50 protein-coding genes and 1 riboswitch (1 of these 51 only partly in view) are annotated in these 53,258 nt (G+C 70.7%); of the genes, 21 read left to right on the forward strand and 29 right to left on the reverse strand.

Annotation, left to right across the window (positions count from 1 at the left end):
• The 3 genes from ACIBP6_RS33865 to ACIBP6_RS33875 form a co-directional block, all read right to left on the reverse strand.
• Nucleotides 1-1,130: the beginning of a S8 family serine peptidase gene (locus ACIBP6_RS33865; protein ID WP_397057891.1), read on the reverse strand. Its footprint begins 2,488 nt before the window's first position; only the first 1,130 of its 3,618 coding nucleotides appear in the window; it begins with the start codon at nucleotides 1,128-1,130; its stop codon lies beyond the left edge, outside the window.
• 119 nt (nucleotides 1,131-1,249) lie between these two features.
• The gene (locus tag ACIBP6_RS33870) at nucleotides 1,250-2,059 is read right to left on the reverse strand and encodes a macro domain-containing protein (protein ID WP_397057892.1); all 810 of its coding nucleotides are present in this window, start codon (nucleotides 2,057-2,059) and stop codon (nucleotides 1,250-1,252) included.
• Between the two features lie 88 nt (nucleotides 2,060-2,147).
• Nucleotides 2,148-2,618: a hypothetical protein gene (locus ACIBP6_RS33875; protein ID WP_397057893.1), complete on the reverse strand. Its 471-nt coding sequence runs from the start codon at nucleotides 2,616-2,618 to the stop codon at nucleotides 2,148-2,150.
• A 108-nt stretch (nucleotides 2,619-2,726) separates the two neighbouring features.
• Here ACIBP6_RS33875 and ACIBP6_RS33880 point away from each other — a divergent pair, with 108 nt between their 5' ends.
• Nucleotides 2,727-3,422 (forward strand): methyltransferase, encoded by a 696-nt coding sequence (locus ACIBP6_RS33880; protein WP_397057894.1) that lies wholly within the window; start codon nucleotides 2,727-2,729, stop codon nucleotides 3,420-3,422.
• Between the two features lie 37 nt (nucleotides 3,423-3,459).
• Here the strand turns inward: ACIBP6_RS33880 and lpdA are convergent, their stop codons facing one another.
• Both lpdA and ACIBP6_RS33890 read right to left on the reverse strand, forming a co-directional pair.
• Nucleotides 3,460-4,839 (reverse strand): dihydrolipoyl dehydrogenase, encoded by a 1,380-nt coding sequence (gene lpdA / locus ACIBP6_RS33885; RefSeq protein WP_397057895.1) that lies wholly within the window; start codon nucleotides 4,837-4,839, stop codon nucleotides 3,460-3,462.
• Between the two features lie 38 nt (nucleotides 4,840-4,877).
• Nucleotides 4,878-5,252, reverse strand: coding sequence for a tautomerase family protein (locus ACIBP6_RS33890; protein ID WP_397057896.1), 375 nt, complete (start codon nucleotides 5,250-5,252; stop codon nucleotides 4,878-4,880).
• A 19-nt stretch (nucleotides 5,253-5,271) separates the two neighbouring features.
• On the opposite strand from ACIBP6_RS33890, the gene ACIBP6_RS33895 reads away from it, so the two are divergent.
• The 3 genes from ACIBP6_RS33895 to ACIBP6_RS33905 are packed head-to-tail and all read left to right on the forward strand — an operon-like array spanning nucleotide 5,272 to nucleotide 7,545.
• Nucleotides 5,272-5,922 (forward strand): response regulator, encoded by a 651-nt coding sequence (locus tag ACIBP6_RS33895; protein WP_397057897.1) that lies wholly within the window; start codon nucleotides 5,272-5,274, stop codon nucleotides 5,920-5,922.
• A 6-nt stretch (nucleotides 5,923-5,928) separates the two neighbouring features.
• Nucleotides 5,929-6,981 carry a quinone-dependent dihydroorotate dehydrogenase gene (locus tag ACIBP6_RS33900; protein ID WP_397057898.1) on the forward strand — a complete coding sequence of 351 codons (1,053 nt, stop codon included), beginning with the start codon at nucleotides 5,929-5,931 and terminating at the stop codon, nucleotides 6,979-6,981.
• A gap of 9 nt (nucleotides 6,982-6,990) precedes the next feature.
• Nucleotides 6,991-7,545 (forward strand): GNAT family N-acetyltransferase, encoded by a 555-nt coding sequence (locus ACIBP6_RS33905; RefSeq protein ID WP_132608255.1) that lies wholly within the window; start codon nucleotides 6,991-6,993, stop codon nucleotides 7,543-7,545.
• A gap of 1 nt (nucleotide 7,546) precedes the next feature.
• On the opposite strand, the gene ACIBP6_RS33910 is transcribed toward ACIBP6_RS33905, so the two are convergent.
• The 4 genes from ACIBP6_RS33910 to ACIBP6_RS33925 all read right to left on the reverse strand — a co-directional run bounded on the left by ACIBP6_RS33910 (nucleotide 7,547) and on the right by ACIBP6_RS33925 (nucleotide 11,492).
• On the reverse strand, nucleotides 7,547-9,139 hold the full coding sequence (locus ACIBP6_RS33910; RefSeq protein ID WP_397057899.1) for a beta-N-acetylhexosaminidase: 1,593 nt from the start codon (nucleotides 9,137-9,139) through the stop codon (nucleotides 7,547-7,549).
• Complete coding sequence (locus ACIBP6_RS33915; RefSeq protein WP_397057900.1) at nucleotides 9,136-9,996, reverse strand: N-acetylmuramoyl-L-alanine amidase; 861 nt, start codon at nucleotides 9,994-9,996, stop codon at nucleotides 9,136-9,138. Before ACIBP6_RS33915 ends, ACIBP6_RS33910 begins: the two co-directional genes overlap by 4 nt.
• 79 nt (nucleotides 9,997-10,075) lie before the next feature.
• Nucleotides 10,076-10,324 (reverse strand): hypothetical protein, encoded by a 249-nt coding sequence (locus ACIBP6_RS33920; protein WP_132608249.1) that lies wholly within the window; start codon nucleotides 10,322-10,324, stop codon nucleotides 10,076-10,078.
• Between the two features lie 121 nt (nucleotides 10,325-10,445).
• On the reverse strand, nucleotides 10,446-11,492 hold the full coding sequence (locus tag ACIBP6_RS33925) for a LacI family DNA-binding transcriptional regulator (protein ID WP_397057901.1): 1,047 nt from the start codon (nucleotides 11,490-11,492) through the stop codon (nucleotides 10,446-10,448).
• Between the two features lie 198 nt (nucleotides 11,493-11,690).
• Here ACIBP6_RS33925 and ACIBP6_RS33930 point away from each other — a divergent pair, with 198 nt between their 5' ends.
• Complete coding sequence (locus ACIBP6_RS33930; protein WP_397057902.1) at nucleotides 11,691-12,308, forward strand: TetR/AcrR family transcriptional regulator; 618 nt, start codon at nucleotides 11,691-11,693, stop codon at nucleotides 12,306-12,308.
• 201 nt (nucleotides 12,309-12,509) lie between these two features.
• On the opposite strand, the gene bldC is transcribed toward ACIBP6_RS33930, so the two are convergent.
• Together bldC and ACIBP6_RS33940 are read right to left on the reverse strand one after the other, a co-directional pair.
• Nucleotides 12,510-12,713, reverse strand: a complete 204-nt coding sequence (bldC, locus tag ACIBP6_RS33935; RefSeq protein WP_013133571.1) for a developmental transcriptional regulator BldC — start codon at nucleotides 12,711-12,713, stop codon at nucleotides 12,510-12,512.
• 322 nt (nucleotides 12,714-13,035) lie between these two features.
• Nucleotides 13,036-13,899, reverse strand: a complete 864-nt coding sequence (locus ACIBP6_RS33940) for a hypothetical protein (RefSeq protein ID WP_397057903.1) — start codon at nucleotides 13,897-13,899, stop codon at nucleotides 13,036-13,038.
• A gap of 107 nt (nucleotides 13,900-14,006) precedes the next feature.
• Between ACIBP6_RS33940 and ACIBP6_RS33945 the strand changes: the two genes are divergently transcribed.
• Both ACIBP6_RS33945 and ACIBP6_RS33950 read left to right on the forward strand, forming a co-directional pair.
• Nucleotides 14,007-15,086 (forward strand): Glu/Leu/Phe/Val dehydrogenase, encoded by a 1,080-nt coding sequence (locus ACIBP6_RS33945; protein WP_397057904.1) that lies wholly within the window; start codon nucleotides 14,007-14,009, stop codon nucleotides 15,084-15,086.
• Between the two features lie 151 nt (nucleotides 15,087-15,237).
• Nucleotides 15,238-15,468 carry a DUF3073 domain-containing protein gene (locus ACIBP6_RS33950; protein WP_111183760.1) on the forward strand — a complete coding sequence of 77 codons (231 nt, stop codon included), beginning with the start codon at nucleotides 15,238-15,240 and terminating at the stop codon, nucleotides 15,466-15,468.
• Nucleotides 15,469-15,597: 129 nt separating this feature from the next.
• Here the strand turns inward: ACIBP6_RS33950 and purM are convergent, their stop codons facing one another.
• Genes purM through ACIBP6_RS33970 form a run of 4 tightly spaced genes read right to left on the reverse strand, consistent with a single transcriptional unit; the run spans nucleotide 15,598 to nucleotide 19,342 of the window.
• A complete protein-coding gene (gene purM / locus ACIBP6_RS33955; RefSeq protein WP_397057905.1) occupies nucleotides 15,598-16,623 on the reverse strand; it encodes a phosphoribosylformylglycinamidine cyclo-ligase in 1,026 nt (341 codons plus the stop codon).
• Entirely contained in the window at nucleotides 16,620-18,056 is a 1,437-nt protein-coding gene (purF, locus tag ACIBP6_RS33960; RefSeq protein WP_397057906.1) for an amidophosphoribosyltransferase, read from the reverse strand. Before purF ends, purM begins: the two co-directional genes overlap by 4 nt.
• A 51-nt stretch (nucleotides 18,057-18,107) precedes the next feature.
• On the reverse strand, nucleotides 18,108-18,854 hold the full coding sequence (locus ACIBP6_RS33965; RefSeq protein WP_397057907.1) for an SDR family NAD(P)-dependent oxidoreductase: 747 nt from the start codon (nucleotides 18,852-18,854) through the stop codon (nucleotides 18,108-18,110).
• 35 nt (nucleotides 18,855-18,889) lie between these two features.
• Nucleotides 18,890-19,342, reverse strand: coding sequence for a MarR family winged helix-turn-helix transcriptional regulator (locus ACIBP6_RS33970; RefSeq protein WP_397057908.1), 453 nt, complete (start codon nucleotides 19,340-19,342; stop codon nucleotides 18,890-18,892).
• Nucleotides 19,343-19,484: 142 nt separating this feature from the next.
• Here ACIBP6_RS33970 and ACIBP6_RS33975 point away from each other — a divergent pair, with 142 nt between their 5' ends.
• Nucleotides 19,485-20,813 carry a hypothetical protein gene (locus tag ACIBP6_RS33975; RefSeq protein ID WP_397057909.1) on the forward strand — a complete coding sequence of 443 codons (1,329 nt, stop codon included), beginning with the start codon at nucleotides 19,485-19,487 and terminating at the stop codon, nucleotides 20,811-20,813.
• Here the strand turns inward: ACIBP6_RS33975 and ACIBP6_RS33980 are convergent.
• Complete coding sequence (locus tag ACIBP6_RS33980) at nucleotides 20,810-21,232, reverse strand: sterol carrier family protein (protein ID WP_397057949.1); 423 nt, start codon at nucleotides 21,230-21,232, stop codon at nucleotides 20,810-20,812. The genes ACIBP6_RS33975 and ACIBP6_RS33980 overlap by 4 nt on opposite strands.
• A 130-nt stretch (nucleotides 21,233-21,362) precedes the next feature.
• On the opposite strand from ACIBP6_RS33980, the gene ACIBP6_RS33985 reads away from it, so the two are divergent.
• The 3 genes from ACIBP6_RS33985 to ACIBP6_RS33995 are packed head-to-tail and all read left to right on the forward strand — an operon-like array spanning nucleotide 21,363 to nucleotide 26,145.
• A complete protein-coding gene (locus ACIBP6_RS33985; RefSeq protein ID WP_397057910.1) occupies nucleotides 21,363-23,429 on the forward strand; it encodes a PhoX family protein in 2,067 nt (688 codons plus the stop codon).
• A 35-nt stretch (nucleotides 23,430-23,464) separates the two neighbouring features.
• Entirely contained in the window at nucleotides 23,465-25,339 is a 1,875-nt protein-coding gene (locus ACIBP6_RS33990; protein WP_397057911.1) for an ABC transporter ATP-binding protein, read from the forward strand.
• A 59-nt stretch (nucleotides 25,340-25,398) separates the two neighbouring features.
• Nucleotides 25,399-26,145: a methylenetetrahydrofolate reductase gene (locus ACIBP6_RS33995; RefSeq protein WP_397057912.1), complete on the forward strand. Its 747-nt coding sequence runs from the start codon at nucleotides 25,399-25,401 to the stop codon at nucleotides 26,143-26,145.
• Here ACIBP6_RS33995 and ACIBP6_RS34000 read toward each other — a convergent pair.
• The 3 genes from ACIBP6_RS34000 to ACIBP6_RS34010 are packed head-to-tail and all read right to left on the reverse strand — an operon-like array spanning nucleotide 26,106 to nucleotide 30,341.
• Complete coding sequence (locus ACIBP6_RS34000) at nucleotides 26,106-27,575, reverse strand: MFS transporter (protein ID WP_397057913.1); 1,470 nt, start codon at nucleotides 27,573-27,575, stop codon at nucleotides 26,106-26,108. The two genes, ACIBP6_RS33995 and ACIBP6_RS34000, sit on opposite strands and share 40 nt — an antisense overlap.
• Nucleotides 27,576-27,620: 45 nt before the next feature.
• Nucleotides 27,621-28,283, reverse strand: coding sequence for a Crp/Fnr family transcriptional regulator (locus tag ACIBP6_RS34005; protein ID WP_397057914.1), 663 nt, complete (start codon nucleotides 28,281-28,283; stop codon nucleotides 27,621-27,623).
• A gap of 33 nt (nucleotides 28,284-28,316) precedes the next feature.
• Nucleotides 28,317-30,341: an adenylate/guanylate cyclase domain-containing protein gene (locus ACIBP6_RS34010; protein WP_397057915.1), complete on the reverse strand. Its 2,025-nt coding sequence runs from the start codon at nucleotides 30,339-30,341 to the stop codon at nucleotides 28,317-28,319.
• A gap of 195 nt (nucleotides 30,342-30,536) precedes the next feature.
• On the opposite strand from ACIBP6_RS34010, the gene ACIBP6_RS34015 reads away from it, so the two are divergent.
• Entirely contained in the window at nucleotides 30,537-31,481 is a 945-nt protein-coding gene (locus ACIBP6_RS34015) for a hypothetical protein (RefSeq protein WP_397057916.1), read from the forward strand.
• Nucleotides 31,482-31,530: 49 nt separating this feature from the next.
• Here the strand turns inward: ACIBP6_RS34015 and purL are convergent, their stop codons facing one another.
• The 4 genes from purL to purS form a co-directional block, all read right to left on the reverse strand.
• A complete protein-coding gene (gene purL, locus ACIBP6_RS34020) occupies nucleotides 31,531-33,831 on the reverse strand; it encodes a phosphoribosylformylglycinamidine synthase subunit PurL (protein WP_397057917.1) in 2,301 nt (766 codons plus the stop codon).
• A complete protein-coding gene (gene purQ, locus ACIBP6_RS34025; protein WP_397057918.1) occupies nucleotides 33,828-34,511 on the reverse strand; it encodes a phosphoribosylformylglycinamidine synthase subunit PurQ in 684 nt (227 codons plus the stop codon). The genes purL and purQ overlap by 4 nt, the downstream gene beginning before the upstream one ends.
• Before the next feature lie 180 nt (nucleotides 34,512-34,691).
• Nucleotides 34,692-35,078: an ATP-binding protein gene (locus ACIBP6_RS34030; protein WP_397057950.1), complete on the reverse strand. Its 387-nt coding sequence runs from the start codon at nucleotides 35,076-35,078 to the stop codon at nucleotides 34,692-34,694.
• Nucleotides 35,079-35,299: 221 nt separating this feature from the next.
• Complete coding sequence (gene purS / locus ACIBP6_RS34035) at nucleotides 35,300-35,545, reverse strand: phosphoribosylformylglycinamidine synthase subunit PurS (protein ID WP_111182494.1); 246 nt, start codon at nucleotides 35,543-35,545, stop codon at nucleotides 35,300-35,302.
• 249 nt (nucleotides 35,546-35,794) lie between these two features.
• On the opposite strand from purS, the gene pdhA reads away from it, so the two are divergent.
• The 4 genes from pdhA (at nucleotide 35,795) to ACIBP6_RS34055 (ending at nucleotide 39,689) form a co-directional block, all read left to right on the forward strand.
• Entirely contained in the window at nucleotides 35,795-36,886 is a 1,092-nt protein-coding gene (pdhA, locus tag ACIBP6_RS34040) for a pyruvate dehydrogenase (acetyl-transferring) E1 component subunit alpha (RefSeq protein WP_397057919.1), read from the forward strand.
• Entirely contained in the window at nucleotides 36,883-37,863 is a 981-nt protein-coding gene (locus ACIBP6_RS34045) for an alpha-ketoacid dehydrogenase subunit beta (RefSeq protein WP_132608207.1), read from the forward strand. Before pdhA ends, ACIBP6_RS34045 begins: the two co-directional genes overlap by 4 nt.
• 10 nt (nucleotides 37,864-37,873) lie before the next feature.
• On the forward strand, nucleotides 37,874-39,280 hold the full coding sequence (locus ACIBP6_RS34050; protein ID WP_397057920.1) for a dihydrolipoamide acetyltransferase family protein: 1,407 nt from the start codon (nucleotides 37,874-37,876) through the stop codon (nucleotides 39,278-39,280).
• Between the two features lie 115 nt (nucleotides 39,281-39,395).
• Entirely contained in the window at nucleotides 39,396-39,689 is a 294-nt protein-coding gene (locus tag ACIBP6_RS34055) for a Dabb family protein (RefSeq protein WP_397057921.1), read from the forward strand.
• A gap of 6 nt (nucleotides 39,690-39,695) precedes the next feature.
• Here the strand turns inward: ACIBP6_RS34055 and ACIBP6_RS34060 are convergent, their stop codons facing one another.
• A complete protein-coding gene (locus tag ACIBP6_RS34060) occupies nucleotides 39,696-39,920 on the reverse strand; it encodes a DUF6458 family protein (protein ID WP_132608201.1) in 225 nt (74 codons plus the stop codon).
• Nucleotides 39,921-40,196: 276 nt separating this feature from the next.
• The gene (locus ACIBP6_RS34065; RefSeq protein ID WP_397057922.1) at nucleotides 40,197-42,002 is read right to left on the reverse strand and encodes an acyl-CoA dehydrogenase; all 1,806 of its coding nucleotides are present in this window, start codon (nucleotides 42,000-42,002) and stop codon (nucleotides 40,197-40,199) included.
• 101 nt (nucleotides 42,003-42,103) lie between these two features.
• Between ACIBP6_RS34065 and ACIBP6_RS34070 the strand changes: the two genes are divergently transcribed.
• From ACIBP6_RS34070 to ACIBP6_RS34080, 3 genes are all read left to right on the forward strand, one after another.
• The gene (locus ACIBP6_RS34070) at nucleotides 42,104-42,901 is read left to right on the forward strand and encodes a class I SAM-dependent methyltransferase (protein ID WP_397057923.1); all 798 of its coding nucleotides are present in this window, start codon (nucleotides 42,104-42,106) and stop codon (nucleotides 42,899-42,901) included.
• A gap of 16 nt (nucleotides 42,902-42,917) precedes the next feature.
• A riboswitch (guanidine-III (ykkC-III) riboswitch) is annotated at nucleotides 42,918-42,986 on the forward strand.
• A gap of 33 nt (nucleotides 42,987-43,019) precedes the next feature.
• A complete protein-coding gene (locus ACIBP6_RS34075; RefSeq protein WP_132608193.1) occupies nucleotides 43,020-43,334 on the forward strand; it encodes a DMT family transporter in 315 nt (104 codons plus the stop codon).
• 32 nt (nucleotides 43,335-43,366) lie between these two features.
• Nucleotides 43,367-43,750 carry a VOC family protein gene (locus ACIBP6_RS34080; RefSeq protein WP_397057924.1) on the forward strand — a complete coding sequence of 128 codons (384 nt, stop codon included), beginning with the start codon at nucleotides 43,367-43,369 and terminating at the stop codon, nucleotides 43,748-43,750.
• Nucleotides 43,751-43,752: 2 nt separating this feature from the next.
• Here the strand turns inward: ACIBP6_RS34080 and ACIBP6_RS34085 are convergent, their stop codons facing one another.
• Entirely contained in the window at nucleotides 43,753-44,202 is a 450-nt protein-coding gene (locus ACIBP6_RS34085) for a hypothetical protein (protein WP_397057925.1), read from the reverse strand.
• Between the two features lie 76 nt (nucleotides 44,203-44,278).
• On the opposite strand from ACIBP6_RS34085, the gene ACIBP6_RS34090 reads away from it, so the two are divergent.
• Entirely contained in the window at nucleotides 44,279-45,208 is a 930-nt protein-coding gene (locus tag ACIBP6_RS34090; protein ID WP_397057926.1) for a GNAT family N-acetyltransferase, read from the forward strand.
• On the opposite strand, the gene ACIBP6_RS34095 is transcribed toward ACIBP6_RS34090, so the two are convergent.
• Complete coding sequence (locus ACIBP6_RS34095) at nucleotides 45,203-47,209, reverse strand: molybdopterin-dependent oxidoreductase (protein ID WP_397057927.1); 2,007 nt, start codon at nucleotides 47,207-47,209, stop codon at nucleotides 45,203-45,205. The two genes, ACIBP6_RS34090 and ACIBP6_RS34095, sit on opposite strands and share 6 nt — an antisense overlap.
• A gap of 199 nt (nucleotides 47,210-47,408) precedes the next feature.
• On the opposite strand from ACIBP6_RS34095, the gene ACIBP6_RS34100 reads away from it, so the two are divergent.
• A complete protein-coding gene (locus ACIBP6_RS34100; RefSeq protein ID WP_397057928.1) occupies nucleotides 47,409-49,784 on the forward strand; it encodes a YbhN family protein in 2,376 nt (791 codons plus the stop codon).
• Between the two features lie 3 nt (nucleotides 49,785-49,787).
• Here the strand turns inward: ACIBP6_RS34100 and mgrA are convergent, their stop codons facing one another.
• Both mgrA and ACIBP6_RS34110 read right to left on the reverse strand, forming a co-directional pair.
• Complete coding sequence (mgrA, locus tag ACIBP6_RS34105) at nucleotides 49,788-50,771, reverse strand: L-glyceraldehyde 3-phosphate reductase (protein WP_397057929.1); 984 nt, start codon at nucleotides 50,769-50,771, stop codon at nucleotides 49,788-49,790.
• Complete coding sequence (locus ACIBP6_RS34110; RefSeq protein WP_397057930.1) at nucleotides 50,768-52,858, reverse strand: S9 family peptidase; 2,091 nt, start codon at nucleotides 52,856-52,858, stop codon at nucleotides 50,768-50,770. Before ACIBP6_RS34110 ends, mgrA begins: the two co-directional genes overlap by 4 nt.
• Nucleotides 52,859-53,258 lie beyond the last annotated feature (400 nt).

Below are 53,258 nucleotides of genomic sequence, written 5' to 3' on the forward strand. Positions count from 1 at the left end.
CGGCTGGAGAACGACGCCAGCGCGTCGTCGGCGTCCACCGCGCCGACGGTCAGCGCCGAGGCGGCGGCGCCCGGCGAGCCGACGGTGTACTCGCCGCCCTCGTTGCCCGCCGCGATGACGAACAGCGTGCCGGTCTGCTTCGTCAGCTCGTCCACGGCGACGCTGAGCGGGTCGGTGCCGTCGGTGGGGCTGCCGCCGAGGCTCATGTTGACCACGTCGGCGCCGCTCTTCAGCGCCGCCCACTCCATGCCCGCGAGCACCTGTGACTCCGAGCCGCTGCCACCGGCGTCGAGCACCTTGCCGATCGCCAGCTCGGCGCCGGGGGCCACGCCCTTGCGCAGGCCGTTCGAGGCCGCGCCGGTGCCCGCCACGGTGGCGGCGACGTGGGTGCCGTGGCCGTGCAGGTCCTCGGCGGACGGGTCGCCGGTGAAGTTGCGCGTCTCGGTGATCTTGCCGGCCACGTCGGGGTGGTCGGCGTCGATCCCGGTGTCCAGTACCGCGACCTTCACGCCCTTGCCGTCGTACCCGTCCTGCCAGGCCTGCGGCGCACCCACCTGCGGGACGCTGTGCTCCAGCGACACGCTCACCTTGCCGTCGAGCCACACCTTGGCCAGCCCGTCGCGCAGCCGCGGCTCGGCCGCTGCCGAGCGGGCACCGGCCTCGCCCCACAGCACGGGCAGCTCGTCCTTGTCCGCGCGCAGGGGGCGGGCGTTCACGCTGCTCAGCGTGACGGCCTTCGCGCCGCTCCGCGCGTAGGCCAGGATCAGCGGTAAGACGTCGCTGCTCGCGTCGTCGTAGCCCTGCTCGATCAGGCCGCTGACCGAGAACAACCGCTCGTCCATGAGGCCGCGGGACAGGTACGGCACCATGTCGGCGGGCGTCACGATCAGCTCGCCGTTCTCCTCCCGCGTGAGGAACCTGACGTCCTGCCGGCCCTCGCCGGGCTCCACGGTCGCCGCGCGTTTCCCGCCGGCGAACTCCTGCACGGTGACCACGTCACCGGTGATCAACGTGACGCGGTACATCGCGCCGCCGGTCGCCGGCTCGGGCGCCGCGGCGTGCGCCGGCACCGGCTGCGCCAGCATCGCCAGGCCCGCGCCCACGGCGGCGAAGCGGGTGATCCATCTCATGAACGAACCCGATCTGTAGTGCTACGTCGCTTTACTCGCTCATGAGAATGCGGCATTCTGCCTGTTCGGAGGGCGCGATCTGCCTGGCCAAACAGCGACATGTCGTCAAAATGACAGGGTCAGAGCGCGGCGAGGAAGGCCCGGATCTCCAGGAGGTCGATGCCGGCGGCGTCGGCGCGGGGCACGACGAGGGTCAGCTCACGCGCGACCGGCCGAGTCCTCTGCTGGGCCACGAACGACACCGCGACCATCTTGATCAACAGCTCGGGGTCCGCCTCGACGACGGGCACGGCCACCCGGTCCAGCGGCCCCTCCCGCGCGATCTCCGCCCACAGCCGCCCGAGGCTCAGCCACAGGTCGTCCACCGACGAGCGCGCCTCCATGTCGTTGCCCATCCTGCGGGAGACCACGCAGTGCACCTTCCGGTACGGCGAACCGATCGTGGCCACCGTGCCGAGCGAGTAGCGCTTGAGCTTGCCCACGGGCTTCGACTCGCGCGTCTCGACGCGGCGGGGCACCACCGCCGACAGGGCACGTTCCAGCTCGCCGTCCAGGCGTTCCAGGTCGCCGTCGTACAGGCGGCCGAGCAGTTTCCCCCGCACGCCGCCGAGGTCGGTGTCGAACGTGTCGGCGAACCCGACCACGAGGTCGGCGTCCTGATTCAGCGGGTCGCCCACCCGGACGGAGACCGTCGTTCCCGGCAAAGTGCGCGAGATCGGGCACCGCGGATACGCCCGCGCCAGCGCCCAGACCGCGGACACCACCACGCAGCCGGCGAGCACGACCGGACCGGCCGGCCCCGCCCCTGACGCCTGCGCGACCAGCACCACCAGCGCGAGGGCTCCGAACGCCATGAGGAAGTGCGCGGCCAGCAGCACCCGGCCGCGCGGCGTGCGGACGACCGCCCGCAGCCCCTGGACGAGACCCACCCGCCGCCCTCCCGAGGAAATGCGCCAGAGCCTGGAAGATACGTCGTTCGACGCCTTCTGGGTAGATCTCTGCCCAAGTTTCCGTCAATCAGGCCCGCGTTTTCGGCATCAGTGTGGCGAGCAGCAGAAGCAGCGCGCTCTGCGCCAGCATGCCGGGCGCGAGCGGCGGCGCCGCGCCCACGGTCTTCGTCAGCGCGTACCACCACTGGGTGAGCGGCGAGAGCGAGTCCCACGCCGGGTCCATGCCCGCGCCCACGCCGTAATTGACCGACACGTGCATGAAGACGCCGTACGCCGAGGCCAGCAGCACCATCCCGGCCAGCACGCGCACCACGGTCACCGTGCGCGCGGACACGGCGAGCAACACGAGCGCGACCACCAGGGCCGCCACGGCGACCCATGGGATGAGCTGGGTGAACGACTGCCAGTGGCGCTCGAAGGCGAGCTCCAGCCCGGCGCCGGCGATGCCGACCGCGACCAGCGCCAGCAGCCCCAGCCGGACCGCGGAGGAGGGGCCGAGCCGGCGAGCTTCAGCGGTTCGAGGGGTAGTTGAGGTCATGTGCGGCGACCACCGTCCGATGGGAAATCCTGTTGTCCTCCTCACGTTCTCGGCGGATCCTCAGAGGAGTCTCAGCGCATTCTGAAGATCTCGTGAAAAGTGGACGAAATGGCCGACGAGTACGTTCCGCGGCTCCCGCCCGAGCACGTCGAGCGGATCCGCCGCTGGCATGAGAACGCCTATCGCGCCATGCGCGAGGAGGGCGCCGGGGAGCAGAGCTTCGCCTACCTGGGCCGCACCATCGTGGTGCCGCCCGGTGTGATGCCGATCGCGCGCCTGTCCCACCTGCTCGGCGAGGCCGTGCTGGCCGAGGTGAGGGAGGGCGACCGCGTGCTCGACATGGGCACGGGCAGCGGCGTCAACGCGATCCTGGCAGCCTCGAAGGCCGCCGAGGTGCTGGCCGTCGACGTCAACCCGGCCGCCGTCGAGGCCGCCCGGCGCAACGCCGAGCGCAACGGCGTCGCCGACCGCGTGGAGGTGCGGCTCAGCGACGTCTACGAGGCCGTCGACGGCCGGTTCGACCTGATCGTCTTCGACCCGCCGTACCGCTGGTTCACGCCGCGCGACGCGTCCGAGCTGGCCAGCGCCGACCCCGGCTACCGGGCGATGACCGCGTTCTTCCGCGGCGCGCGAGCCCACCTCACCCCCGGCGGGCGGATGCTGATCGGCTTCGGCACCTCGGGAGACCTCGACCACCTGCGCGGCCTGGCCCGCGAGGAGGGCTTCGCCACCGAGGTCGTCGCCCACCGCGCCCTTGAGCGCGACGGCTGGCAGGTCGACTACTACACGTTCAGGATGACGTGATCGGTACGGCCTGGCCGTACCGATCATCGATCACGTCCTACATGTTGATCATGTGACCGGCCAGGCCGTGGACGGCCTCCTTGACCGCCTCGCCGAGCGTCGGGTGGGCGTGGACGTTGCGGGCCACTTCATGCACCGTCAGGTCCCACTGCTGGGCCAGGGTCAGCTCGGGCAGCAGCTCGGTGACCTCGGGGCCGATCAGATGGGCGCCGAGCAGCTCGCCGTGGGTGTCGTCGCTGATGATCTTGACGAAGCCGTTGCTGTCGCCGAGACCGTGCGCCTTGCCGTTGGCGGTGAACGGGAACTTCGTCACCTTCACGTCGTAACCCAGGTCGCGCGCCTGCGCCTCGGTGTAGCCGAAGCTCGCCACCTGCGGCTGGCAGTACGTCGCGCGCGGGATCATCACGTAGTCGAGCTCCATCGTCTCGGCGTTCGCGATGGTCTCGGCGGCGATGATGCCCATCGACTCGGCGGCGTGCGCCAGCATCAGCTTGGCCGTGACGTCGCCGATGGCGAAGATGCTGGGGACGTTCGTCCGGCAGCGGCCGTCGACCGCGATGGCGCCCCGGTCGGTCAGCGCCACCCCCGTCTTCTCCAGCCCGTAGCCGTCGACGCGCGGCTGGAAGCCGATGGCCTGCAGCACCTTGTCGGCCTCCAGCACCTGCGTCTGGCCGCCCTTGGTGACGGTGACCTTGACCGAGGCGCCGGTGTCCTCGATGGCGTCCACGCGGGTGGAGGTCATCACCTCGATGCCGAGCCGCTTGTAACGCTTGGCCAGCTCGGCCGACACCTCTTCGTCCTCCAGCGGCACGACCCGGTCGAGGAACTCCACGATCGTCACCTTGACGCCGTAGTTGTGCAGCACGTACGCGAACTCCACGCCGATCGCGCCGGCGCCCGCGATGATGATGCTGTCCGGCAGCTCCTCCGAGAGGATCTGCTCCTCGTACGTCACCACCCGCTCCGACAACTGCGTGCCGGGGATGAGCCTGGTGGTGGCCCCGGCGGCGATGATGCAGTGGGAGAACGTGATCGTCTCGCCGTTCACCTGGAGCGTGTTGGCGTCCAGGAACGTGCCGCGCCCGTCGTACTCCGTGATGGCGTTCTTCTTCATCAGGTAGTGAACGCCCTTGACGCGCCCGTCGGCCACCTTGCGGCTGCGCTGGAAGGCCGCCCCGTAGTCGAAGGTGACCTCGCCGCTGATGCCGAAGGTCTTGGCCTCGTGATGGAAGATGTGGGCCAGTTCGGCGTTGCGCAGCAGCGCCTTGGACGGGATGCAGCCCACGTTCAAGCAGACGCCACCCCAGTACTTCTCCTCGACGACCGCGGTGCGCAGTCCGAGCTGGGCGGCGCGGACGGCGGCCGTATACCCTCCAGGACCCGCGCCGAGTACGACGACGTCATAGTGAGTGCTCATGAGTCGGACCATACCGCCAGCCCGAACTTGACCCGTCCTCAGACCTCGACCTCGTACGACAGGCTCAGCTCATCGGCGGGGACACCGCGGATCCCCCAGTTCACCCGGGGCATCTCGACGATCGTGAGCTCCAGGTCCTCGGGGTCGTGCGGCCACCGGGCGTAGAGCTCCCGGACCAGCGTCCGCTTCGCGTAGTCGCTGCGCCCGGTGAAGCAGACCACCTCGATGATCACATAGCGTTCGCTCCGCTGCGGGCAGACGAGGTCGTCGGCCTCCAGCAGCAGGAAGCGGTGGAAACGTTTGTCCTCCGGCAGGCCCCACGCGCTCACCAGGCTCGCGTGGATCAGGTCCGACAGCTCGCGCCGCCTGCCTGCCCAGACGTCGCGACGGCCGTACACCTTCACCTGCGCCATATCGGCCACTATAGAAGGTGTGATCCGCATTCTGCTGGCCGACGACGAGACCATGATGCGGGCCGGAGTCCGGGCGATCCTGTCCTCTGACCCCGCCCTCGACGTGGTGGCCGAGGCGGGTGACGGCAAGGAGGCGGTGGACCTCGCCATCAGCCACCGTCCCGACGTCGCCCTGCTCGACATCCGCATGCCCCGGCTCGACGGGCTGGCCGCCGCGGCGGAGATCCGCAGGGCCGCGCCGGCGACGGCCGTGGTGATGCTCACCACGTTCGGCGAGGACGACTACATCGCCAAGGCGCTCGACGTGGGCGCCAGCGGTTTCCTGTTGAAGTCGGGTGACCCGCGCGAGCTCATCGCGGGCATCCACGCGGTGGCCGACGGGGCGGCGTACCTGTCGCCCAAGGTGGCGAGGAGCGTCATCAGCCGGCTCCAGGGCGGCCGGATGGCCAGGGGCGCGGTGGCCCGCGACCGCATCGAGGGGCTCACCGAGCGCGAGCGCGAGGTGCTCGCCCTGCTCGGCGCCGGTCTGTCCAACGCCGAGATCGCCCGCGAGCTGCACATCGTGGAGGGCACCGTGAAGGCGTACGTGAGCGCCATCCTCACCCGCCTCGACGTGCGCAACCGCGTCCAGGCCGCGATCATCGCCCACGAGGCCGGCTTGGTAGCCTGACGCGTGATGTATCGCCTCGTGTTCACGCAGGTCTTGCGGCGGTTCGACGCCGAGGCCGTGCACCGTCTCACCGTCAGCGGCCTCGCCCTCCTCGCGCGGCTGCCGCTGCTCAAGCGGCTGCTCCACCGTGCGCTCGCCCCGCACGACCCGGCCCTGCGCGTGACCGCGTTCGGCGTGCACTTCCCCGGGCCGCTGGGCCTGGCCGCCGGGTTCGACAAGGACGCCGCGTGCGCCGAGGGCATCGCCGCGCTCGGCTTCGGTCACGTCGAGGTCGGCACGATCACCGCCCACGGCCAGCCGGGCAACCCGCGTCCGCGCCTGTTCCGGCTGCCGCGCGAGCGGGCGCTGATCAACCGGATGGGGTTCAACAACGACGGCGCCCTCGCCGCCGCCCGCAGGCTGCGCCGGCCCAGGGGCGTCCCCGTCGTCGTCGGCGTCAACATCGGCAAGACCAAGGTGGTGCCCGAGTCGGGCGCCGTCGCCGACTACGTCACCAGCGCCAAGCGGCTCGCCCCGCTGGCCGACTACCTCGTGGTCAACGTCAGCTCGCCCAACACCCCCGGGCTGCGCGACCTGCAGGCCGTCTCGCTGCTGCGCCCGCTGCTCACCGCGGTCAAGGAGGTCGCCGACGCGACGCCCCGCCGCACCCCGCTGCTGGTCAAGATCGCCCCCGACCTGGCCGACGCCGACATCGACGCGATCGCCGACCTGGCGCTGGAGCTGGGCCTCGACGGCATCATCGCGACCAACACCACGATCCGCCACTCCGGCGAGACCGGAGGGTTGTCCGGCCGGCCGCTCAAGAAGCGCTCGCTGGAGGTCCTGCGGCGCCTGCGCGCCCGGGTCGGCGACGGCCTCACGCTGGTCTCGGCCGGCGGCGTCGAGGACGCCGACGACGTCTGGGAGCGCCTGCTCGCCGGTGCCACCCTGGTCCAGGGCTACTCCGGCTGGATCTACGGCGGCCCCCTCTGGGCCTCCCGCATCCACCGGCAGCTGTCCGTACGTGTGCGCCGACACGGCATGAAGTCCATCACCGAGGCCATCGGCCGCACCGCCTAAGGTGGCACGGTGATCCGACCAGTGACCCTTCCCGGCGGCGTCGTGCTCCGCCCGCTGAGCGAGCACGACGCCCCCGCCCTGACCGAGGCCTACATCCGCAACCGCGAACACCTGCGGCCCTGGGAGCCGCGCAGACCCGAGAGCTTCTACACGCTCACGATCCAGGCCCAGATGCTGGAGGCCATGCTCGCCAAGCAGGCCGCCGGCCAGGCGACCGCGTGGGCGCTGGCCGACGGCGACCTGATCGTGGGCCGCATGACGCTCAACGACACCGTCCGCGGCCCGTTCCTCAGCACCAACCTCGGCTACTGGATCGACGCCGGCCACACCGGCCGCGGCCTGGCCACCGCCGCGGTGCGCGAGGTGTGCCGGATGGCCGACGAGGAGCTGCGCCTGCACCGGGTCGCGGCCGGCACGCTGGTCGACAACGTCGCCTCGCAGAGCGTGCTGCGCAAGGCCGGCTTCGAGCTGTACGGCACCGCCCCGCGCTATCTGGAGATCGACGGCCGGTGGCAGGATCACCGGCTCTTCCAGCTCATCCTCAACGACCGCCCGGCCCTCTGAGTCACACGCTCGGCCGGGTCGACTCGGCGTCGTGCGTCATCTCCTCGATGCGGGCCATCCTGTCGCGCATGTCCAGCTCGCTCGGCCGGTGCGGGCGCCGCCGCTGCCACGGGCGCGGCCCCGCCGGCGGGCGGTACTCCACGCCGAGCGCGTCGAGCCGCCCGAGATGGCGGGCCAGCCGCTCGCCGAAGCCCTCCTGGGCCCGGCCCGCCCAGGCCACCTCCGCGAGCGCGCAGGCCCTCGGCCACAGCCGGTAGTCGACCGTCCGCGGGTCGGGCACCCGCTCGCTCCACAGCTGCGCCTGCGTCCCCAGCACCCGCGACCGCTCCGCATCGCTCCAGGAGGCGGGCGCCGGGTCGAACGCGGCCACGTCGTCCACCGTGGTGGTGTCGCCGATGGCCATCGGCTCCGCGGGCGAGCCCGACTCGGCGTAGTCGAAGTAGAGCGGGAACACCGGCGTCGCCACGATGTCGTGCCCGGCCGCGGCCGCCCGCCGACCGACGCCCATGCCGCGCCACGGCATGACGATCGTGTCCTCGCGCAACCCGCCGCTGACGAACGCCTCGTCCCACACCACGGCCCGCGCGCCGCGCTCGGCCAGCGCGTCGGCCAGCCGCCGCAGGAACCACGCCTGCAGGTCGTTGGCCGTCGCCAGGCCCAGCGACTCGCGGTACGCGCCGATCTCCGGCGAGGCCGCCCAGTGGTCGAGCACCACCTCGTCGCCGCCGATGTGCACGTACGGCGTCTCGCCCAGCGCCCCCAGCAGCTCGTCGAAGACCGTGAGGAGGAAGTCGACGGTCGCCGGCAGCGGCGACAGGATCGCGGGGGAGATGCCCCACCGGTCGAGCACCTCATGCGGCTCCCCGGTGGCCCCGAACTCCGGGTACGCCGCCAGGATCGCCGACGCGTGCCCCGGCACGTCGATCTCCGGCACCACCGTGACGCAGCGGGAGCGCGCGTACGCGGCGATCTCCGCCAGGTCGTCCAGGCTGTAGTAGCCGCCGTGCGGGAGGTCGTCGTACGTCACCGGCTCCCCGTAGTGGCTGCTCACCGTACGCGGGCGGTGGGAGGCCACCTCGTGCAGCCGCGGGTAGGCCCGGCTCTCCACCCGCCACCCCTGGTCGTCGACCAGGTGCAGGTGGAGCCGGTTGAGCTTGTGCACCGCCATCAGGTCCAGCAGGCGCAGCACCTCCCGCTTGGGGAGGAAGTGCCGCGCCACGTCGAGGTGCAGCCCACGCCAGGCGAACGCGGGCGCGTCCTCGACCCGCACCCCCGGCACGGCCCACGACGCGCCGGCCGAGAACCGGTAGGAGGCGTCGGGCAGCAACTGGTGCAACGACTGCGCGGCGTAGAACGCTCCCGCCCGGCCGCCCGCCGCGATCTCCACACCGCGCGACCCCACCGTCAGCCGGTACGCCTCCTCGCCCAGCGCCGGATCACGGCGCACGTCGATCTCGCCGGAGTCGCCGGGCCGCAGGTCGAGCCGGGGCAGCGCGACACGTACGGCGTCCACCAGGTCACCGGACACCGTCGCGCCGGAGCTCAGCGCGTAGGAGGCGGAAAGGTCATGGAGCAGCTCAGGACGAGGAATCATGATTCGAGATAGTGCTGCAATCCGTTCGCCAGCGCCAGAGCGATCTTCTGCCGGAACTTCGGATCGCGGAACTTGGCCGCCTCGGCGGCGTTGCGCATGTTGCCGCACTCGATGAACACCTTCGGCACCGTCGACAGGTTGAGCCCGCCCAGGTCGTTGCGGTAGTCGAGCGCCCTGCTGCCGATGTAGTTCGAGTACGGCAGCCCCGTGCCGTCGCGGAAGGCGTCGCGGACGGCGACGCCCAGCCTGCTCGAGGCCTTCACGACCTTGTCCACCGGCCCGTCGATCTTCTTCGGCATGATGACGTGGAAGCCGCGGTTGCCCGGCGCCGAGCCGTCCGCGTGCACGGAGATCGCGGCGTCCGCGCCGGCCTCGTTGCCGATCGCGGCCCGCTCGGTGATGCACGGCCCGACGCCGTCGTTGCCGGAGCGGGTCAGCTCGACCGTGGCGCCCCGGTTCTTCAGGATCTTGCGGAGCCGGGTGGAGACGTCCCAGGTGAAGGCGGCCTCGCTGTAGCCGTCGTCGGTGGACGTGCCGGTCGTGTCGCAGGCCTTCTTCTGCGTCAGCACGTCGACCTGGCGGTTGATCGCGGCCGGGTCGCGGAAGTTGCCGCCGTTGTGGCCCGGGTCGATGACGACCACCTTGCCGTCGAGCGGCTCCTCCGGTGTCTCCGACACCGGCACATCGGCCTCTCCCGTGGTGGCCGCGGGGGTCTGCCCCGTGGTGGCCGCCGGGGTCTGCCCCGCGCTCGTCGCGGGGGCGGCCTGACCTGCCGTGGCGCCATCGGTGCCGGCGCCGCCGCACGCGGAGGCGATCAGGCCGCAGACGGCGAGGATCGTGGCTGGTAGAGCACGCATACCGTCCAACTTACGGCAGGCAGGGCGGTCGAGCCCGTGTTATGCCGGTCTGGCGCGTACGATCCCCGCCGGCACGTCCTCACCAGACGTGCTCGCCGACCTCCTGTCGTTCGAGCAGGGCGGCCAGCTCCCGCGCGTCCTCGGCGTCGAGGCCGAGGACGACGCGGGGGCGGCCCCACGGGTGGTCGAGCGAGTGGGCGACGTAGCTGGCGACCGACTCGGCGCCGCCGTCGGCGCCCCGGCCCTTGCCCGCCCGCCAGTGCCCCCAGGCGCGCTCGAGCTCTGCCGCCGCGCGCTGGGCACAGGACACCAGTTCCGGATCACGCATGACTGTTCCCCCCGGATCAGATCGTGACCGGACCGAATCCGGCCACAATTAGCATGACCCTGACGAGTAAACCGTCGTACGCCCGTGCCTCCGCACGGCTTGACCCAGCTTTGGGCCGCTCTTAGGCGGGCCCCGTGCTCCGTCGCACGACTAACTCCGGCCGGATCTCCCGCAGGCGCGCTGCCTTGCCGGGGTCTCCGATCCGGTCGCTCAGCAGGGCGGCCGCCGACCGGCCCATCGCGCGGCGGGGCTGGTCGACCGAGGTGAGCGAGATGTGGTGCGAGGCCGACAGGTGCGTGTTGTCGTACCCCACCACCGAGAGGTCTTCGGGGACGCGCAGGCCCAGTTCGCTCGCGGCAGAGAGCACGCCGAGCGCGACCACGTCATTGGCGGCGAAGATCGCCGTGGGCCTGGGGTCGCGGGTCAGCAGCGCCGTCGCCGCCGCCCTGCCGCCGTCCTCGTCGGACTCGGCGGCCTCCACCATGATGTACGGTGCCAGCGCGTGCCTGCGCATCGCCACGAGGTAGCCCTCGCAGCGCGACGCGCGCCGGCTCTCGATGTGGGCGATCCGCTTGTGGCCCAGCTCGACCAGGTGGTCGATGGCCATGCGGGCGCCGAGTTGATCGTCGTCGACCACGATGTCGACGCCGTCCAGCTGAATGTCACGTTCCCCCACCACGACGGCGGGGGTGTAGGAGGTCGCCTCGACCAGCGTCTCGCTGGTCGGCGCGATGCCGAGCAGCACGAGGCCGTCGACCCTCAGTTCGAGGAACGCCTCAACGGCCTCGTCCTCGAACGCCGGGTCCCACTGGCTGTTCCCGATGAGCATGCGCAGACCGTCGCCGTGCAGGCTCTCCTGGAGGCCGTCGAGGAACTCCGCGTAGAACGGATTGTGCAGGTCGGCGACGAGCGCGCCCACCAGATGCGTACGTCCCTCGACCAGGCTGCGGGCGACCGCGTTCGGCCGGTAGCCGAGCTCGCGGGCGGCCTGCAGCACGGCCTGGCGACGGTGCTCGCTCACGTGCGGGGAACCACGCAGCACGAGAGAGACGAGCGATTTGGACACGCCGGCTCGTTCGGCGACATTACGGATGGTCGGTCTCGGCCGAGGCAGTGCGTCTACCTCTCTCAGTTCGGCGATGGAAGTGTTGACGGGCGGTCCTGACATGTGTCTCCCCCGCGATGCGGATATGGGCACCTGTCTCACCAAACGATCGAGTTCGCGGCAGGGTACGGCCTCCGTAACGGATTGGCGTAACTCTTGTCACGGGACGGAGGATTTCGGCCGAGAGGGGTCGGCTACTGTGCAGGTGTGAAAGGCGGGGAGTCAGCCGGAAACACACGGCCGGCGCGGCGCAGGCTCAGCGTGGACCGCCGCAGGGAAGAGCTCATGGCGGCGGCGCTGGAATTGTTCGGCACCCGCGACGCGGAAGACGTCTCCATCGACGACGTGGCCTCGGCGGCGGGCGCCTCGCGCGCCCTGGTCTACCACTACTTCGGCGGCAAGCAGGAGCTCTACGTGGCCGCGCTGCGCAGCGCGGCGGTGCAGCTGGAGTCGCGGCTGCAGTCCCAGGAAGGCGGCGGGGCGCTCGACGAGCTGGCCTCCGGGCTCAGACGTTACTTCGACTTCGTCGAGGAGCACGCGGCGGGCTTCGCGGCGCTGCTGCGCGGCGGCCCCGCCAACAGGACGGGCGAGGTGGGAGAGATCGTCGACGGCGTGCGCCGCCGGCTTTTCGCTCTCGTCCAGAAGCAGATGGGCGTCGAGGAGCCAGGGCCTGTGCTGCGCACGACGCTGCGGTCGTGGATCGCCTCCGTGGAGGCGGCCGGCCTCGACTGGCTGGAGCACCGCGACATCGACCGCTCGACGCTCGAGAAGATGCTGGTCGATCACATGGTCGCGCTGCTAGGCGTCGCCGCCGCCCATGATGGCGACGTCGCCGGGTTGATCGAGCGGCTGGGCTCCGCTCGTGGCCTCACTCCGTGAGGCGGGCTCTGTCGCCCCGATGGTCGCCGCTCTCCGGCCGCTGATCCAGAGGACGGCGGCTCGCTCGCGGAGAAGAGTGGCGCCGGGCGGGCGGCGCCAACTTCCGTCGCGACGTCGTGTCGTCACGAGTGGTGGACCGGGCCTCCAGCGCCGGCCAGGTCCACCCACTGAACCCCCCTGAGGTCCGTGACGACGTTCCCGTTACTCGGAGCGCTGCTGCGGGATCCCCGCGAGCAGCGCGCGAACCTCGGTCTCCCGGTAACGCCGATGACCGCCGAGGGTGCGAATCGACGTCAACTTGCCCGCCTTGGCCCACCGCGTAACGGTCTTGGGGTCGACCCTGAACATGGTCGCGACCTCAGCGGGCGTAAGCAGTGGCTCGGCCTCGGGTGTACGAGCTGACATTTGTGCGGCCTCTCCTCCGTGTGGACCGGCTTAGCGATCCTGTGACTGCCTTTGCGCGTGTCACGGATGTCCCCCTATGGCACAGAGCGTGCGGCTTTTCTGAGCCATATGCGGCATCACCCGATGTGACCATACCGCCACGCTGAGCGATTGGCGAGCCCTTCTTTGACCCAACTGCCCGCCCCCGTGGCCATGTCACGCTCGGTGATTCTAGCGACACGGTTCGTGGTATCGCAGTGAAAACGGCAAACTACTCAGTTCGCAGAAGAGAGCAGCCGCGAGACGTGACCTACTCATGCAGGTCAGACACCCGTATTGGGGCTCAGTTGGCAGATTCCAGCAGTTGCATTGACTTCCACCGCAGGATCACTCTCTGGTACATGGCGTAGGCAAGTTCTTCTTGACCCGTGTCCAGCCCCGTCAGAGCGGCGGAGAGCTCCGCCACCGACTGGTCGGCCTGCAACGCGTCGTCGTCCATCAGGTGGACGAGCCCGCCGTAGTCGAGCTCCACCAGCGAGTGCGGGTGGAACTCCTCCAGCCACCGCGCGACGTCCTCGACGTCGAGGGGCGCAGAGGTGTCGCCCAGGTGCCGGCGCAGCACGCTGAGCGCCCGCGCCGCCCGCCTCCTGGCCTGCGCCATGGAAGTGACATAGATGAGGTTACGCCCCGTGGCCGTCGTGACGTCCTGCCCCGGGTTGGCCGAGCCGAGCACCAGCCAGCGCTCGTTGCCGTCGAACGGCACGAACCACGACGCCGGCACGTGCCAGGACGTCGTGCGGATGTGGGTGCGCAGCGCGCCCGAGCCCGCCCGCCGCTTGTAGCGGTCGAAGTCGTCGGCCGTCTGCTCGGCGACCGCCTTCGGCACGAGGTGGTCCATCACCTTCACGGGCGTGGTGCCACGAAGCCGTGAGAACGCCAGCCACGAACGCAACCGGGTCTGCCAGGGACATACGTACAGACGGTCCTCGACACGCCGGAGATAGGCGTTGGGGCTCTCCTGGGCGGGAACGGGTTGAGGGGGCATGCCGAGCAGGCGCATGACGGACTCGCCGTGCTCCGCGTTGAGCGCGTTCGCGCGTCGCGGGCGGTCGCGTGAGTCGGCGTAGTCGGCCCACACCTTGCGCTCGGGCTCGGCGAACGCGGTCAGCGGCTCATAGACACGGAGGTAGGCGGCATAGGGCAGCACGGAGGCATCGTGTCACGAAGCGTCTCCGCGCGCACCGTCGCGCCGTCACTACTCTGGGAGGGATCTCCGCCGCGAAGGTGCGGCGGACCGGACAGGGAGTCACCACAGTGACCGACGTCTTCGGCACGTCCCACAAGGACGTACACGAGCAGGTCGTCTTCTGCGCGGACGAGCAGAGCGGCCTGCGTGCCATCATCGCCATCCACAACACGGCCCTGGGCCCGGCCCTCGGGGGCACGCGGTTCTATCCGTACGAGAACGAGCAGGCGGCCCTGGCCGACGTGCTCAACCTGGCCAAGGGCATGTCCTACAAGAACGCGCTGGCCGGCCTCGACCTCGGCGGCGGCAAGGCCGTCATCATCGGCGACCCGGCCCGCGACAAGAGCGAGCCGCTGCTGCGGGCGTACGGCAGGTTCGTCGAGTCGCTCGGCGGGCGCTACATCACCGCCTGCGACGTGGGCACCTACAGCGAGGACATGGACATCGTCGCCCGCGAGTCGACTTTCGTGACCGGGCGCACCCTGGCCAACGGCGGGGCCGGCGACTCGTCGATCCTCACGGCGTTCGGTGTGTTCCAGGGCATGCGGGCCTCCGCCGAGCGGGTCTTCGGCACCCCGTCGCTGCACGGCAGGCGGGTGGGGGTCGAGGGGGTCGGCAAGGTCGGCCACCGCCTGGTCGACCTGCTGCGCGAGGACGGCGCCGAGGTCGTGGTCTGCGACGTGAGCGAGCGGGCCGTCGAGCGGGTGCGCCAGCACCGTCCCGAGGTCGACGTCGTCGCCGACGCGCGTGCCCTCGTGACCTCCGACATCGACGTCTTCGCTCCGTGCGCGCTGGGCGGCGCGCTCGACGACGACACGGTGGCCGCGCTCCGGGCGAAGATCGTCTGCGGCGCCGCGAACAACCAGCTGGCCCACGCCGGTGTGGAGAAGCAGCTGGAGGATCGCGGCATCCTGTACGCGCCCGACTACGTCGTCAACTCCGGTGGTGTGATTCAGGTCGCCGACGAGATCCGCGGCTTCGACATGGAGCGCGCCAGGTCGAACGCGGCCCAGATCTACGACACGACTCTGAAGATCTTCGAAATCGCCGCTGAGGAGGGCGTACCTCCCGCGGTCGCAGCGGATAGGCTGGCCGAGCGCAGAATGTCGGAAGTCGGGCGTATTCGGGCCATTTGGCTGGGCCGCTGATGCCCCGCGCCCATACGACGTACCGAGCTGGGCACAAAACAGGTACGGTAATAGGCGAACGATAGGCTGACGCCCAGAGTCAGGCGGCGTCAGTGTGTGGTGCGTTAGCGACGAGGGGTCGGGGACGACCCCACACGAGGGGGTCGAGCCAATGGGGCGCGGCCGAGCAAAGGCCAAGCAGGTCAAGGTTGCTCGCCAGCTGAAGTACAACAGCGGTGGCACGGATCTTGACCGTCTTCGCGACGAACTCGGAGTCGGAGACTCCAGCCGCAGTGACGACGCCGACGACCTCAACGATGAGCTGGCGGATCGCTATGCCGATTACGCCGATGACTACGGTGCCGGAGACGACGACGACAGCCGTCCTTCCGGCCGCCGCTAGCCGTTCTTCTGGGTGAAGTGACCAGGGCCCGGCGACGTCAGTCGCCGGGATTCCGATCACATTCGTCGGGCCCCACGGGAAACCGTGGGGCTTTCGTCACGTGGTGGGGCTTTTTTCCGCTGCCCGCGGTCAGCGGTAGCGGGCCTGACCCGTTCCGGCGACGATCTCGCCCATCACCCAGGCGGGCAGCCCGCGTGCCGCGAGCACCCGCACGGCCTCGTCGGCCGCGCCGGGCGCGACCACGGCCGCCATCCCCACCCCGAGGTTGAACGTACGATCCAGGTCGCGCTGCGCGATCTTCCCGTGCCCGGCGAGCACCTCGAAGATCGCCGGGGGCGTCCACGACGAGCGGTCGAGCACCGCGTCGAGGTGGGCGGGCAGTGACCGCGCCAGGTTGCCCTCGATGCCGCCGCCGGTGATGTGGGCGTAGGCGTGCACCTCGACCGCGCGGGTCAGCTCCAGGCAGGCGAGCGAGTAGATGCGCGTCGGCTCCAGCAGCTCCTCGCCGAGCGGCCGGCCCAGCTCGGGCAGCACCGCGTCGAGCGACAGCGACGCCTCGCGCAGCACGTGACGCACCAGCGAGTAGCCGTTGGAGTGGACGCCGGAGGAGGCCAGCCCCAGCACGACGTCGCCCTCGGCCACCCGCTCGGGCCCGAGCATGGCCGACGCCTCCACCACGCCGGTGCCGGCACCCGCCAGGTCGTATTCGTCGGCGCCCATCGCGCCCGGGTGCTCGGCCGTCTCGCCGCCCACGAGCGCGGCGCCGGCCAGGCGGCAGCCCTCGGCGACCCCGCCGACGATCTCGGCGACGCGCTCGGGCACCACCTTGCCGCAGGCGATGTAGTCGGTCATGAACAGCGGCTCGGCCCCGCAGACCACCAGGTCGTCGAGGACCATGCCGACCAGGTCGATGCCGATCGTGTCGTGCTTGCCGTACCGCTGGGCGATCATGACCTTGGTGCCGACGCCGTCGGTCGAGGTGGCCAGCAGCGGGCGCCGGTAGCGCAGCAGGGCGGAGGCGTCGAACAGACCGGCGAAACCGCTGGCGTCGTCGACGACCTCCGGGCGGCGCGAACGCGCCACCTTGTCCTTCATCAGGTCGACGGCACGCTCGCCGGCCTCGATGTCGACCCCTGCCGCCTCGTACGTACTCACGCCTTGCTCTCCAACACGAACTTGCCGACGTTGTCCTGGTCGATGGCGATCGGGTACTCGCCGGTGAAGCAGGCACGGCAGAGCCGCTCGGCCGGGATGGTGGTGGCCTGGGTCAGGCCCTCCAGGGAGATGTAGCCGAGGCTGTCGGCGCCCAGCGAGGCGCGGATCTCCTCGACCGACAGCGAGCCGGCGATCAGCTCGGCGCGGGTGGCGAAGTCGATGCCGTAGAAGCACGGCCAGGCCACCGGCGGCGAGGAGATGCGGACGTGCACCTCACGGGCGCCGGCCTCGCGCAACATCTTGACGATCGCGCGCTGGGTGTTGCCGCGCACGATCGAGTCGTCCACGACCACCAGGCGCTTGCCCGCCACGACCTCGCGCAGCGGGTTGAGCTTGAGCCGGATGCCGAGCTGGCGGATGGTCTGCGAGGGCTGGATGAAGGTGCGGCCGACGTAGGAGTTCTTCACCAGGCCCTGGCCGTACGGGATGCCGCTCTCCTCGGCGTAGCCCACGGCCGCCGGCGTGCCGGACTCGGGCGTGGGGATGACCAGATCGGCCTCGACCGGATGCTCGCGGGCCAGCACGCGGCCGACCTCGACCCGGGTGACCTGGACACCGCGCCCGGCGATGGTGGTGTCGGGGCGGGCGAGGTAGACGTACTCGAAGAGGCAGCCCTTGGGGTCGGCGAGGGCGAAGCGGCGCGAGCGCACGCCCCGCTCGTCGATGGTGAGCATCTCGCCCGGCTCGATCTCGCGGACGAAGGTGGCGCCCACGATGTCGAGCGCGGCCGTCTCCGAGGCCACCACCCAGCCGCGCTCCAGGCGGCCCAGGACCAGCGGGCGGATGCCCTGCGGGTCGCGGGCGGCGTAGAGCGTCTTCTCGTCCATGAACACCAGCGAGTAGGCGCCCTTGACCTGGGGGAGCAGCTCGGCGGCGGAGTCTTCGATGGAACGCGTGCGGTCCTGCGCGAGCAGCGTGGTGAGGACCTCGGTGTCGGTGGTGGCGCGGATGGTGCCAGGAGCCAGGCGTTCGGCCAGCTCCGGGGTGTTGATGAGGTTGCCGTTGTGGGCCAGCGCGAGCCCGCCGTCCTCGGTGGAGCTCAGGGTCGGCTGGGCGTTCTCCCACACGCTGGATCCGGTGGTGGAGTAGCGGCAGTGGCCGATGGCCAGGTGTCCGCGCAGGGTGCCGAGCACCGACTCGTCGAAGACCTGGGCGACCAGCCCCATGTCCTTGTAGACGAGGATGCGGCTGCCCTCGCTGACCGCGATGCCCGCGGACTCCTGGCCGCGGTGCTGCAACGCGTACAGCCCGTAGTAGGTGAGTTTGGAAACTTCCTCGCCCGGAGCCCAGACGCCGAAGACGCCACAGGCGTCTTGAGGTGCGCGGTCGTTGGGGTCCAGGTCATGGCCGAGCCGGCCGTCGCCCTTCAGCACATGCCTCAGTCTAGGTCGCCCCTTTCCGTGCTCGCACACCCGGGGCGGCAGTCACAGTGCGTGAGCGGACCTGCCCGCGTTCGAGCCGTCGCGGACGATCTCTCCGGTGAGGTTGCGGTTGGCCGCCGAACCGAGGAAGAGGACGAGGGCCGCCATGTCGCCGGCCGTGGACAGCCGGCGGGTGGGCGTGCGGGCGGCGAGCCGGTCGAGGGCCTCCTGGGGGATCGGACGGGCCGTGTCGGTGACGGTCAGCCCGGCGACGGCCACGTTGACCAGGATGCCGTCGCGGCCGGCCTCCCAGGCGAGGGCGCGGGCCATGCCGTGCAGGGCCATCTTGGCGGTGCCGTACACGCCCGGGCCCGGCACCCCCTCCTCGGCGATGCCGGAGGAGAGGAACACGATCCTGCCGAACCTCCTGCGCCGCATCTCGGGCAGCACCTGCTGGACGAGCAGGGCGTTGCCCACCACGTTGGCGTGCAGGGCGGCCGACCACTCGGCGGCGGGCACGTCCTCGAACGCGACGCTTCCCGGAAGGATCGTGCCCCAGCGGACGGCGTTCGCCACGAGGGCGTCCACCGGGCCGGCCGCGGCCACGGCGGGCGCGATGGTGGCGTGGTCCTCCAGATCCAGGTGAACGGCGGCGGCCTGACCGCCGCCCGCCTCGATGCGCTTGACGACCTCGGCCGCGCGGTCGGCGCCGGTGTTGTAGGTGATGGTGACGCGCGCGCCGGTCTCGGCGTACGCGAAGGCGGTGGCCTTACCGATGCCGGACGAGCCACCGGTGATGAGGACGTGCATGGGTGAGACTCCTTATTAGCCGACTAATTAGCCAGCTAAGTGGAGTCGGTGTCGTGGTGGCAAGGGTGGTTCGCTCGCGGCGAAAACGGCATGGCGTGAACGAGCCGGGCGAGCAGGGCGCGTTCCTCGGCGGTGAAGCCGTGCAGCAGCTCCTCCTCCAGGCGGTTCCAGATGTCCTCGACCGGTGCGCGCAGCGCCTTGCCCGCGTCGGTGAGACGGACCCTGCTCACCCGCGGGCGTACGGGGTCGGGGGTGCGGTGGAGGAGGCCCGCGCGTTCCAGACGCTGGATGGTCTTGGTGACGGTCGGGGGCTCGACGCCCAGGCGGGCGATCAGCTCGCCCTGGGTCAGGCCGTCCTCCTTCCACAGCTGGTTGAGCAGCATCTCCTGCCCCGCGTGCAGCCCGAGCGGGACCAGCGCGGCGGCGAACCGGTTGCGGTGCGTCTTGACGACCTTGATCAACGCGTACGTCAGGGTCTCGTCCAGCATGCCCTCATCTTGCCGTTCGCCTGCTGCTTTGGCGCATGGTGGCCCAAGGTTGAGCAGCTCCTTACCGTGTCGTGCGGTTTAGCGGACGCCTTCCGCGAAAGGGTGAAGTATCCGGCATGCAAACCCGTCGGGAGACGCAGACGTGACCACACCTGGGGACCCGAACGAGCACGAGCCCCGCCCGGGGCAGGAGGATCGCCCCGAGACCGCCCGTCCTTCGCAGGGCCGGCCCGGTCAGGGGCCATCGGAGCGTGCGCCGGAGGAGGAGACGGCTCCTGAGGGGCTGCGGCCTCCCGAGCCGCTCCCCTACGAGAAGGGGCCCACCGGCGGGGAAGAGACGCCGGAGGAGTGGTCCGCGGGCGGGCCACCCGGCGCCGGCCCCACGGGCGGCGCCGCCCCAGGCCCCGTCCCTGGTTCCGACGCGGAACGGCAGTCCGCGGATGATGACGAGCCGTCGCGCGAGGGCGCCGGTGAAAGGCCGTCCCGCGAGGGCGGCGGCGAGGAGCCGTCGCCCGAAGAGGAGCCGATCGCGCCTGAGCCGCCTGAGGCGCCGCAGCCCGACGTGCCGCCGACGCACGAGCCGCGACCGGCCGCAGAGCCGCGTCACCCCGACCTGCCCACCGCGCCGGAGGTACCCGAGCCCGCCGAGAGCGACGCGGAGCGTACCCAGGCGTTCCGGGTGCCCGGCGGCACCCCGCCGTACCCGGGGTGGGAGAGCGCCCCGCCGGAGGAGGGGGGTCCGGCAGGCCCGGAGTCGCCCGCCTTCGAGGAGCCCGCGTCGCGTTTCGAGGAGCCCGCCAAGCCGCAGCCGTCCCGTTTCGAGGAGCCTCCGAAGCCGCAGCCGTCGCGTTTCGAGGAGCCCGGGCAGCCGGGGTTCGCGGTGCCCGGCGGGGCGGGTGGGCCGGCGGAAAGGCCGGAGCAGGGCCGGCAAGGCCCGGGTGGTCCCGAGGAGAGGCCACGGGAAGGGGTGCCGCCGGAGGAAGGGCAGGTGCCCGGGGCGCCGCCGTACCAGGGCCCGTACGGGGCCACACCACAGGACCAGGGCCCGATCGTGCCCGGCACGACGCCCTCCAGCCCGTACGGCGGCCCGCCCGGCTACCCGCCGCCTCCGCCCCCGGGAGCGCCCTACGGCCCGCCCGGAGGGGGATACCCGCCGTCGCAGCCGGGCAGCGGCCTGGCCACCGCCTCGCTCGTGCTCGGCGTGGCCAGCCCGTTCCTGGTCTTCGTCTGCTTCACCGGCCTGATCACGGCCATCCTGTCGATCATCTTCGGCTGCGTGGCGCTGGCCAAGCGTGCCGGCAAGGGCCGCGCCATCGCCGGCATCGTGATCAGTGTCCTGTCACTGGTGCTTTTCGCGATCGTGGCGATCTGGTTCTGGAACGTGGTGCAGGACTGCGCCCACCTGCCCACCGCGCAGGCGGACCAGTGTTTCCAGGAACGTTTCCCCTGGATGGACGGCGGCCGCCGCTAGAGCGGCAGGTGGGCCGACAGGTCGGCGCGGGATCCGCTGGCGGAGACCGCGCCGTTGGCCACGGCCTCGTCCCACGTCATACGGCCCAGCGCGAGCGCGATCCAGGTGTGGCCGTCCATCTCGACCACGTTGGGCGGCGTGCCGCGCGTGTGGCGGGGCCCGGCGACGGCCTGCACGGCGGCGTACGGCGGCACGCGCACCTCGACCGTGCGGCCCGGGGCCGCGGTGGTCAGTTTGTCGAGCAGATGGCGCACCGCCAGCCTGCCCGCGTCGCGCTCCGGACGCAGCCCCCGCTCGTACGCGGTCAGCACGGCGGCCACGAGCGCGTCCGGCAGGGACGAGGCCGGGCCGTCGTAGGCGGGCTCGCCCAGCGCCACGAGTTGCGCGTCGAGTGCCGATCTCAGCGATTCCTGGTCCATCTTGCGTCGTGCCACGTCACCATTGTCCTCCCTGGAATCGTTCATCAAGATGGAGATCGTCGTTCACCCGAGGTTTCGACGGTGACCGTAGCCTCCCGGCCGTAACCCCCCGCACATCCTTGGAGGACCTGTGGCGAACCCGAACGGGGGCAGGCGGCTCCTGCCGTTGCTCTCCACCCCCCACAAAGGCGGCCGATCCGCGCTGACCTGCCGGTTCCGCTGTGGCAACGCATGCGCCCACGAGGTGGCCAACACCTCGGAGAACGCCTACTTCGGTGACGTCGTAAAGGAGGCCCTGTCCAGGCGCGGCGTGCTGCGGGCCGGCGCGCTCGGCGCGATCGTGGCGGGGGCCGGTGTGGCGGGGGCCGTGCCGGCGCTGGCGGACGAGCCGCAGGCGCGCGGCCGCGGCAACAGCGGTGGCGGGAAGGGCGGCGACCTGCGCTTCACCGCCGTGCCGCCGAACAAGGACGACGCGCTGAGCATCCCCCACGGCTACAAGTCGTCCGTGGTGGTGCGGTGGGGTGACCCCGTGCTGCCCGACGCGCCGGAGTTCGACTTCGACAACCAGAGCGCCGAGGCGCAGAGCAAGCAGTTCGGCTACAACTGCGACTACGTGACGATGTTCCCGATGGGCCGCGACCGCGCGCTGCTCTGGGTCAACCACGAGTACACGACCGAGAGCCTCATGTTCCGCGGCTACACCGACGGCTCGTTCGCGTCCGAGGAGCAGATCAAGATCGCGCTGGCCGCGCACGGCGGCTCCGTCGTGGAGATCGAGCGGGTCGGCAACGGCGGCGAGTGGAAGCTCGTCACCAGCGGCCGCCGCCGCTACAACCGGCGCGTCACCGCGCACACCCCGATGCGGTTCAGCGGGCCGGCCGCGGGCAGCGACCTGCTCAAGACGGCCGCCGACCCCGAGGGCCGTAAGCCCATCGGCATGCTGAACAACTGCGCGGGCGGCACGACCCCGTGGGGCACCGTGCTGACCGCCGAGGAGAACATCGACCAGTACTTCATCAACGGCGACAAGGTGCCCGAGGCGCAGAAGCCGTTCATCGCCCGCTACACGATCCCCTCCGGCGTCCCCGAGGACAGCCGCCGGTTCGACCGCGTGGAGGAGCGCTTCGACCTCGAGAAGCACCCGAACGAGGCGAACCGCTTCGGCTGGATCGTGGAGATCGACCCGTTCGACCCCGACTCCGCGCCGATCAAGCGCACCGCGCTCGGCCGCTTCAAGCACGAGGCCGCCACCACGACGCTCTCGCGTGACCGCCGCCTGGTCGTGTACATGGGCGACGACGCGCGCTACGAGTACATCTACAAGTTCGTCTCGAAGGACCGCTACATCCCGGGCTTCGACCGGCACAACCGCACCCTGCTGGACGAGGGCACGCTGTACGTCGCCAAGTTCACCGGCGACAGCCGGGACTCCGAGATCGACGGCTCCGGCAAGCTGCCCCGCGACGGCGAGTTCGACGGCTCCGGCGAGTGGATCCCGCTGGTCTCGGGTGACCGGTCGTACGTCAAGGGCATGTCCGCCGAAGAGGTGCTCGTCTACACCCGCGTCGCCGCCGACAAGGTGGGCGCCACGAAGATGGACCGCCCCGAGGACATGGAGCGCAACCCGGTCACCGGCGGCGTGTACGTGGCGCTGACCAACAACACCAACCGCACGGCGGCCGAGGCCGACGAGGCCAACCCGCGTTCGGCGAACAAGCACGGCCACGTGCTGGAGATCGTCGAGCGGCGCGACGACGCGGCCGAGAAGAGGTTCTCCTGGTCGCTGCCGCTGGTCTGCGGTGACCCGAAGGACCCGGCCACGTACTTCGCGGGCTACGACAAGTCCAAGGTCTCGCCGATCTCGTGCCCCGACAACGTGACGTTCGACCGCGACGGCAACCTGTGGATCTCCACGGACGGCAACGCGCTCGGCACCAACGACGGCCTCTTCGTGATGCCGGTCGAGGGCAGGGAGCGCGGCCACCTGCGCCAGTTCCTGAGCGTCCCGATCGGCGCCGAGACCTGCGGCCCGATGGTGACCGACGACCAGCTCAGCGTTTTCGTGGCGGTGCAGCACCCGGGAGAGGTCAGCGGCGCCACCCCCGACAACCCCGCCAGCCACTGGCCCGACGGCGCCCAGCCGCGCCCGTCGGTCGCGGTGGTGTGGCACGGCTCCAACAAGAAGATCGGCGCTTGACCTCAACTTAGCTTGAGGCTCTAACGTTCCGTGCCATGAGCATGGAAGTGACCGCCTGGCACCAGCTGTACTCGATGAACGACCGGCAGGAGCGTCGCTCTGTCTCCAGGGCGACGCTCCGGCGCATCGCGGGCTTCGCGCGCCCGCACCGGCGCAAGCTGACGGTGTTCCTGCTGCTGAGCGTCGTGCTGGCCGGCCTCGCGGTGGCCGCCCCGCTGCTCGCCGGCCGGGTCGTGGACGCCGTCTTCAACCGCGAGCCGCTCGGCGTGGTGGTCGTCGTGGCCCTGCTGATCGCCGGGCTGGCGATCGTGGAGGCGGGGCTCGGGCTGCTGAACCGGTGGCTGTCGGCCGGCCTGGGGGAGGACCTCATCCTCGACCTGCGCACGGCCGTCTTCGACCACGTCCAGCGCATGCCGGTGGCCTTCTTCACCAGGACCCGCACCGGCTCGCTGGTCAGCCGGCTCAACAACGACGTGATCGGGGCGCAGCGGGCCTTCACCGACACCCTGTCCGGCGTGGCGGGCAACATCGTGACCCTCCTGCTCACGCTCACCGCCATGATCAGCATCTCCTGGCAGATCACGCTGCTGGCGCTGCTGCTCCTACCGGTGTTCGTGCTGCCCGCGCGGCGGATGGGCGTCAGGATCGCCCGGATGAGGCGCGAGGCGGCCGACCACAACGCGGCCATGGGCAACCAGATGACCGAGCGTTTCTCGGCGCCGGGCGCGACGCTGGTGAAGCTGTTCGGCCGGCCCGCGTACGAGTCGGCCGAGTTCGCCGGCCGCGCCCGCCGGGTGCGCGACATCGGGGTGCGCTCGGCCATGACCCAGTACGCCTTCGTGACCGCGCTGACCCTGGTGTCGGCCCTCGCCCTGGCCCTCGTGTACGGCCTCGGCGGCTTCTACGCCCTGAGCGACCGGCTGGCCCCCGGCGCGCTGGTGTCGATGGCCATGCTCCTCACCCGCCTCTACGCCCCGCTCACCGCCCTGGCCAGCGCGCGGGTGGACGTGATGAGCGCGGTCGTGAGCTTCGAGCGGGTCTTCGAGGTGCTCGACCTCAAGCCGCTCATCCAGGACAGACCCGACGCCCGGTCGGTGCCGGAAGGCCCCGTGTCGGTGGAGTTCGACGACGTGCGCTTCGCGTACCCGTCGGCCGACAAGGTGTCGCTGGCCTCGCTGGAGGAGGTCGCCGTGCTCGACGCGCGCGGCGGCGAGGAGGTGCTGCACGGGGTGTCGTTCCGGGCCGAGCCGGGGCAGATGGTGGCGCTCGTCGGCTCGTCGGGGGCGGGCAAGTCCACCATCGCCCAGCTCCTGCCCCGCCTGTACGACGTCGACTCCGGCGCCGTACGCCTCGGCGGCGTCGACGTACGGGAGCTGAGCGCCGAGTCGATCCGCGCCACCCTCGGCATGGTCACCCAGGACGGACACCTCTTCCACGACACGATCCGGGCCAATCTGCTGCTGGCCAGGCCCGAGGCGAGCGACGAGGAGCTGTGGGACGCGATCACCCGCGCCCGCCTCGCCTCGCTCATCACGTCGCTGCCCGACGGGCTCGACACGGTCGTGGGCGAACGCGGCTACCGGCTGTCGGGCGGCGAGCGCCAGCGGCTGACGATCGCCCGCCTGCTGCTGGCCCGCCCCAGGGTGGTCATCCTGGACGAGGCCACGGCCGCGCTCGACTCCACCAACGAGGCGGCCGTGCAGGCGGCGCTCGGCGAGGCGCTGGAGGGCAGGACCGCCGTGGTGATCGCGCACCGGCTCTCCACCGTACGGGCCGCCGACCTCATCCTCGTCATCGAGGACGGGCAGGTGGTCGAGCGCGGCACGCACGCCGAACTGCTCGCCGCGGAAGGCCGCTACGAGGAGCTCTACCGCACGCAGTTCGACGAGCCGACGGTCGCGGTCGCCTGAGGCTGGTCTTCGTGCCGGTCGGCATCGAGGCGCCGGCGGCCAGAGGTTAGAGTCCCGTCGTGACCTTCGAGTTGATCTGCGAGATCGAACCCCCGACCAAGCCCGATCTGAAGCGCGTACGCCACCAGATCGGCACGCTGACCACGATCGCGGACGCGTTCCTCATTCCCGACAACCACATCGGCCGCGCCACCGTCTCCAGCGTGGCCGTGGCGCACGAGGTCGAGGCGATGGGCGGGCGCGGCATCGCCTGCCTCAACTCGCGCGACCGCAACCTGCTCGGTTTCCGCCGCGACCTGCTGACGGCGGCGGCGTACGGCGTGGACCAGTTCCTCTTCGTCTACGGCGACAAGCCGACGAGCGGGAACCGGACGAGTGACCTGACGGTGCGGTCGATGATCGAGGAGGCGCGGGAGTTCTCGCCCGGGTTCCGCCTCGGGGCGGCGGCCGCGCTCCGGCCGGTGCCGGCGTGGAAGCGTACCGCCGACTTCCTGTTCTCCCAGGTCAGCTTCTCGGTGGAGGCGCAGCTGCGGTGGCGGGAGGCCCACCCGGTCGACATGCCGGTCTACGCCGGGGTGATGGTGCTGGCCAGCGCCAACCACGCGCGCGGCCTGGCCGCCGCCATCCCCGACATCGACATCCCGGATGAGCTGGTGGACAAGGTGTCCGCCGACCGGATGGCGGGCGTGGCGGCGGCCTGCGAGCAGGTGCTCGCCCTGCGCGAGTCGGGCGCGTTCGCCGGGGTGCACCTCGTCCCGGTCGCGCGCTACCGCGACGTGGAGTCGAGGCTGGCCGGCGTCCTCTGAGAGCGGGCGAACGCGGCCAGCACCGCGCCGGCCACGGCCACCGCGAAGAGCACCCCGTACGCCCGCTGGAACCCGCCCATCAGCTGCTCCACGGCGACCGGTGACAGCTTCGACAGCGTGCCCGCGTACACCTGGGCGCGCAGCTCGGGGCTGACCGAGGCGGACAGCACGCTGAGCGACAGGCCGACGCTGATCACCATCCCGACGTTCATGATCATGACGCGGAAGCCGTTGACCACGCCGAGGCTGCCGGTCGGCAGCGCCTGCATGACCTGGGTCGTGTTGCCGGTGAGGAACGTCCCGCTGCCGCAGCCGGCCACGAAGAGCCCGATCGCGATCACCCAGTACGGCGTCGCCGGGTCGGCCGTCAGCATCAGCGTGCCGAGCCCGACGGCGCTCAGCGTCGCCCCGCCGATCGACAGCGCGTACGGCGACACCCACCGCCCCAGCACGCCCACCAGCGGCGAGGCCAGCCCGAGCCCGATCGGCACCGGCAGCACGCTCAGGCCGGCCTCGAAGGCGTCGACGCCGCGGGCCGCCTGGAAGTACAGCGCCACCACCAGCACCAGCGCCGAGCGCGCGAGGGAGTTGCAGAAGGAGGCGAGGTTGGCGCAGGCCAGCAGCCGCCCGGCGAACAGCTGCAGCCTCATCACCGGGTTCGACGCCCGCCGCTCGACCAGGACGATCAGTGGCAGCAGCGCCAGGAACACCCCCGCACCGGCCAGCACGACGGGGCTGGTCAGGCCGCCCGTGCCGGTCTCGTTCAGGGCGAGCAGCGCCGCGGACATCGCGGCGAAGACCAGGATGTTGCCGAGCGCGTCCACCGGCTCCTTGGGCTGCTTGGGCATCTTGCGCAGGATGACCGCGCCGACGACGAGCGCGATGAGCCCGGCGGGCACGTTCACCCAGAAGATCCACTGCCAGCCGGCGGTCTCCGCGATCAGGCCGCCCGCGGTGGGCCCGGCCAGCTGCGCGACCGACATCACGCCGAAGTAGACGCCCATGCCCTGGCTGAGCTTCTCCGGCGGGAACGCGTCGGTGATGATCACGGTGCCGTTCGCCAGGATCATGGCCGCGCCGACGGCCTGCAGCACGCGCATCGCGATGAGGAACCACACGTCCGGCGACAGGCCCGCCAGCAACGAGGCCACGGTGAAGAGGGCGAACCCGGCGAGGTAGACCTCGCGCCGGCCGAGCAGGTCGGCCACGCGGCCGAAGAACACCACGCTGGCGGTGTTGACCAGCAGGAACGACAGCAGGATCCAGCTCGACTCCATCGCGTCGGCGTGGAAGTGCCGCACGACCGTGGGTAATGCGACGTTGAGCGTGCTGCCGGCGATGCCGATGAGGACGAGGCCCAGGCTGGTGACGGCGCAGACCTGCCAGGCGTAGCGCAGGCTGCTGCCTTCTCGGGGGGTGACCGCGACCATGACCTCCACTATGACGTACGACGTACGTCCGAATTGTTACGGGGGTTACCTGGCGCGTCTGCGCAGGCCCTCGATGTCGTGGATGACGACGCGGCGCCGGCCGGTCTCGATCAGGCCGCGGTCGCGCAGCATGCGCAGCGCCTTGCTGACGGCCTCGCGGGAGGAGCCCGTCCAGCCGGCCAGCTCGTCCTGCGACAGGGGCAGCGCCACGCGCACGCCGGCGCTGGTCTGCTCCCCGTAGCGTTCGGCCAGCTCCAGCAGCCGCGTGGCCACCCGGCCCGCGGTGTCGTACGCGCCGTACTCGATGCGCTTGCGGTCGGCGTCGCGCAGCCGGAAGCTGACGTGCTGCATGAGGAGCACGGCGATTCTCCCGTGGTTCTCGAGGAAGGTCGCGAAGTCGCGCACCACGATGCCGGAGATCGGCTCCAACGCGGTCACCGTGGCGGAACGTGGCGAGCCGTCGATGGCCGACAGCTCGCCGAGGATGCCGCCGGGGCCGCGTACGGCGAGCACGACCTCGGTACCGCTGTCAGTGTGGGAGGAGACCTTGACCCGCCCCTCCATCAGGACGACTACCCAGTCGGACGTGTCGCCCTCGTTCATGACGGTGGCGCCCCGATCCCACTTGCGCAGCCGTCCGGCCGCGCGGACGGCCTCGACCTCCTCGGCGGTCAGCAGGGACAGGAACTCTCCGGGCTCTGGAACCATGCGCCCGATTATGACGCTTTGCGTGTTGCGCTGTTATTGCAGGTCGGTCAGAACGTACGCGGTGACGAGCTCCTCCTTGCCTTTCAGGCTCAGCGGTCCCAGAGGCTTCACCTTCACGCCATCGCCGAGTTGCCGCAGCGTGGTCTCGCCGATGACCACCGTGCCGGGCTCGGCGATGCCCTGGAGGCGGGCGGCCACGTTCACGCAGTCGCCCATCGCGTTGAAGCCGCGCAGCTCAGGGCTGCCGATGTTGCCCACCAGCGCAGGGCCGGTGTTGACGCCGACGCGGAACGTCGGCCACTCGATGCCGTCCTCGCGCTTCCAGGACATCTCCTCGGCCACCTCGGCGGCGGCCCGCTGCATCGCCAGCGCCGCCCGGCAGGCCGCGTGCGCGTGCCCGGTCTGCGTGGCCGGGGCGTTGAACAGGGCCAGCAGCGCGTCACCGACGAACTGCACGATCGTGCCGCCGTTGTTGAGTATGCAGGGCACGGCGGCCGTGTGGTAACGGTTGAGCATCTCCACGATCTCGCCGGGCGAGACCTTCTCCGAGAACGTCGTGAAGCCCTTGAGGTCGGCGAAGAGCGCGGTCAGCTCCTTCAGTTGCCCGCCCAGCTCGGCCTGCGACGGGTCGGCGAGCAGCGCGTGCGCGACGTCGGGCGACATGTACTGGTGGAAGAGCGTGTCCAGCTCGCGGTAGAGGCGGGCGTTCTCCAGCGAGATCGACAGCTGCCCGGCCAGCGTCGCGGCCAGGGCCTCGTCCTGGCGGGTGCCGCCGACGGGCACCTCCAGCACGCCGGCCAGGTTGCCCTTGACGGTGAGCGGGAAGGCCAGCAACCCGTCGCGGCGGATCGGGTTGCCGTCCTTGAACTGGTACTCCCGCGAGCCGACCTGCGTCTTGCCGCCGGACACCAGGGCGATCTTGACGTCCCCGTACGCCTGCCGCGCCCGGTCCAGTGAGGCTGTCAGCAGTTCGTCCTCGGGCAGGCCGATCCGGGTCTGGGCGCTCACCTCGACGAGCGCGGAGAGCCGCTGGGACAGCTCCCGCTCGTGGGCCAGCGCCTCGCCCGCCCGGTCGAGCACCGCGACCTGGCCCTCGTTGAGCCGGAACTTGCCCGACAACCGGGCCGCGGCGAGCGGCTCGCCCCGGCGTACGTGCTCGACCATCTCTTCCAGGGCCTGGTCGTAGTCGCGGCGGATGCGCGCCACGGTGCCCGACAGCGCCACCGAGTCGAACAGCCCGGCGCTCGACCCCTCGCGCCTGAACTGCAGGTACGCGCTGTAGGCCACGAACACGAAGGCCAGCGTGAGCAGGATGTGCCACTCCCACCACGACAGGTGCCAGTTGAGCTGCGACATGCCCGCGATCATCGCCTCGGCCAGCAGCGCGTACGCGGTGAGCAGGCTGACCAGCATGGCCGACGGGCGCCGTCGGTGCAGCAGGAACATCATCACGCTCGCCGCCGTGAACAACACCAGCCCCGGCACCGACACCCACATCAGCCAGTCGATGGGCGAGATCTCCGGCGGCGCGCTGAGCGGTGTCAGCCCGGGCACCAGCGACGCGACGCCCCAGAGCAGCATGAACGCGACGAGCACGGCGCGGATGGCGCTCTGGGCCTCCAGCACGGCCTTGGCGGCCCGCTCGCCGAGCGGCAACGCCGAGGCGAACGCGAACACCGCCGCGATCGACAGCCCCACCTGGTGGTCCAGGTCGAACCCCACCGAGCCGGCCGGCAGGATGATCTTCGGTGTGGCGAGCCCGTGCAGGAACAGGAAGCCGGCGCTGCTCAGGAAGACCATGGACACGAGGAACAGCCGCGCGTCCTGCCGCTGCCGCGCGGTCTCGCTGACGAGGAAGCCGAGGACGACGCTGATCCCGGCGACGGCCAGGATCATCCAGAAGTGGCTGGGGTTGTGCTGCCAGACGATGTTGATGTCCGGCTGCGCCAGCAGCAGCCAGAGGCCGAGCAGCGGCAGAGCCAGGTGGATGACCCAGACACCGCCTCGCACGGGTTGGGTGGCCGGCGGCAGGTACGGAGCTTGATCAGGGGTTGGCACAGACCTGATTATCCTCGCTACCAACTCGTTACCAATGCGTACTTTTACTCAATAAGTGGCTAACAGCTGGTCAAACTGGTCAGTAACACTCTGTTTTGTGATGGATACGTTATGTCATGACCGCCATCCGTTGGAACGGTTGAAGCGTGTTTCTCATGCACACCATGAGCATCACTGGTTCCTGGAAGGACAACCGTGGCTATCAAGGTTCGCGGTGGGCGTACGGTCACGCTCGCTGCCGTCGGAGCGCTGGCCGCCTCGCTTCTCACCGTGGGTGGCGTCGCCACCGCTTCGTCCGCCGCCGCCGAGGTGCACGCCTGCGTGCACAAGAAGTCCCGGTACGCGCGCATCGTCAACCCGACCACCCAGTGCCGCAAGACCGAGGTCCGGATCCTGGTCGGCGGCGGTGGCACCTCCACCACCACCGTTCAGACGGGCGAGCAGGGCCGGACCGGCCCGCGCGGCCCGCAGGGCCCGCAAGGGCCGCAGGGCGTCAAGGGCGACACGGGCCCGACCGGCCCCCACGGCAGGCAGGGCACGCAGGGCCCCAAGGGCGACCCCGGCCCACAGGGTCCGAAGGGCGAGCAGGGCCCGAAGGGGGAGCAGGGCCCGAAGGGGGAGCAGGGCCCGAGGGGTGCGACCGGTCCGCAGGGTCCAGAAGGCGACGACGGCAAGAACGGCGTGCCGGGCAAGGACGGCGCCCCCGGCCCGCAGGGCCCGAAGGGCGATCGCGGCCCCGAGGGTCCGAAGGGCGACCGCGGTTCCCAGGGCCTCCAGGGCCCGAAGGGCGACTCCGGGACGAGCTACGTCTCCTACACCAGGACGGAGTCCATCGGCTCGACCGGATCGCAGAGCGTCAGCTGCGGCAACGGCGGCATGGCCACCGGCGGCGGCTTCTCCTTCGACACCCTCAAGAACGCCGTCGTCATGAGCAGCGCCCCCGGCGGCTCCGGCAGCTGGACCGTCACCGTGGCGAAGGACGACAACGGCAACAAGGACGTCAACGACGCCAAGGGCGGCGATGAGCCCAAGGGCGGCGCGTTCGGCTCGTCCTCCGAGACACCGGCGGGCGGCAGGCCCGGCGACAACGGCACCAGCGTCAGCGGCACCGTCTACGTCGTCTGCCTGAAGAAGGCGTAACGAGAAGGGCCGGCACGGTGACCCCGTGCCGGCCCCTCCCGTGAAACCGTCAGCCGAACAGCGCCGGCAGCGCCGCCGAGTGCGTCTCGCGCAGCTCCTCGACCGGCACCTCGAAAACGTCCTTGACGTCCAGCGACGTGCCGCCGGTGACGCCGAGCCCGTAGCAGGGCACCTCGTGGCGCGCGCACAGCGAGGCGAACTCGTCGTACGCCTCCGGCCGCACCGCGACCAGCGCCCGCGCCGCCGACTCGCTGAACAGCTCGGTGAACGCGTCACCGCACAGCTCCACCGAGGCCCCGACGCCTCGCGCCAGGCAGGACTCCGCGAGCGCGACGGCCAGGCCGCCGTCGGACAGGTCGTGGGAGCCCTCCAGCAGGCCGCGGCTCGCCGCCTCGACGAGCACGGTCGCGAGAGCCTGCTCCGCCTCCAGGGCGGCCTGCGGCGGCAGCCCGCCCAGGTGGCGGTGGACGACGTGGGCCCACTCCGAGCCGCCGAACTCCTCGTGGGTGTCGCCCAGCAGCACCACGCGCAGCCCCTCGGCGACGAACCCGGTCGGCACCCGCTTGGCCACGTCGTCGATGACGCCGAGCACCCCCACGACCGGAGTCGGGTTGATGGCGGTCGAGCCGGTCTGGTTGTAGAAGGAGACGTTGCCGCCGGTCACCGGCACGCCGAGCGTCTTGCAGGCGTCGGCCAGCCCGCGCACGGCCTCGGCGAACTGCCACATGACCTCGGGGTCCTCGGGCGAGCCGAAGTTGAGGCAGTTGGTGACGGCCAGCGGCTTGGCCCCGGTCACGGCCACGTTCCGGTACGCCTCCGCCAGCGCCAGCTGCGCCCCCGCGTACGGGTCGAGCTTGGCGTAACGGCCGTTGCCGTCGGTGGCCAGCGCGATGCCGCGCGTCGTCGGCTCCGCCCCGGCGATGGACTCGGAGATGCGCAGCATGCCCGAGTCGGCCGGCTGCGCCAGCACGGTGTTGGAGCGGACGTAGCGGTCGTACTGGGAGGTCACCCACTCCTTGGAGGCCAGGTTGGGCGAGCCGAGCAGCTTCAGCAGCGTCGCCCGCAGGTCGGCGGGGCGCTCCAGCCGGTCGGGCGCGTCGGCGTTGAGCGCGGCCTGCCCGGCGGGCTCGTGGAAGGGCCGCTCGTAGACGGGGCCCTCGTCGGCCGCGGTGCCCGGCGGGATGTCGACGATGACCTCGCCGTCCCACGTCATGACCAGGCGGCCGGTGTCGGTCACCTCGCCGATGACGGTGGCCGGGACGTCCCACTTGGCGCAGATCGCCATGAACGCGGGGATGTCGTCGGGCCGGACCACGGCCATCATCCGCTCCTGGGACTCGCTCATGAGGATCTCCTCGGGCCTGAGCGAGGGGTCACGGAGCGGGACGAGGTTGAGGTCGACGTCCATGCCGCCGGTGCCCTTGGCGGCCAGCTCGGTGGTGGCGCAGGAGACGCCGGCCGCGCCGAGGTCCTGGATGCCGACGACGACGTCGGCGGCGTACAGCTCCAGGCAGCACTCGATGAGCAGCTTCTCCATGAACGGGTCGCCCACCTGCACGGCGGGCCGCTTGGCCTGCGACTCGTCCTCGAACGTGGCAGAGGCGAGCACGGACGCGCCGCCGATGCCGTCGGGGCCGGTGGAGGCGCCGAACAGCACGACCTTGTTGCCCGGCCCCGGCGCGGTGGCGAGCTTGATCTGGTCTTTGCGCAGCAGGCCGACGCACAGGGCGTTGACCAGCGGGTTGCCGATGTAGCAGGGGTCGAAGACGACCTCGCCGCCGATGTTGGGCAGGCCCAGGCAGTTGCCGTAGTGGCTGATGCCCTCGACCACGCCGGGCAGCACCCTGCGGGTGTCGACCGCGTCGGCCGCGCCGAAGCGCAGGGAGTCCATCACGGCGATCGGGCGGGCGCCCATCGACATGATGTCGCGCACGATCCCGCCGACGCCGGTGGCCGCGCCCTGGTGCGGCTCGACGTAGGACGGGTGGTTGTGCGACTCGATCTTGAACGTGGCCGCCCAGCCGTCGCCGATGTCGACGACGCCGGCGTTCTCGCCCATGCCCACGAGCAGCGCCTCGGACTTGGGCGCCTTGGTGGCGAACTGCTTCAGGTGCACCTTGGACGATTTGTACGAGCAGTGCTCGGACCACATGACGCTGTAGATGGCCAGCTCGGCACCGGTGGGACGGCGGCCCAGGATGTCTTTGACCCGGTCGTACTCGTCCTGCTTCATCCCCAGCTCGGCGAAGGGCATCGGCTCGTCGGGCGTCGCGGCCGCCCGCACCACGCTGTCGGTCGGACGACCGACAGCGTCGCCGTGTTCGCTGGGTCGCTCGCTGCGCTCGCTCATGCGTTCACCAGGTTCTTGAGGATGGACGTGAAGAAGCCCAGGCCGTCGGTGCTCGGGGCGCCGACCAGCTCTTCCACCGCGTGCTCGGGGTGGGGCATGAGGCCGACGACGTTGCCGGCCTCGTTGCGGATGCCGGCGATGTCGTTGAGCGAGCCGTTGGGGTTGCCGCCGAGGTAGCGCACGACGACGTGGCCGCCGGCCTCCAGCGCGGCCAGCGTGTCGGTGTCGGCCACGTAGCGGCCCTCGCCGTGCTTGACCGGCAGCACGATCTCCTGGCCCGCCTCGAACGCGTTGGTCCACGCGGTCGCGGTCTGCTCGACGCGCAGCCTCTGGTCGCGGCAGACGTAGTGGAGCGAGCCGTTACGGGTCAGCGCGCCGGGCAGCAGGTGCGCCTCGCACAGGATCTGGAAGCCGTTGCACGTGCCGATCACGGGCAGCCCGGCCTTCGCGGCCGGGACGATCTCCTCCATGAGCGGCGCGAACCGGGAGATGGCGCCGCAGCGCAGGTAGTCGCCGTAGGAGAAGCCGCCGGGCAGGAAGACGGCGTCGACCCCGTTCAGGTCGCGGTCGGCGTGCCACAGCGGAACCGCCTGCGCGCCCACCAGGCGAACGGCTCTGGCGGCGTCCTGGTCGTCGAGAGTTCCTGGAAACGTGACTACGCCCACACGGGCAGCGCTCATGACAGTCGTCCCCTCCGAGGATGCGCGCGCACGCGCCACCGTCACTTCGGGGTGGACGGTGGTCAGCGGCGGTGTAATCCAGCCTAACGGGTGCTGCCAGGTGGTCCGCATCGGCTCAGAGGCCGTACGGAGGCGCAGGTCAGAACGGGCGGCAGGTCAGACGGCAGGTCAGACGGCAGGTCAGACGGCGGCCAGCTCGCGGGGACGGGCGTCGGCCTCGTCGTCCCAGGCGAGCAGCTTGCGCAGGTGGACCGTGGTGCCCCGGCCGGGCGTGACGCCGAAGGAGATCTCGTCGACCACCGAACGCATGATCAGCAGGCCGCGGCCGTTCTCGGTGTCGGGAGGCGGGAAACAGCGGGGCATCGTCGGGACGCCTTCGCCGTTGTCGGCGACGCGGACGTCGCACTGGCCGTAGCCGATCGACGCGGTCACCTCGTAGCGGTTGGCCGGCCCTCCGTGCCGGACGGCGTTGGAGCAAGCCTCGGAAACGGCGAGCAGCATGTCGGCGATGCAGGTCTCGCTCACGTGAAGTGAACGCATCGCGTCGCCCAGCACCCGCCTGACCATCGGTATGCCGATCGCATCCCGAGGCAGTGCCAACGAGAACTCAATATCCACCGGACTCCTCCGGGCTCCGGAATGTCACCTGGAGTAGGTTTCCCTGTGAAATTGGGGCTAACCGCAAAATCACGTTGTTGTTATTTAGTGTTGGCACGCCCGTGGGATTGTGACACGTCCGAACCCCACTTTAACCCCCCAGGGGGAAACCAGTGCCCCAAATGTGACTTCTACCCCTCAACCCGGACGCTGTAGTCCTCAATCACGGTATTGGCCAAGAGCGTCTCTGCCATCTTGCGTACCTCGGCGAGAGCCGCCTCGTCGGCCGCGCCTTCGAGCTCGATCTCGAAGCGCTTGCCCTGGCGCACGGAGGAGACGCCGGAGAAACCGAGCCGGGGCAGCGCCCTGGCGATGGCCTGGCCCTGAGGGTCGAGGATCTCGGGCTTCAGCATGACGTCCACGATGACGCGGGCCACGTGCGTTCCTCCTGGGAGCGAGCGGGGTGATGGGAAGGACAGCCTACCGGCGCGCAACGGCCGCCTGACGGCGCGTGTGGCCGACGACACAACGGGAACGGGGAGAACATGGGGCTTGCGCACCGGGCTGTGATGTCTGCCACGATGGCCCCGAACGCGTACGAATCAACACCTCCCGGTTCGTCGCAGAGGAGGCCTGGCTAAGGTGGCAACCCCACCGAGACCGGCCCTGACCAGCAGGAGTGGCACGTGACAACCGACGCCTCTCGTGGTGCCGAGGCACCTCCGGATCTCGTCCAGCTGCTTACCCCGGAAGGGGAGCGGGTCGAGCATCCCGACTACGACATCGACCTGACGCCGGAGGAGGTGCGGTCGCTCTATCGCGACCTGGTGCTCGTCCGGCGCATCGACCTGGAGGCCGTGGCCCTGCAACGCCAGGGCGAGCTGGGCATCTGGGCCTCGCTGCTGGGTCAGGAGGCGGCCCAGATCGGTTCCGGCCGCGCGCTGACCGACGCCGACATGGCCTTCCCCACCTACCGCGAGCACGGCGTGGCCTGGTGCCGCGACGTCGACCCCGTGAAGCTGCTCGGGTTGTTCAGGGGAGTGAACCACGGCGGGTGGGACCCGAAGGAGCACAACTTCCACCTCTACACGATCGTGATCGGCAGCCAGACGCTGCACGCGGTCGGCTACGCGATGGGTATCCAGCGCGACGACGCCAACGCCGCCACCATCGTCTACTTCGGCGACGGCGCGACCTCGCAGGGCGACGTCAACGAGTCGTTCATCTGGGCCAGCGTGTTCAACGCGCCCATCGTGTTCTTCTGCCAGAACAACCAGTGGGCCATCTCCGAGCCGCTGGAGAAGCAGACTCGCATCCCCCTCTACCGCCGCGCCTCCGGCTTCGGCTTCCCCGGCATCCGGGTCGACGGCAACGACGTGTTCGCCTGCCTGGCGGTGACCCGCAAGGCGCTCGAAGCGGCCCGCACCGGGCAGGGGCCGACGCTCGTCGAGGCGTTCACGTACCGGATGGGGGCCCACACCACCACCGACGACCCGACCCGTTACCGGGTGGCCAGCGAGCTGGAGGCGTGGAAGCTCAAGGACCCGATCGAGCGGGTCAAGGCGTACCTGTTCAAGAACGAGCATGCCGACCAGGAGTTCTTCGACTCCGTGGCCGCCGAGGCCGACCAGCTCGGCGCCGACCTGCGCCGACGCTGCCTGGCGTTGCCCGACCCCGGGCCGCTCGCCATCTTCGACCACGTCTACAGCGAGCCCCACGCGCTGATGGAGCAGGAGCGCGCCCAGTTCGCCGCGTACTTGGAGGGGTTCCAGGCATGACGACGATGAGCCTGTCCAAGGCGCTCAACGAGGGCATGCGCAAGGCCATGGAGGACGACCCCAAGGTCCTCATCATGGGGGAGGACGTCGGCAAGCTGGGCGGCGTCTTCCGGGTCACCGACGGGCTGCAGAAGGACTTCGGCGAGGACCGCGTCATCGACACGCCGCTGGCCGAGTCGGGCATCATCGGCACCGCGATCGGCCTGGCGCTGCGCGGGTACCGCCCGGTGTGCGAGATCCAGTTCGACGGCTTCGTCTTCCCGGCCGCCGACCAGATCATCACGCAGCTGGCCAAGATGCCGATGCGCTCGCTCGGCGCGATCAAGCTGCCGGTCGTCGTCCGCATCCCCTGCGGTGGCGGCATCGGCGCGGTCGAGCACCACAGCGAGTCGCCTGAGGCGTACTTCACCCACACGGCCGGCCTGCGGGTCGTGGCGTGCTCCAACCCGGCCGACGCGTACACGATGATCCAGCAGGCCATCCGCAGCGACGACCCGGTGATCTTCTTCGAGCCCAAGCGCCGCTACTGGGAGAAGGCCGACGTCGACACCTCCTCCGCCGACTGGTGGACACCGCTGCACGCGGCCAGGACCGTACGCCAGGGGTCCGACGTCACGCTGCTGGCCTACGGGCCGATGGTCAAGACGTGCCTGGAGGCGGCCGCGGCGGCCGCGGAGGACGGGCGTTCGCTGGAGGTGATCGACCTGCGCTCGCTCAACCCGCTGGACGAGCCCGCGGTCATGGACTCCGTACGCCGGACCGGGCGGGCCGTGATCGTGCACGAGGCGCCGGTCAACAGCGGCTTCGGCGCGGAGCTCGCGGCCAGGATCACCGAGCGGTGCTTCTACCACCTGGAGGCGCCGGTGCTGCGCGCCGGTGGCTTCTCGACCCCCTACCCCCCGTCGAAGCTGGAGGAGCACTACCTGCCCGATCTGGACCGGGTGCTCGACGCTGTCGACCGGACCTTCGGTTACTGAGGGGAGTGCGATGCGACGCGAGTTCAAGCTCCCCGACGTCGGCGAGGGCCTGACGGAGGCGGAGATCGTCCGCTGGCACGTCAAGGCGGGCGACGAGGTCAAGGTCAACCAGATCGTCGTGGAGATCGAGACGGCGAAGTCCATCGTCGAGCTGCCCATCCCGTGGGACGGCGTGGTCGGGGCCCTGCTGGCGGAGGAGGGCCGCACGGTCGAGGTCGGCATGCCGATCATCGCCGTGGACACGGCGGAGCCGGGCGGTGAGCCCGCGCGCCCGTCGGCCGAGGACGCCGAGAAGGTGGTGCCCAATCCGCCGGAGGAGGGCGCGGTCGAGCCCGGGACCCACGGCAGCCCGGCGCCGAAGGAGGAGCGCCAGTCGGTCCTGGTCGGCTACGGCGTCAAGACCGGGGCCACCAGGCGCCGTCCGCGTAAGGAGCCGCCGTCGCGCGGCATCCCGGCCAACCCGGTGGCGAACCCGTCCCGGGTGGAGGTGGACGGCCCGCCGTCCGCGGCCCCGGCAGCGCAGGGCCCGCCGCCCGCCGCTCCCGCGCCGCCGCGGCGTCCCGCCGTCCTGGCCAAGCCCCCGGTGCGCAAGCTGGCCAAGGACCTCGGCGTCGACCTGTCGGAGGTCTCGGGCACGGGCCCCGAGGGCTCGATCACCCGCGAGGACGTCCACGCCGCGGCTACGGCGCCGCAGCCGGTCGCCACGCGGCCGCAGGAGGGGGAGGAGCGCATCCCGGTCAAGGGCGTGCGCAAGATGACCGCCCAGGCCATGGTGGCCAGCGCGTTCACCGCCCCCCACGTGAGCACGTGGCTGCAGGTGGACATGACCGGGACGATGGAGGCGGTGCGGCGGCTGCGCGCCCTGCCCGACTTCGCCGAGGTCAAGGTCTCGCCGCTGCTGCTGGTGGCCAAGGCGATGCTGACCGCGGTACGCCGCCACCCGATGATCAACTCGTCGTGGGACGAGGCGGCCCAGGAGATCGTGGTCAGGCACTACGTGAATCTCGGCATCGCCGCGGCCACCCCGCGCGGGCTGGTGGTGCCGAACGTCAAGAACGCTCACACCCTGGCGCTGCCCGAGCTGGCCGCGGCGCTGGCCGAGCTCACCGAGACGGCCAGGGCGGGCCGCACGCAGCCGGCGGAGATGTCCGGCGGCACGATCACCATCACCAACATCGGCGTGTTCGGCGTCGACGGCGGCACCCCGATCCTCAACCCCGGCGAGTCGGCCATCCTCGGCTTCGGGCAGGTCAGGGACATGCCGTGGGTGGTCGACGGCCAGCTCGCGGTGCGCAAGGTGGCCACCCTGTCGCTCTCGTTCGACCACCGGGTCGTCGACGGCGACCTCGGCTCGTCGTTCCTGCGCGACGTCGGCGCCATGCTGGAGGATCCCCTCCGCATGCTCGCCTGGAGCTGAATCCGGCGGCCGCCGGGAGGACCCCTCCCCCGGCGGCCGCCGTGGCGGGACACCCGCACCCACTCATGCCAGAGCGACACGACCCGCCCTCAGATACATCGATAAAGTGACCGGCATGATCCGCCACATCGCGATGTTCACCTGGACCGCAGAGGCCACCGACGAGCAGAAGGCCGCGGTGGCCACCGCGCTCAACGAACTGCCCGGCCTCATCCCGCAGATCCGCTCCTTCGCCGCCGCCCCCGACGCGGGCATCAACCAGGGCAACTACGACTTCGCGGTGGTGGCCGACTTCGACAGTGCCGACGACTTCCTGGTCTACCGCGACGACCCGCGGCACCAGGCGGTCATCGCCGAGCGCATCAAGCCGATCCTCGCCTCGCGCGCCGCCGCGCAGCTGAGCCTCTAGATCCCTCTAGATCTCCGGCGGCCGGTTCTCGCGGTGCATCAGCCGGTCGTCCGACGTGCGGCCCCGCCTCGGGGCCAGCACGACGCTCAGCACGATGCCCGCGCCACCGACGATCATGAAGATGAGGCCCACGATGTCCATGTGGACGGCATCTCCGAACACGTCAGGCTCGATCGCGAACCTCAGGATGGCGCCGAGCGTGAGGAAGAAGATGCTGACCCCGACACCCATGAGCGACCTCCAGGCAATGAGCGAGTACAGCCAGGGTCATACCCGGGTATAGATGGTCCACCCGTCGCAATCAGGCCAGGCACGACAGCGGCCGCCGTTGCGAGCACGCCGTCGGCGAGGATCTGCTCGCGCACGCCCTCGCGGCCGGCGATCGCGGCCCGCTGCCGTCGGGCTGCAGGTAGGCGGCGCCGATATCCGGCGAGCATCCCGTTCTCATGGCAGAACGCCCGCGCATACTCGCGCGGGCGTTCTGGCGGTGCGGTGGGCTGGTGCGGCCTAGAAGGCCTCCTCCGGGAGCTCCATGAGCTCCAGGCCGGTGGAGGTGAGCACGCGCCGCTCGGCGGCCAGCCGGGGCAGCACGGTCTTGGCGAAGAACGACGCCGCGCCGACCTTGCCCTGGTAGAACGGGTCCTCGGCCTCCGACAGCCGGGCCAGGGCCACCTCGGCCTGGCGCAGCAGCAGCCAGCCGATCACCAGGTCGCCCAGCGCGAGCAGGAACCGGGTGGTGTTCAGGCCGACCTTGTAGACCTCCGAGGCCGACTCCATCGAGCTGATCGCCCAGCCCGCCATGGTGTCGCCCATGACCTTGACGTCCGCGGCGGCCTCGGCGAGCAGCTTGCGCTCCTCCTTGAGCCGCCCGTTGCCCGCCTCGGAGCCGGCGAACTCGTTGATCTCGGCCAGCAGCCTGCCGACCGCGGCGCCCTGGTTGCGCAGGATCTTCCTGAAGAACAGGTCCATGCCCTGGATCGCCGTCGTGCCCTCGTACAGGGAGTCGATCTTGGCGTCGCGGATGTACTGCTCGATCGGGTAGTCCTGCAGGTAGCCGGAGCCGCCGAGCGTCTGCAGCGAGCGCGAGAGCATCTCGTACGACCGCTCCGAGCCGACGCCCTTGACCAGCGGCAGCAGCAGGTCGTTCATCTCCTCGGCCTGCCGGTCGGCCGGGTTGATCAGCAGGGTGTCCTGGAACGTGGCGGTGTAGAGCACCAGGGCGCGCATGCCCTCGGTGTACGCCTTCTGCAGCATGAGCTCGCGCCGGACGTCCGGGTGGTGGGTGATGGGCACCCGGGGGGCGGTCTTGTCGCTCTGCCGCGTCAGGTCGGCGCCCTGCAGGCGGGCCTTGGCGTACTCCAGGGCGTTGAGGTAGCCGGTGGAGAGCGTGGCGATGGCCTTGGTGCCGACCATCATGCGGGCGTGCTCGATGACCATGAACATCTGCTTGATGCCCTCGTGCGCGTCGCCGACCAGCCAGCCGACGGCGGGGTGCTTGTCACCGAAGGTGAGCTCGCAGGTCGTGGAGACCTTCAGGCCCATCTTCTTCTCGACGTTGGTGACGTAGACGCCGTTGCGCTCGCCCAGCTCGCCGGTCTCCAGGTCCACGTGGTACTTCGGCACCAGGAACATCGACAGGCCCTTGGTGCCGGGGCCGTGGCCCTCGGGGCGGGCCAGCACGAGGTGGAAGATGTTCTCCGACAGGTCGTGCTCGGCGCTGGTGATGAAGCGCTTGACGCCCTCGACGTGCCAGGTGCCGTCGGGCTGCCGCACCGCTCTGGCCCGGCCGGCGCCGACGTCGGAGCCGGCGTCCGGCTCGGTGAGGACCATCGTGGCGCCCCAGTTGCGCTCGATGGCCAGCTCGGCGAAGCGCTTCTGCTCCTGCGTGCCGAGCTTCCACAGCGTGTAGGCGAAGTTGGGGCCGGCCGCGTACATGTAGAGGGCCGGGTTCGCGCCCAGCACCATCTCGGCGGTGGCCCAGGCGAGGCTGCGCGGGATGCCGGGGCCGCCCAGGTCGGCGGGCAGGTCGAGGGCCGCCCAGCCGCCGTCGACCAGGGCCTTGTAGGACTTCTTGAAGCCCTCCGGCACCTTGACGGTGGCGGTGGCCGCGTCGAACACGGGCGGGTTCCTGTCGCCCTCTTCGAAGGAGTCGGCCAGTACGCCGGTCGCGAGGCGGTTGACTTCGTCGAGGATGCTGCGGGCGACGTCCTCGTCCATGTCCGCGAAGGGCCCGGTGCCGAGGATCTCGCGTCTGCCGAACACCTCGAAGAGGTTGAACTCCAGGTCGCGCAGGTTGCTCTTGTAGTGGCCCATGGGCGTCGATCTCCTTGAACCGAGGGGTTGTACCGGCGAGTAACCTTACTCCCGAATGCTACCCGCGGGTAACCAGGGGCATGCATGGCATGCTCGTCGTCATGGACGCCGAAGAACTCGCCGCCCGGTGGCGTGAGCGACTGGAATCGTGGGCGATCCCCGACGAGATCCTGGCCAAGGCTCCCGTCGATCCGTGGAGTCACTCGCCGCAGAGGTTCGGCACCCGTACCGACCGTGCGCTGGCCGAGCCCGACGACGGCCCCACCATGCAACGCCTGGCGGAGGCCCTCCCCGAGGAGGGCACGCTGCTCGACGTGGGCGCCGGGGCGGGAGCCTCCTCCCTGCCGCTCAGCGGCCGGATCGGCCATCTGTACGCGGTGGACACCTCGCGGGCCATGCTCGACGGGCTGACCTCGCGGGCCGAGAAGCTGGGCGTCCCCGTCACCGCGGTCGAAGGCCGCTGGCCCGACGTGGCCGACCGGGTGCCGGTGGCCGACGTGAGCGTGGCCGCGCACGTCGTCTACAACGTGCCCGATCTGGCCCCGTTCCTGCGCGCGCTCGACTCCAGGACGAAGGGCAGGGTCGTGCTGGAGCTGACCCACCGCCACCCCATGAGCTGGCTGACGCCGCTGTGGCAGCACTTCCACGGCATCGACCGGCCGGTGCGGCCGGTCGCGGAAGACTGCGTGGCGCTGGCGGCGGCGCTCGGCTTCGCCGTGCGGGTGGAGGAGCGGGAGGCGCCGCTCGAACGGTTCTCCTCGCTGGAGGAGCTGGCCGCCAGCGCGTGCCGGCGGGCCTGCCTCGACCCCGCGCGGGCCGACGAGGTGGCCGCGACCGCGCTGGAGCTCGGCATGTGGCCCCTGCCCCGTGACCGGTGGGTCACCATCTGGTGGGAATGATCCTTACATCGGCCCTGTTCACCCTGTGAGCCTCAGGGCTCCCGGACGAGACGCGCCGTACCCGGACACGCCAAGACGACGCATCCGTGTAGGTCTCAGGTCCAGGGGAGTCATCTCAATGGCATGGATCGTTCTCGTGCTGGCCGGTCTCTTCGAGGTCGCCATGGCGCTGTCGCTCAAACTCAGCAACGGTTTCACCCATCTGTGGTGGAGCCTGTCGTTCCTCACCACGGCCGTGCTCAGCTTCGGCCTGCTCTCGTACGCCATCAAAACGCTTGAAGTGGGCACCGCGTACGCCGTCTGGACCGGCATCGGGGCGGCGGGCACGGCGGTGCTCGGCATGCTCCTGCTGGGCGATCAGGTCTCGGCGGGGCGGCTGCTCTTCATCGGCCTGATCCTGGCCGGGGTGATCGGGTTGCGAACACTCGCTTGACGGCTTAGGTGGTGTCGCGATTGGGTGAGGGCATGATCGAGATTCATGCCGTCACCATCGACGCCGCCGACCCGTACGCGATCGCCTCCTGGTGGAGCAAGGTCACCGGGCTGCCTCTGGGGGAGGGAGACAAGCCCGGCGACGACGACGTCGTGCTGCGCACCAGGCAGGACCCGTTCCTGCTGTTCCAGCGCGTGCCCGAGGGCAGGACGGTCAAGAACCGGCTGCACCTCGACGTCAACGGCACCGAGGGCAGGACCCGCGACCAGGAGGTCGAGTGGCTGCTGGGCCAGGGCGCGACGGTCTTCGAGGACCACCGCAACCCCGACGGCAGCGGCTGGGTGACCATGCTCGACCCCGAGGGCAACGAGTTCTGCGTCTGCCGCAGCCAGGCGGAGCGGGAGTCGCAGGTCTGAGGTCATCGGGCCGACTGCGCTCGTCCCTTCATCGTGACGGTCAGGATGCCGGCGATCAGATAGACGAGCGCGCCGTGCCACAGGGAGTCCACGGCCGCGCCGAAGACGCCCTCGCCGTCGAGCACGAGCTGCACGGGGTAGTCCAGCACAGCCGTGATGCCGGCCGGCAGGAGCGAGAACTTCCACGGGTGCTGCAACGACCACAGGCGGGCCTGGCGGGTCACCCGGTCGCCCTCGTTCGGCCGCGCGACCGACCCGATCGCGGCGATCAGGGCGAACAGGCTGATGCCCAGCCCCAGCGCCCAGGACAGGTCGCCGCCGCCCGTCACCAGGCCGAGGCCGAGGCTGGTCGCGGAGACGACGCCGCCGCCGATGGCGGCGGCCTTCCAAGGAGCGCCGCGCAGCGCGGCGCCCGACAGCGAGACCTCATCGCGTCGACTGATTTCGTTCATGTCCTCATGCTGTCTTTTGACCCACCCTGGGGGCATCGGGGACGGACCCTGAACCGTCCCTGACATGATGCGGGACATGAGGGACATCGAGATTGTGCGGCTTGGCCCGGACGAGGGGGAGCGGCTGAAGCAGGTACGGCTCCGCGCGCTGCGCGACACGCCGGACGCCTTCGCCTCCACCTACGAGAGCGAGAGCGCCTTCCCGGCCGAGACCTGGGCCGAACGCCTGACGAACCCGGAGTCGCGCTGGTGGGTGGCCCGCGTCGGCGACGGCACGGACGTGGGCCTGGTGTGCCTGCGCATGGAGGAGACCGGGGGACACCTGCTGTCCATGTGGGTCGCGCCGGGGGCCAGGGGGTCGGGCGTCGGCTCCCGGCTGGTGGACGCGGCCGTCGCCTGGACCCGCGACGCCGGCGCCGAACGGGTGCGACTGTGGGTCGTGGACGCCAACGAGGGCGGCCGCGCGTTCTACCTCCGCAAGGGGTTCACGCCGAGCGGCCGGACCGGCGTGCTGACCCGCGAGTCCGGCCCCGACTCCCCTGAGACCGAGTACGTGATGTCGCTGATCTTCCGCCAGGCCCGCAGGGACGACGTGCCCGCGATCGTCGCCATGCTGGCCGACGACCCGCTCGGGGCCCGGCGCGAGGGCGACCCCGCCGACGAGCGCTACCTGGCCGCCTTCGACCGGATCGACGCCGACCCGTACGACGAGCTGATCGTGGCCGAGATCGACGGCAAGGTGGTGGGCACGATGCAGCTGACGTACCTGGCCGGGCTGTCACGGCTGGGCGCCGAGCGCTGCCAGATCGAGGCCGTACGCGTCGCCGCCTCCGCCCGGAGCCAGGGCCTCGGCGGCAAGATGATCCGGTGGGCGATCGACCGGGCGCGCGCCCGCGGGTGCGCGATGGTGCAGCTGACCTCCGACAAGTCCCGCGCCGAGGCCCACCGCTTCTACGACCGGCTCGGGTTCGTCCAGTCCCATGTGGGTTACAAGCTCGCCCTATGAGACGGGGCTGAGCTCCACCAGGTTGTCGTGGAAGCCGGGCCCCCGGCCCATGTCACCGTCCCGCTCGGCCACGACGGCGTTGGGGTTGGCGCCGCCGGGGCTGAGCTTGGGCCAGCGGCCCTTCGGCGAGGCCACCACCCCGGCGGCCACCCGGTCGCTGATCTCCACGTCGGCCAGGAACCCGCCGCCGTCGTTGTGCACGCGCACCCGCTGCCCGGCGCTCAGCCCGCGGGCCGCCGCGTCGGCCGGGTTGACCAGCACCACCGGGTCCTTGGCCCGCCGCCGCAGCTCGGGGTTGTTGCCGAAGGTCGTGTTGAGGAACGTGTGCGGCGCCGGCGTCACCAGCGTCAACGGGTACGCCGAGCGCCCCGCCGAGGCCGTGTGCGACGGCACGTACGCCTGCCCGGCCGGCGGGAAGCGCAGCCGCCCCGACGGCGTCGGGAAGCCCTCGGCGAACGGCGCGAACGGCTGGGGGTAGTTCATCCGCACCCAGCCCTCCTTGCGCAGCCGGTCGAGCGTGATGCCCTCCAGCGACGGGTGCCCGCTCGACAGCAGCTGCTCGGCCAGCTCCAGGTCCGAGTCGAACAACGACGGCTCGGTCATCCCCATGTGCGCCGCCAGCCTGCGGAACGTCTCCGTCGTCGACAGGCACTCGCCCGGCGGCTCCACGGCCGGCTCGTTCCACAGCAGGTACAGGTGGCCGTAACCGGCGTGCAGGTCGTGGTGCTCGGTCTGCATGGTGGCCGGCAGCACGATGTCGGCGTAGTCGACGGTGTCGGTCGGGAACTGCTCCATGACCACCGTGAACAGGTCCTCGCGTTCGAGCTGCCGCCGGATCGCGTTCGCGTCGGGCGTGGAGCCGACCGGGTTGGCGGCGTACACCCACAGGCACCTGACGTCGTCGAGCTGCGAGGCCAGCTTGCTCATCACCCGGGTGCGCACCGGCTTGGCCAGCAGGTCGTCGCGGGTGTCGATGGTGAAACGCACGTGGTCGCTGGTCGAGTACGCCACCCCGCCGCCCGGGTGCCGCCAGTCGCCGGTCACGCCGGGGATCGCGGCGATCGTGCGCAGCGCGGTGCCGCCGCCCTTGTGCCGCTGCAGGCCCTGCGTGGCCCGGATCGCGGTCGGCCGGGTGTGCGCCAGCCTCATCCCCAGCCTGTGGACGGCCTCGGCCGGGATGCCGGTGATCTCCGCCACCCGCTCGACGGGGTGGCTCAGGATCTCCTGCCGGAAGTCCTCCCAGCCCTCGGTGTGCTCGGCCAGGAACTCCTCGTCCTGCGCGTTCTCCGCCAGCACCACGTTGAGCAGGCCGAGCGCGAGCGCCGCGTCGGTGCCCGGCCTGATCGCCAGGTGCTCGTCGGCCTGGTCGGCCGTCCTGGTGCGGATCGGGTCGATGGCGACGACATGGGCGCCGTCCGCGCGGGCGTCCTGGATGAACTTCCACAGATGGTGGCCGCTGGTCAGCGTGTTCGTGCCCCACAGCAGGATCAGCTTGGACAGCGCGAAGTTCTCCGGGTCCATGCCGGCCGCGGTGCCGTTCGTCCGCCGCAGGCCGGTGCTGCCGGCCGCCGAGCAGATGTTCAGCCAGTGTTTGGAGGCGCCCAGCATGTTCCAGAACCGCCGCCCGGCCACGCCCTCACAGCCCTGCAGGTAGCCGAGCGTGCCGGTGCCGAGGTAGGGCCAGACGGCCTCGCCGCCGTGCTCCTCGACGATGCCGCGCAGCCGTACGGAGATCTCGTCGAGCGCCTCGTCCCACGTGATCCGCTCGAACTGCCCGGACCCCTTCGGCCCGGTACGCCGCATCGGGTACAGGATGCGGTCATCAGCCTGCGTGTGCTCCAGATACCGGTTGACCTTCACGCAGAGTGCGCCCCTGGTGTAGGGCTGGTCGGGGTTGCCCCGGAGCTTGACGGCCTTGCCGTTCTCGACGGTGACCACCCACGAACAGGTATCCGGGCAGTCCAGCGGACAAGCCCCCAAAACCCTCAGTTCACCCGACATGCGTTACAGCGTATGCCGGGGAAATACGGAGGTGAACGGGGGAAGGCGACCGTGTAGCCTGCCACCTGCGACGGGGACGACTCAGGACACTGCAAGCTAGACGACGTACAGGTCCGGCCGGGAAGGTGCAGAATCACTGTCGGTGGCCGATATCAGCGCACGAGATGACACGGAGGACCTCGCGAAAGGGGATCCCGCCGTGGCCCAGTCACGCTCCGACACCGACGTCTACGTCGTCGAGCCGCTGCTGCCCCAGCGCCTGCGGCGGCCGTCCGATCTGCTGCGCTTCTTCGCCACGCTCATCGTGCTGGCCGCGGTCGTCCTGCTCGCCCTGGTCGCCAAGCAGACGCTGATCGGCCTGGAGGCCGACGTCAAGGAGGGCGCCGAGCTCGTACCGCCGCTCGGCCGGATCGCCGCCTTCCTCGGCGGCGCGGCTGTGCTCATCGTGCCCGCCGCCTTCGCCGTCGAGCGCGTCTTCCACCGCGACGGCCTGCGGGTCGCCGAAGGTCTGATCGCCGCCATCATCGGCATGGCCGGGTCGTTCCTGCTCGGGCAGTGGCTCATCTCCGGCACCCTCGACGACCTGCGCGTGCTGCTCACCGGCGACCGCACCATCGAGCCGCTCAACACCCTGCTCACCTCGGTCGTCGCGTACGCCACCGCGGTCCGCATCTCCCGCCGCCCCACCTGGCGGATGCTGATGTGGACCACGATCGCCCTCTACATCCTGGCGTTCTTCTCCGGCCGCCAGATCACCATCCCCAGCGCCATCGTCACGGTCCTGGTCGGCATGGCCATCGGCTACGCCACCCTGTACGGCGTCGGCAGCCCCAACACCCGCCCGCCCGGCAGCGCCGTGGTCGCCGCCCTGCGCAAGCTGTCGTTCTCCCCGGTCTCCGCCCGCCGCATCGAGGACGACCACCAGGGCAGCCGCCGCTACGCCATCGGCCTCGAAGACGGCACCAGCCTCGACGTGACCGTGCTCGACCGCGACCGCCAGGTGGCCGGGCTGCCGTACCGGCTGTGGCGGCGCATCAGGCTCAACTCCGAGACCAGGCGCCGCGCGATCCGTTCGTTGCGCGCCGAGCTCGAACGCGAGGCCCTCATGGCGTACGCCGCCCAGGCGGCCGGCGCCAGCACGCCCCGCCTGCTCGGCACCAGCGAGATCGGCACCGAGGCCGCCCTGCTCGCCTACGAGCACCTCGACACCCGCCCGCTCGACGAGGTGCCCGACGAGGAGATCGACGACGACCTGCTGGCCCAGATCTGGGAGCAGGTCGGGCTGCTCCAGATCCAGCGCCTGGCCCACCGCCGCCTCACCGGCGACGGCATCCATCTCGACAAGGCCGGCCGGATCGTGCTGACCGACCCGCGCAGCGGCGAGATCGCCGCCGGCGACCTGCTGCTCCGCCTCGACGTCGCCCAGCTGCTCACCTACCTGGCGCTGCGCGTCGGCCCCGAGCGCTCGGTGCGCGCTGCGGCGGCCGTGATGGGCCCCGACGCGCTGGCCGCGGCGATACCGCTGCTCCAGCGCATCGCCCTGACCAGGGAGACGCGCTCGGCGCTGGCCAAGGCCAAGCACGTGCTGCCCGAGATCCGCGAGCAGATCGTCGCGCTGCGGCCGCAGAACAGGGTCGAGGAGGTTCGCCTCGAACGTTTCCGCCCCCGCACGCTGATCACGATCATCGCCGGCGCGGTCGCCGCGTACATCGTGCTGTCCCAGCTCAGCCAGGTCGACCTCTACCGGGTGGTGACCACGGCCAACTGGGCCTGGTCGGGGGTCGCGCTCGTCGCGTCGTTCGTCAGCTTCGTGGCCGCCGCGCTCATGCTGCGCGGCTTCGTGCCCGAGCACCTGCCGCTCTGGCGCACGGTGCTCGTGCAGTTCGCGTCGTCGTTCGTCAAGCTGGTCGCGCCCGCCGCCGTCGGCGGGGTCGCGATCAACACCCGCTACCTGCAGAAGCGCGGCATCCGGCCGGCGAGCGCGGTGGCCAGCGTGGGCGCCTCGCAGCTCATCATGCTGGTCTTCCACATCGCGCTGCTGCTGCTGTTCGCCTACATCACCGGCTCCAGCACCGCGACGTCCTTCACACCCTCGCGCGGGCTCGTCCTCGCGCTGCTCGCGCTGGCGCTGCTGGTCGTGGTGGTGCTGGGCGTGCCGCCGCTGCGCAGGCTGGTGACCGCGCGGATGCACAAGCTGTTCTCGAACGTGCTGCCGAGGCTGCTCGACGTGCTGCAGTCGCCGCGCAAGATGGTCGAGGCGTGCGTCGGCACCCTCATGATCACCATCGCGTTCGTGGTCTGCCTGTACGCCTGCGTGTGCGCGTTCGGCGGCGACATCAGCTTCACCGCCGTCGCCGTCGTCTACCTCACGGCCAACGCGATCGGCTCGGCCGCGCCCACACCGGGCGGTCTGGGCGCGGTCGAGCTCGCGCTCGCGGCGGGCCTGACGGTGGCGGGCGTGCCGCGCGAGCTGGCCACCTCCGCCGTGCTGCTGCACCGGCTGCTCACGTTCTGGCTGCCGGTGCTGCCGGGCTGGGCGTCCTTCACCTACCTCCAGCGCAACGATGCCCTCTGACGGTCAGCGGCCGGACGTCACCTCGTCGATCGCCTTCAGCTCGTCCTCGGTGAACGCGGGCCCGTCGACGCAGGCCACGTTGTCCTCCAGCTGCCGCACGCTGCTGGCGCCGATCAGCACACTCGTCACCCGCGGGTCCCTGAGCGTCCACGACAGCGCCATCTGCGCGAGCGTCTGCCCCCGCCCGCCGGCGATCTCGTTGAGGCCGCGCGCCAGCTCGCGGTCGATCTTGTCCTCGCTCAGGAACCGGCTGGTCGCCGCCCGCGAGTCGGCCGGCACCCCGTCGAGGTAGCGGTCGGTCAGCAGCCCCTGGGCCAGCGGCGAGAACACGATGCAGCCCATCCCCGCCTCCTCCAGCACGTCGAGCAGCCCGCCCTCGATCCACCGGTTGATCATCGAGTACGAGGGCTGGTGGATGAGCAGCGGAGTGCCCAGCTCGCGCATGATGCGCGCGGCCTGGGCGGTCTGCTCGGCTGAATAGTTGGAGATGCCCGCGTACAGCGCCTTGCCCGAGCGCACCGCCCGGTCGAGCGCGCCCATGGTCTCCTCCAGCGGCGTCTCCGGGTCGGGGCGGTGGCTGTAGAAGACGTCCACGTAGTCGAGCCCCATGCGCTGCAGCGACTGGTCGAGGCTGGCCAGCACGTACTTCCGCGACCCCCACTCGCCGTAGGGGCCGGGCCACATGTCGTACCCCGCCTTGGTGGAGATGATCAGCTCGTCCCGGTACGGCGCGAAGTCCTCGCGGAAGATGCGCCCGAAGTTCCGCTCCGCCGACCCGTACGGCACGCCGTAGTTGTTGGCCAGGTCGAAGTGCGTCACCCCGAGGTCGAACGCCCGGCGCAGGATCGCCCTGGAGTTCTCGATCGGCCGGTTGTCGCCGAAGTTGTGCCACAGGCCCAGGGAGACCACGGGCAGCTTGAGCCCGCTGCGTCCGCTCCTGTTGTACGGCTGGCGCTCGTAACGCCGTTCGTCGGCCTGATAGGTCATGCCGTGCCCCTCTCGATGATCCACGCGAGGGCGAAGGCCTCCTCCCGCCAGGCGTCGTAACGCCCGCTCCGCCCACCGTGCCCCGCGCCCATCTCCGTCTTCAGCAGGAACGGTCCGCCGGAGGCGGTCGCCCGCAGCCTCGCGATCCACTTCGCCGGCTCGTGGTAGAGCACGCGCGTGTCGTTCAGGCTGGTGATCGCCAGGATCGGCGGGTACGGCCTGCCGTCCACGTTCTCGTACGGCGAGTAGCTCTTCATGTAGGCATAGACGTCGGGGTTGTGTAGCGGATCGCCCCACTCGTCCCATTCGATCACAGTCAGCGGAAGCGACGGATCCAGGATGGTGTTGAGCGCGTCCACGAAGGGCACCTCGGCCACGACGCCCGCGAACTCCTCGGGCGCCAGGTTCGTCACCGCGCCCATGAGCAGCCCGCCCGCCGAGCCGCCCCTGGCGATGACCCGCTCGCTCCAGCCGGTCGCCTTCATGTGCCTGGCCACGGCCACGAAGTCGGTGAACGTGTTGCGCTTCCTGGTCAGCTTGCCGTCCTCGTACCAGCGCCGGCCCATCTCGCCGCCGCCCCGCACGTGGGCGACCGCGAAGACGAACCCCCGGTCGAGCAGCGACAGCCGCGGGACGGAGAAGCCGGGGTCGATGGAGGTCTCGTAGCTGCCGTAGCCGTACAGCAGGGTCGGGGCGGGCTTGGCCGCGTCCTTGCGCTTCACGATGGACACGGGGACCCTCGTGCCGTCCTCGGCCGTGGCCCACTCGCGGAACTGCTCGTAGTCGCCCGGGTCGTAGCCGCCGAGCACAGGTCGCTGCTTGAGCAGGATCAGCTCGTGCGTGTCGAGCTCGTAGTCGTACACGCTGGGCGGGGTCACCATGCTCGTGTACGCCAGCCGCAGCCGCCTGGTCGTGAACTCGGGGTTGCCTGCCGGGTTGACGTCGTAGAGCGGCTCGGGGAAGTCGATCTCGTACGCGTTCCGCTCCGACGCCTCGACCCGCTCGCGCCACGACCGCCCGTCGGCGCTGTACGGGAGCACCCGCAGCCCGGTCAGCCCGTCGCGGCGGAAGTGCACGACCGCGTGGTCGGAGAACGCGTCGATCTCCAGCAGCCGGGTGTCGTCGCGGTGGGCGATGAGCGGGGTCCACGTGCCGGGGTCGTCGAGGGGCGCGGTGGCCAGCTCGAAGTTCTCGGCGTTCTCGTTGTGCAGGACGTAGAAGAAGTCGCCCGCGTGCTCGACGCCGTACTCGACGCCGGTCGTGCGGGGGCGAACGACGCGGAACTCACCCGTGGGGTCGGTCGCGTCGAGGATCCGCACCTCGCTGGTGATCTTGCTGCCGGCGCCCAGCACCAGGTAGCGCTCGCTGCGCGTCAGGCCGATGCCGACCCAGTACTTCTCGTCGCTCTCCTCGTAGACGAGCGCGTCCTCCTGGGAGCCCAGGGCGTGCCGGTAGACCTGGTACGGCCGCCAGGCGTCGTCCACGCGCGTGTAGAAGAAGGTCGAGCCGTCGGCCGACCAGGCGCCGCCGTAGAAGATGTCGGTGATCTCGTCGGGGAGCAGCTCGCCCGTCTCGAGGTTCTTGAACCTCAGCGTGAACCGCTCGTCGCCCTTGTAGTCGGTGGAGTAGGCGAGCATGGTGCCGTCGGGGGAGACCGCGCTCGTGCCCATCGAGAAGAACGCGTTGTCGCCGGCCAGCTCGTTGCCGTCGAGGATCACCTGCTCGTCGGCGAGGCGGACTCCGGGGATGATCTCCGGGGGCGCGTCACCGTCGGCCGGCATCCGGCAGGACACCGCGTACTGCTTGCCCTCCTCCGTACGGGTGAAGTACCACCACGCGCCCTTGCGGCTGGCCACCGACAGGTCGGTCTCCTGGGTGCGGCCCTTGATCTCCTGGAACACCTGCTCCTGGAGGTCCGCCAGGTGAGCGGTCTGCTGTTTGAGGAACGCGTTCTCCGCCTCCAGATAGGCGGTGGTGTCGGGATCTTCCTTGTCGGTCAGCCAGGCGTACTCGTCGATGACGGTGTCGCCGTGATGTGTCCGCTTCGTCGGGACCTTCTTCGCCACTGGCGGCGTGTTGCTGCTCACGTGGGGAGTCTATGTTCGGTTGTGATCGTTCTGTTGCCGGAGAACGAGACGAACCGGCCTGAGGCGCCGGAGAGCGCTGCTAATCTTGAGGAGCCGACGCGGTGCGGCACAACCTCCTCCTTCACTTCGGTGACTTTGGTGTGTTGTGTGCTCGTTGCGCCGGTAATCCCGCTGACCCCAGGTCGCGCGATCGATTCGCAGAACGGTCGAGTGGCTGGTAAGTTAGAGGGGTTGTCTCCGAAAGGGGGCAGGCTTAATTCCCACAGATCGAGCAAGTCCGGTCAATTTGACAGGAACTTGAACGACTGAAAGAATAAAGCCACAACGAAAGACGAAATGAACGCCTCCGAGCGGGGATCACGAAAGTGGTTCTGGTGAGGAAGTACGCGTCCGTTTCTTG

It is taken from the genome of Nonomuraea terrae, assembly GCF_044465245.1.
GTDB lineage: Bacteria > Actinomycetota > Actinomycetes > Streptosporangiales > Streptosporangiaceae > Nonomuraea > Nonomuraea terrae.

Bases quoted from the DNA above. Each gene is read 5' to 3' on its own strand.
- ACIBP6_RS33875 (WP_397057893.1), bottom strand. From the start codon at position 2,618: ATGACCTCAACTACCCCTCGAACCGCTGAAGCTCGCCGGCTCGGCCCC.
- ACIBP6_RS33880 (WP_397057894.1), top strand. From the start codon at position 2,727: ATGGCCGACGAGTACGTTCCGCGGCTCCCGCCCGAGCACGTCGAGCGG.
- lpdA (WP_397057895.1), bottom strand. From the start codon at position 4,839: ATGAGCACTCACTATGACGTCGTCGTACTCGGCGCGGGTCCTGGAGGG.
- ACIBP6_RS33890 (WP_397057896.1), bottom strand. From the start codon at position 5,252: ATGGCGCAGGTGAAGGTGTACGGCCGTCGCGACGTCTGGGCAGGCAGG.
- ACIBP6_RS33900 (WP_397057898.1), top strand. From the start codon at position 5,929: ATGTATCGCCTCGTGTTCACGCAGGTCTTGCGGCGGTTCGACGCCGAG.
- ACIBP6_RS33910 (WP_397057899.1), bottom strand. From the start codon at position 9,139: ATGATTCCTCGTCCTGAGCTGCTCCATGACCTTTCCGCCTCCTACGCG.
- ACIBP6_RS33915 (WP_397057900.1), bottom strand. From the start codon at position 9,996: ATGCGTGCTCTACCAGCCACGATCCTCGCCGTCTGCGGCCTGATCGCC.
- ACIBP6_RS33920 (WP_132608249.1), bottom strand. From the start codon at position 10,324: ATGCGTGATCCGGAACTGGTGTCCTGTGCCCAGCGCGCGGCGGCAGAG.
- ACIBP6_RS33925 (WP_397057901.1), bottom strand. From the start codon at position 11,492: ATGTCAGGACCGCCCGTCAACACTTCCATCGCCGAACTGAGAGAGGTA.
- bldC (WP_013133571.1), bottom strand. From the start codon at position 12,713: ATGTCAGCTCGTACACCCGAGGCCGAGCCACTGCTTACGCCCGCTGAG.
- ACIBP6_RS33950 (WP_111183760.1), top strand. From the start codon at position 15,238: ATGGGGCGCGGCCGAGCAAAGGCCAAGCAGGTCAAGGTTGCTCGCCAG.
- ACIBP6_RS33965 (WP_397057907.1), bottom strand. From the start codon at position 18,854: ATGCACGTCCTCATCACCGGTGGCTCGTCCGGCATCGGTAAGGCCACC.
- ACIBP6_RS33970 (WP_397057908.1), bottom strand. From the start codon at position 19,342: ATGCTGGACGAGACCCTGACGTACGCGTTGATCAAGGTCGTCAAGACG.
- ACIBP6_RS33980 (WP_397057949.1), bottom strand. From the start codon at position 21,232: ATGGACCAGGAATCGCTGAGATCGGCACTCGACGCGCAACTCGTGGCG.
- ACIBP6_RS33990 (WP_397057911.1), top strand. From the start codon at position 23,465: ATGAGCATGGAAGTGACCGCCTGGCACCAGCTGTACTCGATGAACGAC.
- ACIBP6_RS34000 (WP_397057913.1), bottom strand. From the start codon at position 27,575: ATGGTCGCGGTCACCCCCCGAGAAGGCAGCAGCCTGCGCTACGCCTGG.
- ACIBP6_RS34005 (WP_397057914.1), bottom strand. From the start codon at position 28,283: ATGGTTCCAGAGCCCGGAGAGTTCCTGTCCCTGCTGACCGCCGAGGAG.
- purL (WP_397057917.1), bottom strand. From the start codon at position 33,831: ATGAGCGAGCGCAGCGAGCGACCCAGCGAACACGGCGACGCTGTCGGT.
- purQ (WP_397057918.1), bottom strand. From the start codon at position 34,511: ATGAGCGCTGCCCGTGTGGGCGTAGTCACGTTTCCAGGAACTCTCGAC.
- ACIBP6_RS34030 (WP_397057950.1), bottom strand. From the start codon at position 35,078: ATGGTCAGGCGGGTGCTGGGCGACGCGATGCGTTCACTTCACGTGAGC.
- ACIBP6_RS34045 (WP_132608207.1), top strand. From the start codon at position 36,883: ATGACGACGATGAGCCTGTCCAAGGCGCTCAACGAGGGCATGCGCAAG.
- ACIBP6_RS34050 (WP_397057920.1), top strand. From the start codon at position 37,874: ATGCGACGCGAGTTCAAGCTCCCCGACGTCGGCGAGGGCCTGACGGAG.
- ACIBP6_RS34055 (WP_397057921.1), top strand. From the start codon at position 39,396: ATGATCCGCCACATCGCGATGTTCACCTGGACCGCAGAGGCCACCGAC.
- ACIBP6_RS34060 (WP_132608201.1), bottom strand. From the start codon at position 39,920: ATGGGTGTCGGGGTCAGCATCTTCTTCCTCACGCTCGGCGCCATCCTG.
- ACIBP6_RS34065 (WP_397057922.1), bottom strand. From the start codon at position 42,002: ATGGGCCACTACAAGAGCAACCTGCGCGACCTGGAGTTCAACCTCTTC.
- ACIBP6_RS34070 (WP_397057923.1), top strand. From the start codon at position 42,104: ATGGACGCCGAAGAACTCGCCGCCCGGTGGCGTGAGCGACTGGAATCG.
- ACIBP6_RS34075 (WP_132608193.1), top strand. From the start codon at position 43,020: ATGGCATGGATCGTTCTCGTGCTGGCCGGTCTCTTCGAGGTCGCCATG.
- ACIBP6_RS34080 (WP_397057924.1), top strand. From the start codon at position 43,367: ATGATCGAGATTCATGCCGTCACCATCGACGCCGCCGACCCGTACGCG.
- ACIBP6_RS34085 (WP_397057925.1), bottom strand. From the start codon at position 44,202: ATGAACGAAATCAGTCGACGCGATGAGGTCTCGCTGTCGGGCGCCGCG.
- ACIBP6_RS34090 (WP_397057926.1), top strand. From the start codon at position 44,279: ATGAGGGACATCGAGATTGTGCGGCTTGGCCCGGACGAGGGGGAGCGG.
- ACIBP6_RS34095 (WP_397057927.1), bottom strand. From the start codon at position 47,209: ATGTCGGGTGAACTGAGGGTTTTGGGGGCTTGTCCGCTGGACTGCCCG.
- mgrA (WP_397057929.1), bottom strand. From the start codon at position 50,771: ATGACCTATCAGGCCGACGAACGGCGTTACGAGCGCCAGCCGTACAAC.